This window comes from Bacillus sp. 16GRE42 (assembly GCF_019837435.1).
In the GTDB taxonomy this organism is placed as follows: Bacteria; Bacillota; Bacilli; order Bacillales; family Bacillaceae_G; genus Bacillus_A; species Bacillus_A wiedmannii.
In genome coordinates this window covers 518,374-559,546 of sequence record NZ_JADAXF010000004.1, presented here as the reverse complement: position 1 = coordinate 559,546, position 41,173 = coordinate 518,374, and the positions used below count along the sequence as shown (strand labels likewise).

The 41,173-nt window shown below is 36.2% G+C and carries 39 protein-coding genes and 4 tRNA genes (1 of these 43 cut by a window edge); 34 read left to right on the top strand and 9 right to left on the bottom strand.

Annotated features, from left to right (window positions below; translation table 11 throughout):
• Positions 1-149: 149 nt before the first annotated feature.
• From gyrA to dnaA, 6 genes are all read right to left on the bottom strand, one after another.
• On the bottom strand, positions 150-2,621 hold the full coding sequence (gene gyrA, locus ILS93_RS23250) for a DNA gyrase subunit A (RefSeq protein WP_222661349.1): 2,472 nt from the start codon (positions 2,619-2,621) through the stop codon (positions 150-152).
• Positions 2,622-2,709: 88 nt separating this feature from the next.
• Complete coding sequence (gyrB, locus tag ILS93_RS23245) at positions 2,710-4,632, bottom strand: DNA topoisomerase (ATP-hydrolyzing) subunit B (protein WP_000435974.1); 1,923 nt, start codon at positions 4,630-4,632, stop codon at positions 2,710-2,712.
• A gap of 38 nt (positions 4,633-4,670) precedes the next feature.
• Entirely contained in the window at positions 4,671-5,798 is a 1,128-nt protein-coding gene (gene recF / locus ILS93_RS23240; RefSeq protein ID WP_222661347.1) for a DNA replication/repair protein RecF, read from the bottom strand.
• 12 nt (positions 5,799-5,810) lie between these two features.
• Positions 5,811-6,023 (bottom strand): S4 domain-containing protein YaaA, encoded by a 213-nt coding sequence (gene yaaA, locus ILS93_RS23235; RefSeq protein ID WP_000821367.1) that lies wholly within the window; start codon positions 6,021-6,023, stop codon positions 5,811-5,813.
• Between the two features lie 127 nt (positions 6,024-6,150).
• The gene (dnaN, locus tag ILS93_RS23230) at positions 6,151-7,290 is read right to left on the bottom strand and encodes a DNA polymerase III subunit beta (protein WP_064475172.1); all 1,140 of its coding nucleotides are present in this window, start codon (positions 7,288-7,290) and stop codon (positions 6,151-6,153) included.
• 178 nt (positions 7,291-7,468) lie between these two features.
• On the bottom strand, positions 7,469-8,809 hold the full coding sequence (gene dnaA / locus ILS93_RS23225) for a chromosomal replication initiator protein DnaA (protein ID WP_000428027.1): 1,341 nt from the start codon (positions 8,807-8,809) through the stop codon (positions 7,469-7,471).
• Positions 8,810-9,374: 565 nt separating this feature from the next.
• Between dnaA and rpmH the strand changes: the two genes are divergently transcribed.
• The 10 genes from rpmH (at position 9,375) to spo0J (ending at position 18,420) form a co-directional block, all read left to right on the top strand.
• Positions 9,375-9,509, top strand: a complete 135-nt coding sequence (gene rpmH, locus ILS93_RS23220; protein ID WP_000831901.1) for a 50S ribosomal protein L34 — start codon at positions 9,375-9,377, stop codon at positions 9,507-9,509.
• Between the two features lie 76 nt (positions 9,510-9,585).
• Entirely contained in the window at positions 9,586-9,933 is a 348-nt protein-coding gene (gene rnpA, locus ILS93_RS23215) for a ribonuclease P protein component (protein WP_000731505.1), read from the top strand.
• Positions 9,934-9,985: 52 nt separating this feature from the next.
• Positions 9,986-10,753 carry a YidC family membrane integrase SpoIIIJ gene (spoIIIJ, locus tag ILS93_RS23210; protein WP_000726759.1) on the top strand — a complete coding sequence of 256 codons (768 nt, stop codon included), beginning with the start codon at positions 9,986-9,988 and terminating at the stop codon, positions 10,751-10,753.
• The gene (gene jag / locus ILS93_RS23205) at positions 10,750-11,367 is read left to right on the top strand and encodes an RNA-binding cell elongation regulator Jag/EloR (RefSeq protein ID WP_222661345.1); all 618 of its coding nucleotides are present in this window, start codon (positions 10,750-10,752) and stop codon (positions 11,365-11,367) included. Before spoIIIJ ends, jag begins: the two co-directional genes overlap by 4 nt.
• A gap of 226 nt (positions 11,368-11,593) precedes the next feature.
• Positions 11,594-12,970, top strand: a complete 1,377-nt coding sequence (gene mnmE / locus ILS93_RS23200; RefSeq protein ID WP_000393766.1) for a tRNA uridine-5-carboxymethylaminomethyl(34) synthesis GTPase MnmE — start codon at positions 11,594-11,596, stop codon at positions 12,968-12,970.
• Positions 12,971-13,016: 46 nt separating this feature from the next.
• Positions 13,017-14,906: a tRNA uridine-5-carboxymethylaminomethyl(34) synthesis enzyme MnmG gene (mnmG, locus tag ILS93_RS23195; protein ID WP_222661343.1), complete on the top strand. Its 1,890-nt coding sequence runs from the start codon at positions 13,017-13,019 to the stop codon at positions 14,904-14,906.
• Between the two features lie 21 nt (positions 14,907-14,927).
• Positions 14,928-15,647, top strand: a complete 720-nt coding sequence (rsmG, locus tag ILS93_RS23190) for a 16S rRNA (guanine(527)-N(7))-methyltransferase RsmG (protein WP_001019619.1) — start codon at positions 14,928-14,930, stop codon at positions 15,645-15,647.
• 105 nt (positions 15,648-15,752) lie between these two features.
• The gene (gene noc / locus ILS93_RS23185) at positions 15,753-16,625 is read left to right on the top strand and encodes a nucleoid occlusion protein (protein ID WP_000799025.1); all 873 of its coding nucleotides are present in this window, start codon (positions 15,753-15,755) and stop codon (positions 16,623-16,625) included.
• Between the two features lie 189 nt (positions 16,626-16,814).
• Positions 16,815-17,576: a sporulation initiation inhibitor protein Soj gene (soj, locus tag ILS93_RS23180; RefSeq protein ID WP_000516117.1), complete on the top strand. Its 762-nt coding sequence runs from the start codon at positions 16,815-16,817 to the stop codon at positions 17,574-17,576.
• On the top strand, positions 17,569-18,420 hold the full coding sequence (gene spo0J, locus ILS93_RS23175) for a stage 0 sporulation protein Spo0J (RefSeq protein WP_001051813.1): 852 nt from the start codon (positions 17,569-17,571) through the stop codon (positions 18,418-18,420). The genes soj and spo0J overlap by 8 nt, the downstream gene beginning before the upstream one ends.
• A 20-nt stretch (positions 18,421-18,440) precedes the next feature.
• On the opposite strand, the gene yyaC is transcribed toward spo0J, so the two are convergent.
• Positions 18,441-19,037 carry a spore protease YyaC gene (yyaC, locus tag ILS93_RS23170; RefSeq protein ID WP_088047701.1) on the bottom strand — a complete coding sequence of 199 codons (597 nt, stop codon included), beginning with the start codon at positions 19,035-19,037 and terminating at the stop codon, positions 18,441-18,443.
• A gap of 260 nt (positions 19,038-19,297) precedes the next feature.
• On the opposite strand from yyaC, the gene ILS93_RS23165 reads away from it, so the two are divergent.
• The 24 genes from ILS93_RS23165 to ILS93_RS23050 all read left to right on the top strand — a co-directional run bounded on the left by ILS93_RS23165 (position 19,298) and on the right by ILS93_RS23050 (position 38,747).
• Positions 19,298-20,155 (top strand): mechanosensitive ion channel family protein, encoded by an 858-nt coding sequence (locus tag ILS93_RS23165; protein ID WP_000362298.1) that lies wholly within the window; start codon positions 19,298-19,300, stop codon positions 20,153-20,155.
• A gap of 20 nt (positions 20,156-20,175) precedes the next feature.
• Positions 20,176-20,373 carry a DUF951 domain-containing protein gene (locus tag ILS93_RS23160; RefSeq protein WP_000436051.1) on the top strand — a complete coding sequence of 66 codons (198 nt, stop codon included), beginning with the start codon at positions 20,176-20,178 and terminating at the stop codon, positions 20,371-20,373.
• 114 nt (positions 20,374-20,487) lie between these two features.
• Positions 20,488-21,588 (top strand): redox-regulated ATPase YchF, encoded by a 1,101-nt coding sequence (gene ychF, locus ILS93_RS23155; RefSeq protein ID WP_088047702.1) that lies wholly within the window; start codon positions 20,488-20,490, stop codon positions 21,586-21,588.
• Positions 21,589-21,779: 191 nt separating this feature from the next.
• Positions 21,780-22,070: a 30S ribosomal protein S6 gene (gene rpsF, locus ILS93_RS23150; protein ID WP_001233781.1), complete on the top strand. Its 291-nt coding sequence runs from the start codon at positions 21,780-21,782 to the stop codon at positions 22,068-22,070.
• A 26-nt stretch (positions 22,071-22,096) separates the two neighbouring features.
• The gene (gene ssb / locus ILS93_RS23145; RefSeq protein WP_064460038.1) at positions 22,097-22,618 is read left to right on the top strand and encodes a single-stranded DNA-binding protein; all 522 of its coding nucleotides are present in this window, start codon (positions 22,097-22,099) and stop codon (positions 22,616-22,618) included.
• Between the two features lie 44 nt (positions 22,619-22,662).
• Positions 22,663-22,896 (top strand): 30S ribosomal protein S18, encoded by a 234-nt coding sequence (gene rpsR / locus ILS93_RS23140; protein WP_000918874.1) that lies wholly within the window; start codon positions 22,663-22,665, stop codon positions 22,894-22,896.
• 82 nt (positions 22,897-22,978) lie between these two features.
• Positions 22,979-23,914 carry a YybS family protein gene (locus ILS93_RS23135; RefSeq protein WP_064475176.1) on the top strand — a complete coding sequence of 312 codons (936 nt, stop codon included), beginning with the start codon at positions 22,979-22,981 and terminating at the stop codon, positions 23,912-23,914.
• 78 nt (positions 23,915-23,992) lie between these two features.
• Positions 23,993-25,966, top strand: coding sequence for a DHH family phosphoesterase (locus ILS93_RS23130; protein ID WP_001113891.1), 1,974 nt, complete (start codon positions 23,993-23,995; stop codon positions 25,964-25,966).
• A complete protein-coding gene (gene rplI, locus ILS93_RS23125) occupies positions 25,963-26,409 on the top strand; it encodes a 50S ribosomal protein L9 (protein ID WP_000864225.1) in 447 nt (148 codons plus the stop codon). The genes ILS93_RS23130 and rplI overlap by 4 nt, the downstream gene beginning before the upstream one ends.
• Positions 26,410-26,436: 27 nt before the next feature.
• Positions 26,437-27,798: a replicative DNA helicase gene (gene dnaB, locus ILS93_RS23120; RefSeq protein ID WP_001286242.1), complete on the top strand. Its 1,362-nt coding sequence runs from the start codon at positions 26,437-26,439 to the stop codon at positions 27,796-27,798.
• Between the two features lie 215 nt (positions 27,799-28,013).
• The gene (locus ILS93_RS23115) at positions 28,014-29,303 is read left to right on the top strand and encodes an adenylosuccinate synthase (RefSeq protein WP_064475178.1); all 1,290 of its coding nucleotides are present in this window, start codon (positions 28,014-28,016) and stop codon (positions 29,301-29,303) included.
• Between the two features lie 141 nt (positions 29,304-29,444).
• A tRNA-Lys gene (locus ILS93_RS23110) sits at positions 29,445-29,520 on the top strand.
• Positions 29,521-29,533: 13 nt separating this feature from the next.
• Positions 29,534-29,605 (top strand) — tRNA-Glu (locus tag ILS93_RS23105).
• A gap of 22 nt (positions 29,606-29,627) precedes the next feature.
• A tRNA-Asp gene (locus tag ILS93_RS23100) sits at positions 29,628-29,703 on the top strand.
• Between the two features lie 41 nt (positions 29,704-29,744).
• Positions 29,745-29,817: transfer RNA gene (locus ILS93_RS23095), tRNA-Phe, on the top strand.
• Between the two features lie 385 nt (positions 29,818-30,202).
• Positions 30,203-30,910, top strand: a complete 708-nt coding sequence (walR, locus tag ILS93_RS23090) for a cell wall metabolism DNA-binding response regulator WalR (RefSeq protein WP_000971866.1) — start codon at positions 30,203-30,205, stop codon at positions 30,908-30,910.
• Between the two features lie 3 nt (positions 30,911-30,913).
• On the top strand, positions 30,914-32,755 hold the full coding sequence (gene walK, locus ILS93_RS23085) for a cell wall metabolism sensor histidine kinase WalK (protein ID WP_064475998.1): 1,842 nt from the start codon (positions 30,914-30,916) through the stop codon (positions 32,753-32,755).
• The gene (locus ILS93_RS23080; protein ID WP_064475999.1) at positions 32,752-34,068 is read left to right on the top strand and encodes a YycH family regulatory protein; all 1,317 of its coding nucleotides are present in this window, start codon (positions 32,752-32,754) and stop codon (positions 34,066-34,068) included. Before walK ends, ILS93_RS23080 begins: the two co-directional genes overlap by 4 nt.
• Entirely contained in the window at positions 34,049-34,891 is an 843-nt protein-coding gene (locus ILS93_RS23075; protein ID WP_064476000.1) for a two-component system regulatory protein YycI, read from the top strand. The genes ILS93_RS23080 and ILS93_RS23075 overlap by 20 nt, the downstream gene beginning before the upstream one ends.
• Positions 34,875-35,669: an MBL fold metallo-hydrolase gene (locus ILS93_RS23070; RefSeq protein ID WP_000522836.1), complete on the top strand. Its 795-nt coding sequence runs from the start codon at positions 34,875-34,877 to the stop codon at positions 35,667-35,669. Before ILS93_RS23075 ends, ILS93_RS23070 begins: the two co-directional genes overlap by 17 nt.
• A 63-nt stretch (positions 35,670-35,732) precedes the next feature.
• Positions 35,733-36,908 (top strand): S1C family serine protease, encoded by a 1,176-nt coding sequence (locus ILS93_RS23065; RefSeq protein WP_098103043.1) that lies wholly within the window; start codon positions 35,733-35,735, stop codon positions 36,906-36,908.
• A 53-nt stretch (positions 36,909-36,961) separates the two neighbouring features.
• Positions 36,962-37,147 carry a CxxH/CxxC protein gene (locus tag ILS93_RS23060; RefSeq protein ID WP_001052827.1) on the top strand — a complete coding sequence of 62 codons (186 nt, stop codon included), beginning with the start codon at positions 36,962-36,964 and terminating at the stop codon, positions 37,145-37,147.
• A 59-nt stretch (positions 37,148-37,206) separates the two neighbouring features.
• On the top strand, positions 37,207-37,686 hold the full coding sequence (gene rlmH, locus ILS93_RS23055) for a 23S rRNA (pseudouridine(1915)-N(3))-methyltransferase RlmH (protein WP_001027003.1): 480 nt from the start codon (positions 37,207-37,209) through the stop codon (positions 37,684-37,686).
• Positions 37,687-37,868: 182 nt separating this feature from the next.
• The gene (locus tag ILS93_RS23050; RefSeq protein ID WP_000713629.1) at positions 37,869-38,747 is read left to right on the top strand and encodes a radical SAM/SPASM domain-containing protein; all 879 of its coding nucleotides are present in this window, start codon (positions 37,869-37,871) and stop codon (positions 38,745-38,747) included.
• A gap of 37 nt (positions 38,748-38,784) precedes the next feature.
• Here ILS93_RS23050 and pepF read toward each other — a convergent pair whose 3' ends face one another.
• The gene (pepF, locus tag ILS93_RS23045; protein WP_222661341.1) at positions 38,785-40,602 is read right to left on the bottom strand and encodes an oligoendopeptidase F; all 1,818 of its coding nucleotides are present in this window, start codon (positions 40,600-40,602) and stop codon (positions 38,785-38,787) included.
• A 137-nt stretch (positions 40,603-40,739) separates the two neighbouring features.
• Positions 40,740-41,173: the end of a GMP reductase gene (gene guaC, locus ILS93_RS23040; protein ID WP_064476017.1), read on the bottom strand. 550 nt of this gene lie beyond the right edge of the window; the window shows 434 of its 984 coding nt (coding positions 551-984); its start codon lies beyond the right edge, outside the window — the gene reads right to left on this strand; its stop codon occupies positions 40,740-40,742.

Below are 41,173 nucleotides of genomic sequence, written 5' to 3'. Positions count from 1 at the left end.
CATAATATATCACAGTATATTATTTTCGTCAACAAGTTTTTTAAGATAATTTGTATCTCTCATTTGCTGACTCTGCCTATTATATAGACTTTCCCATTGCTATGCAAGTATTATTATAAAAAAATAAGAGGAGGAAAAAATCCCCCCTCTTATTCTTCAGTAGAAACCTCTTCATTAGATTCCTCTTCTTCATCTTTCTGTGCTTTTGCTACCGTCGCTACCTCTTGCTCATCCTCTAATCGAATTAGACGAACACCTTGTGTATTACGTCCCATTTGAGAGATTTGATCAACTGGCATACGAATAATAACACCTGCTGCCGTAATTAACATGATATCTTCTTCACCTGTTACAGATTTAACAGCTACTAATTTACCGTTTTTATCTGTAATATTACAAGTCTTCAGACCTTTACCACCACGGCTTTGTAAACGGTATTCATCAATAGGTGTACGTTTTCCATAACCATTTTTCGTTACGATTAGAACATTTACATCCTCTTCGACAATTTCCATGCCTACAACTTGATCTTCATCACCTAATGTAATTGCTTTTACACCAGCCGCATTACGTCCCATAGAACGCACATCTTGCTCGTTAAAGCGAATTAACATACCATTGCTTGTTCCTACAATAATATCCTTATCACCAGATGTTAAACGTACAGATATTACTTCATCCTCTTCACGAAGAGAGATGGCGATTAAACCATTCGTACGTATATTTGCAAATGATGAAAGTGGCGTTCTCTTAGAAATACCTTGTTTTGTTGTGAAGAATAAGAATTCATCATCACCAAATTCACGAATTGGAATAATGGCGTTAATCCATTCACCCTTATCTACACCTAATAAGTTAATAATAGGTATACCTTTTGCTGTACGACTATACTCTGGGATTTCATATCCTTTCGTACGGTATACTTTCCCTTTATTAGTAAAGAATAAAATGTGATCATGCGTAGAAGTAGTTAATAAATGTTCTACGAAATCATCATCATTTGTTCCCATTCCTTGCACACCACGTCCACCACGGTTCTGTGTTTTGTACGTAGAAGCCGGTAACCTCTTAATATAACCATTATGAGTTAACGTAATAGCGATGTTTTGCTCTGGAATCAAATCTTCATCTTCAATAAATTCCATGCCACCAATTGTGATTTCCGTTCGTCTCTTATCATTGAAGCGTTCTTTTACTTCCGTTAATTCTTCACGAATAATTTCAAGAACTTTCTCTTCATCTGCTAAGATTGCTTGTAATTCAGCGATTAACTTCATTAAGTCTTGATATTCTTGCTCAATTTTTTCACGTTCTAATCCTGTTAAACGTTGCAGACGCATATCTAAAATTGCTTGTGCTTGTTTCTCACTTAAACCGAAACGTTCCATTAAGCCCTGTTTTGCAATATCTGCTGTTTTCGAACTACGAATTAACGTAATAACTTCATCTAGATGATCTAGAGCAATTCGTAATCCTTCTAAAATATGAGCACGCGCCTCTGCTTTTTCTAATTCATAAGCAGTACGTCGACGAATTACTACCTTCTGATGCTCCAAGTAATGATATAAATTTTGTTTTAAATTTAGTACTTGTGGCTCTCCATTTACAAGAGACAACATATTAATACCAAAACTCGTTTGAAGTGCTGTATGTTTATATAGATTATTTAATAGTACATTGGCATTGGCATCACGGCGTACTTCCATAACAATACGCATACCGTTTCGATCTGACTCATCACGTAAATCCGTAATACCTTCAATTTTCTTATCACGAACTAATTCTGCAATTTTTTCAATTAATCGCGCCTTATTAACTTGATAAGGTAGTTCAGTTACAAGAATAGATTGTTTACCATTTGACTTCTCTTCAATTTCAACTTTAGCTCGAAGCATAATAGAGCCTCTACCTGTTTCATACGCTCTTCGAATCCCACTTCGTCCCAAAATTAAACCTGCTGTTGGAAAATCTGGTCCTGGAATAAACTCCATTAATTCCGCAATCGTAATGTCGGGATTATGGCTTAGTGCCAATACACCATCAATTACTTCACCAAGTTGATGCGGTGGAATATTCGTTGCCATACCTACCGCAATACCCGTCGTACCATTCACTAATAAATTAGGGAAACGCGCTGGCAATACAATTGGCTCTCTTTCAGAACCATCATAGTTATCTTGATAATCAATCGTGTTTTTTGAAATATCACGTATTAATTCCATAGAGATCTTAGACATTCTCGCTTCTGTATAACGCATCGCTGCTGCTGAATCACCATCAACAGAACCAAAGTTACCATGCCCATCAACAAGCATATAACGTTGACTAAAATCTTGCGCCATACGTACCATCGTCTCGTAAACAGCTGAATCACCGTGAGGGTGATACTTACCGATTACTTCACCGACAATACGCGCTGATTTCTTATATGCTTTATCAGCTGTAATTCCTAAATCATTCATCGCATATAAAACCCTACGATGCACAGGTTTTAATCCATCACGAACATCTGGTAATGCACGAGATACGATAACACTCATTGCGTAATCTAAAAACGAGGTACGCATTTCATGACTAATATTAATTTCTCGAATTCGTGCTTGTTGTTGATTGTCTGACATCAACCAGCACCTCCTCTTACATTTCCGTTACACATACATTGATTTATATGTAGAAGACAGGAATACTTAGATTCCTGTCATTACCCATTTAAATATCAAGGTTTTTCACGTATTTTGCATTTTCTTGGATAAAGTTACGACGTGGCTCTACTTTATCTCCCATCAAAATTTCAAATGTTTCATCCGCTTCAATTGCATCTTGAAGTGAAACTTGAAGTAATGAACGTACTTCTGGGTCCATTGTCGTCTCCCATAACTGAGTTGGATTCATTTCCCCTAGACCTTTATAACGCTGAATCCCCGGCTTAGGTTGGGCTGGTAATTCAGCTAAGATTTTTTCAAGTTCCTTATCGTTGTAAGCATATTGAATTTTCTTACCTTGTTGTACTTTAAACAAAGGTGGCTGTGCGATATATATATAACCGCACTCAATTATTTGACGCATATAGCGATAGAAGAACGTTAATAATAGGGTACGAATATGCGCACCATCAACATCGGCATCCGTCATAATAATAACTTTATGATAGCGTGCTTTTTCAATAGCGAAGTCTCCGCCGATATTTGTACCAATCGCCGTAATAATTGTACGAACTTCATCATTTGATAAAATTTTATCTAAGCGTGCCTTTTCAACATTAATAATTTTACCCTTCAGCGGTAAAATTGCTTGGAAATGACGATCGCGCCCTTGTTTTGCAGACCCACCCGCAGAGTCACCCTCTACGATATAGATTTCACTAATTGCTGGATCTTTAGAAGAACAGTCTGCCAATTTCCCTGGTAAACTTGAAACTTCTAAAGCACTCTTTCGGCGAGTTAACTCACGAGCCTTTTTAGCTGCTACACGCGCACGCGCTGCCATCGTCCCTTTATCTATAATTTTACGTGCAACATTGGGATTTTCCAGTAAGAACTTTTCAAATGCCTCTGAGAATACTGACTCTGTAATTGTTCTTGCTTCACTATTTCCAAGTTTTGTCTTCGTTTGTCCTTCGAATTGTGGATTTGGATGTTTAATTGACACAATCGCTGTTAAACCTTCACGAACATCTTCACCAGTTAAATTACTATCCGCATCTTTTAAAATATTATTTTTACGACCATAATCGTTGATCACACGAGTTAAGGCTGTTTTAAATCCTACCTCATGTGTACCACCTTCATACGTATGAATATTATTTGTAAATGAGTAAATATGATTTGTGTATCCTTCGTTATATTGAAGCGCAACTTCAACCTGAATACCATCTTTTGAACCTTCTACATATACAGGTTCTTCATGAATTGGCTGTTTTGAACGATTTAAATGTTCAACATATGATTTAATTCCACCTTCATAATGGAATTCTTTCTTCTGTTTATGTTCACGTTTATCTTCAATTGTTAATTTAATATTACGATTTAAAAATGCTAATTCACGCATACGAGTTGCTAACGTATCAAATTCGTATACTATTGTTTCCTGAAAAATTTCTGGATCTGGTTTAAATCGAGTTATCGTCCCTGTTTGATCTGTGTCACCAATGACTTTTAAATCCGCAACCGGAATACCTCTTTCGTATTTTTGATAATGGATTTTGCCTTCACGATGTACAAATACTTCTAGTTCTGTTGATAGAGCATTTACTACAGATGCCCCAACACCATGCAAACCACCAGAAACTTTATAACCGCCACCGCCAAACTTACCACCAGCATGAAGAACGGTCATTATAACTTCCACAGCAGGACGTCCCATTTTTTCTTGTATACCAACTGGAATACCACGTCCATTATCCGTTACAAGAATACTATTATCTTCTTCGATACTAACGTTAATTTCATCACAATACCCTGCAAGTGCTTCATCAATACTATTATCGACGATTTCCCACACAAGATGGTGAAGTCCTTTTCCACTTGTAGATCCAATATACATCCCAGGGCGTTTTCGAACCGCTTCTAATCCTTCAAGTACCTGTATCTGACTTTCATCATATGAGTTTTCTTCCATTTGCTTTTGTTCCATTGACACAAAGATCACCTACTTTTCCATTTAAATAGGGATTACGCCCTATCTATTTCACAATCTACCGTGCCGTTCGTTACATGAATTGTTTTCGCTTCTTTTAATGTTTCGTGTTCAATTCCGTCGACACTCGTCGTTGTCACAAATGTTTGCACTTTTCCTTGAATTGTATTTAACAGATGCGATTGACGATAATCATCTAATTCTGATAATACATCATCCAATAAAAGAACCGGATATTCCTTAACTTCTGAGTAAATCAATTCAATTTCAGCTAATTTTAGGGACAGTGCGGTCGTTCGTTGTTGTCCTTGCGAACCAAAGACTTGAACATTTTTACTATTAACGAAGAATTGTAAATCATCACGATGAGGACCAATTAAAGTCGTACCACGGAAAATCTCACGTTGTTTCACAGATTGAAAATTTTCATAGTATACTTCTTTTATTTTCGACAAATCCATTGATTCTGATACATCTACACTTGGTTTATAGACAATTTCTAATTCTTCTAATCCACGGCTTATACCGCGATGAATTGGAGCTGCCCATTCTTGTAGTAAATGCAAAAACTCAAACCGTTTTTGCAATATTTTTGCACCATGCTCAATAAGTTGAAGTGTAAATACATCCAACATCGTTTCCTCATTCTTACTATTCCCTTGCATCTTTTTCAGCAAGTGATTTCGTTGCGTGAGCACCTTTTGATATTGACTCAATTCATACAAATAGACTGGAGCTATTTGGCCTAATTCCATATCTAAAAAGCGTCTTCTTACTTGAGGGCTTCCTTTTACAAGATTTAAATCTTCTGGGGCAAACATGACAACATTCATCATGCCAATATATTGACTCAATTTTTGTTGTTCAAGTTGATTTAATTTTGCCTTTTTACCTTTTTTCGAAATATTTAATTCCAAAGACAAAGAACTATTTCTCTTTTGTAATTTCCCTTTAATTTGACCGAAGTCTTCATCCCAACGGATAAGCTCGCGATCATTAGAGGTTCTATGAGATTTCGCCATCGCTAAAACATAAATAGCTTCCATCAAATTCGTTTTCCCTTGTGCGTTTTCACCGATAATCACATTCACTTTATCTTCAAAGGAAAGCTCTAACTTTTCATAATTGCGATAGTTTTTTAATTGTATTTCTGAAATAAACAAAGGGCTCCCCCTTTATGACTGAACTTGGAAACTTCCGCTTCCTGGAATTTCAATAATATCGTTCGCATATAATTTGCGACCTCTTCTATTTTCAAGTTCTTGATTCACGTACACTTCATATTCTTGTAAAAACCATTTTACAGCGCCACCTGTATCAATTACATCAGCTAACTTCAAAAATTGTCCTAGTGTAATATACTCTGTTGAAATTTTAATACGTTTCATAAAATCGCTCACTTTCTGAAAGTGTTCATTCTTTCATTGTACTAAATAAACTAACATTAGGAAAGTAATACCCAAAAATCAAATAAGGGCTACTAGTATCTGAAAACTAGCAACCCTTACTTCTTACTTAGTAAGTACGAACCGGTAAAATTAATTGAATAATGGAATCATCATTTACTGTACGAATTAAGAATGGTCTCATCGCACCAGTAAAGCTAATTTTAATTTCAGTACTATCTAAAGCTTTTAATGCATCCATCATATATTTTGCACTAAAAGATATTTTTAACTCTTCCCCATCTACTTTTTCACATTGAACTTCTTCTACTACTTTCCCAATTTCTGGTGAATTCGAAGAAATTTCTAGCATTTCCTTTTCTAAAGTTGATAATTTTACAACATTATTACGACCATCCCTTGCTAATAGAGATGCACGATCAATTGCTTGTAAAAATTCTTTTGTATTTACAAAAATATCTGTTTTACTTTCGGCTGGAATTAAACGAGTTGTATCCGGATAATTACCTTCTAACAATCTTGAGAAGAATAATAAATGCTTTGTACGGAATAATACTTGATACTCCGTAATAACGATATCTACCATTTCTTCAGACTCATCTAGAATTTTGCTTAATTCATTTAAGCTTTTACCTGGAATAACAACATTCGCTTGAAATTCATCTGCGATTCCTTCGATTTTTGCTTTTCGAAGAGCTAACCTGTGACTATCTGTAGCAATGCAAGTTAATTCGCTGTTATATACTTTCCAGTTTACACCTGTCAAGATCGGTCTTGTTTCAGAAGTGGAAACTGCAAATACAGTTTGTCTGATCATATGTTTCAGTAAATCTGTTGGAATCTTAAAAACATGATGTTCTTCAATTTGTGGTAACAATGGATATTCAGCAGAATCTAAACCATTTAAATTAAACTCTGATTTTCCAGAAATTATTTTCGTCATAAAATGATTTTCCACAGAAATTTCGACAGTCTCTTTAGGTAATTTTTTTACAATCTCACTAAAATATTTTGCTTGTAAAATAATACTTCCTGATTGTGCTACTTCTACGATTTCTTTTCCATTGTCTTCAACTGGGATAAAGGATTCAATAGAAATATCAGCATCGCTTCCTGTTAACGTAACTCCTTCTTCCGTAGCGACAACTTTAATTCCTGTAAGGATCGGAATTGTTGTACGAGAAGAAACAGCCTTCATTACATCTTGTACACTTCTTACAAGATAGTCTTTTTGTATTGTAAAACGCATAAAGAAAAACCTCCGGTAAGTATAATATTTTATTTAATTAATAAAGATAAAAAATAGTAGTAATAGTAATAGGGCCTGTGGATATGTGGATAACCCCGTTAAAGGATGTAAAAACAGTCTATCTACATGTGGATAGACTGTGCGTAAAACAAGGGAAGTTATTCACACTATTCAGCTACTACTTTAAAATATCGTTAATTTCTTCAACTTGTTTTTGTAATTGCGTATCCGTTTTAAGTAGCTTAGAAATTTTTTCATGAGCATGGATAACTGTTGTATGATCACGTCCACCAAATTCTTCACCGATTTTAGGTAAGGAGTAATCTGTAAGTTCGCGTGATAAATACATTGCAATTTGGCGAGGGAAGGCAACTGATTTTGTTCGCTTTTTCGCCTTGAAATCTTCCAGTTTTATTTGATAAACATCCCCGACAGCCTTTTGAATATCATAAATGGAGATAATTTTTGGTTTAGAATTTGGAATAATATTTTTAAGTGCTTCAGCTGCTAAATCAGCATTAATATCTTTGTTAATTAAAGATGAATAAGCTACAACTCGGATAAGTGCACCTTCTAGTTCACGAATGTTTGAATCAATTTGATTTGCAATATAAAGCATAACCTCATTTGGTATATCGAGTCCTTCAGCCTTTGCTTTTTTACGTAAAATTGCAATTCGTGTTTCTAAATCTGGTGGCGTAATATCCGTAATGAGTCCCCATTCAAAGCGAGAACGAAGACGATCTTCTAAAGTTGGAATTTCTTTTGGTGGCCGATCACTTGAAATTACAATTTGTTTACTTTCTTCGTGTAATGCATTGAATGTATGGAAAAACTCTTCTTGAGTTTGTTCTTTTCCTGCTAGAAATTGAATATCATCTATTAATAAAACATCTACATTACGGTATTTATTACGAAAATCGACCGCTTTATTATCACGAATTGAATTAATGAATTCATTTGTAAATTTTTCTGATGATAAATATACAACCTTTGCGTTTGGGTTATGTTCAATTACATAATGACCAATTGCATGCATTAAATGGGTCTTCCCGAGTCCAACTCCCCCGTAAATAAAGAGGGGATTATATGCTTTAGCTGGCGCTTCGGCTACAGCCAATGAAGCAGCGTGAGCAAAACGGTTACCAGAGCCAATAACAAATGTATCAAACGTATATTTTGGATTTAGCATACTCTGTGGTAAATGATTAGAATCATCTTGTGCTGAATTTGGTTTAGAAGGAGGAAGATCAATCTCCTCTTCAGCTTGACTTTGGGGAATAATAAAGCGAATAGCTAATTTTGCCCCCGTTAAATCATAAAGTGTTTCCGAAATTAGCTCTGAATAATGAGATTCTAACCAATCACGAGCGAATTCATTTGGAGCTGTAATTGTTAATACGTCTTTCTTTAAATTATGTGCGGTTGTTGATTTTAACCATGTTTCATAACTTGGTTTACTGACCTTTTTTTCTAGTTCTTTTAAGGCGCTGTTCCATAAATCAGAGATGTTTTCCAAAGGTGTCCCTCCTTTACTAAGATGGTAAAAGAATAAGGTTGCGCAACAAATGTACAACCTAAATAAATATAAAATGTATATTTATACGAAACGTATTTTAAAACCTAAAAACGTCGTTTGTATATGAGATAGGGTTTTCGACAAAAAAAGCAAATGTGGATAAGCATTTACCCACATGTGATTAAAACTGTCCACATGTTATACACAAATTGTGGATAAGATAAAGGTGTGGAAAACTTATTCAAAGTGAAAACACAACTATAATATCAAAAAAAAGTAGCTATAGCAATGAATTTAAGAAAGTTATCCACAAAATCAATACCTTGTGGAATAAACTTGTCCACAACACGATATACTGTGTAAAAGTACGAAAAGGGTTTGTGGATATAAAAACCCAGAAAAAACATTTATCCACAAGGAAATATAGGGTCTGTGAAAAAGTATGTGAATAGGTTCAAAATGAATATTTGATGAAAATTTCGAGAACCATTGACATTTTCCTAGTTGATTAACTATAATTTATAGGACTGTCTTTAACAGATATTCCTCAGGGAGGTGTCATATAATGAAAAGAACTTACCAACCAAATAAACGTAAGCGCAGCAAAGTACATGGTTTCCGCAGCCGTATGAGCACAGCGAACGGACGTAAAGTGCTAGCAGCTCGTCGTCGTAAAGGAAGAAAAGTATTATCTGCGTAGACCACTGATCGTTCAGTGGTCTTTTTTTCTAATAATAGTGAATTTCCACTGATGAACTACAGGAGTGTCAATTGATATGAAGAAAAAATATCGTATAAAAAAGAATGATGAATTCCAGACGGTTTTTCAAAAAGGAAAATCGAATGCTAACCGTCAGCTTGTTGTCTATCAACTAGATAAGGGAGAGCAGCCAAACTTTCGTATTGGCCTTTCTGTCAGCAAGAAAATAGGAAATGCAGTAGTGCGTAATCGAATTAAACGTATGATTCGCCAGTCGATCACAGAATTAAAAGATGAGATAGATTCTGGAAAAGATTTTGTTATAATAGCAAGGAAGCCTTGTGCAGAGATGACATATGAAGAATTAAAGAAAAGCTTAATTCATGTCTTTAAACGCTCTGGTATGAAAAGAATAAAAAAGTAGCGTAAGGAAATGAATTACACTATATACATACCGAAACAAGGAGGAGCAGGCTTTGAAAAAGAAAATAGGTTTACTAGCCATGGTTATTGCATTAATGGCAATTGCTACTGGCTGTAGTGAAGTGAATCAGCCGATTACACCGAAAAGTACTGGAATTTGGAATGAATATTTCGTATATCCGCTTTCTCAGTTAATTACGTATTTTGCCAACTTATTTGGTAGTAATTACGGTTTAGCAATCGTTGTTACAACTCTTATCATTCGTTTTGCATTATTACCATTAATGATTAAACAAACGAAGAGTACGAAAGCAATGCAGGCGTTACAACCAGAAATGGTGAAGTTAAAAGAGAAATATAGTTCTAAAGATCAAGCAACACAGCAAAAACTACAACAAGAAATGATGCAGTTATATCAAAAAAATGGTGTAAACCCATTAGCAGGATGTTTACCGATATTTGTTCAGATGCCTATTTTATTCGCGTTTTACCATGCGATTATGAGAACAGCTGAAATTAGTAAGCATACATTTTTATGGTTCGATTTAGGGCAGGCAGATCCGTACTATATCTTACCGATTGTCGCGGCAATTACGACATTTATTCAGCAAAAGCTTGCAATGGCAGGAACAGCTGGTCAAAATCCGCAAATGGCAATGATGATTTGGCTTATGCCAATTATGATCTTAGTCTTTGCAATTAACTTCCCAGCTGCATTATCACTTTACTGGGTTGTTGGTAACATCTTTGGTATCGCTCAAATGTACTTGATCAAGGGGCCAGAAATTAAGGCTAGTAAGGCAGGAGGATCAAGCAAGTGAGTGTAGTTACTGCTAAAGGACAAACAGTCGAGCTGGCAGTACAAGATGCTTTAAGACAACTAAATGTTCCAAAAGACCGAGTAGATATAAATATTATTGATGAGGGTAAAAGAGGGTTCCTAGGTTTATTTGGGAATCGACCTGCAGTAGTAGAAGTTGTATTGAAGAAAGATCCAATTCAAGAATGTGAAGAATATTTAAAAAATGTTATTCACGATATGGGTGTGAAAGCTGAGATTAGTAAAATTGTAAAAGGACGCGAAGTTGAATTTACAATTTCTGGCGAAAATATAGGTGTTTTGATTGGTAAAAGAGGAAACACCTTGAATTCTTTACAGTATTTAACAAAACTTGTGGCGAATCGTAGTACGAAGCAGTATATTGGTATCACACTAGATGCTGAAAATTATCGTAGTAAAAGAAAAGGTACATTAGAAGCACTTTCTTATCGATTAGCAAAACAAGTAGTAAGTACGAAAAAAAGAGTTGTGTTGGAGCCTATGCCATCTTTTGAACGAAAGATTATCCACCAAGCATTATCTAATCATCAAAATATCATTACAACTTCTGAAGGAAAAGAACCACATCGACATGTTGTAATATCTTCCAAGTGACCGGTTACTCAATTGAGTGCCGGTTTTTTTGAGCGGAAAATAGGTGTGGATAACTAAAAAACACTAAACTTATCCACTGTGAATAAGTTTAGTGTTTTTTACATGAGGACATAATAAAATGAGTTATTATTCTTTTGTAGATAGGTTCGTTATGGTATTCTAATAATTTAGTGAAGAAAATAATCATGTTGAAATAGAGATAAATAAGCAAGTGAGGTGAAAGGACATGGAATTTGATACAATTGCCGCGATTTCCACAGCGCTTGGAGAGGGTGCAATTGCCATTGTTCGAGTAAGTGGGGATGATGCGGTTGAAAAAGTTAATCGTATTTTTAAAGGGAAGGATTTAACAGAAGTTCCTTCTCACACAATTCATTATGGTCATATTGTCGATTTAGATACAAATCAGGTTATTGAAGAAGTGATGGTATCTATTCTGCGTGCACCAAGGACTTTTACACGTGAAAATATAGTGGAAATTAACTGTCACGGCGGACTTGTTTCGGTAAATAAAGTATTGCAGCTTATTTTAGCACAAGGAGTACGATTAGCAGAGCCTGGTGAATTTACAAAACGTGCTTTTTTAAATGGCCGTATTGATTTATCACAAGCAGAAGCTGTTATGGACTTAATCCGTGCAAAAACAGATCGTGCAATGAACGTAGCGATTAACCAAATGGAAGGGCGATTATCTAAATTAATCGGCCGTCTGCGTCAGGACATATTAGAAACGTTGGCTCATGTTGAGGTAAACATAGATTACCCGGAATATGATGATGTGGAAGAAATGACACATAATATTTTAATTGAGAAAGCTACACATGTTCGTACGGAAATTGCAAAAATATTAGAAACATCGAAGCAAGGAAAGATTTTACGTGAAGGTATTGCTACTGCAATCATCGGTAGACCTAACGTTGGGAAGTCATCGCTATTAAATAGTCTTGTTCAGGAGAAAAAGGCAATTGTAACTGATATTGCAGGAACAACTCGTGATGTTATTGAAGAGTACGTTAATGTGCGTGGTGTACCACTTAAACTTATAGATACAGCCGGGATTCGTGAAACAGAAGATGTTGTTGAACGAATTGGTGTAGAGCGTTCAAAAGAAATGATGAGCCAAGCTGATTTAGTTTTAGTTGTCGTTAATTATAGCGAGGCTTTAACGCATGAGGATGAAGATCTATTCCGTGCCGTACAAGGAAAAGATTTCATTATTATTGTAAATAAGACAGATTTATCGCAAGTAATCGATATGGAACGTGTTACAGAATTGGCAGCGGGAAATCGTATTATTACAACATCGTTAATTGAGGAACAAGGAATAGATGAGCTTGAAAAGGCAATAGCTGATTTATTCTTTGAAGGAACAATTGATTCTGCAGATGTGACATATGTTTCTAACGCGAGACATATTGGATTATTAACACAAGCAGGAAAAACAATTGGAGATGCAATTGAGGCAATAGAAAATGGTGTTCCAATTGATATGGTGCAAATTGATTTAACAAGAACGTGGGAAATACTTGGTGAAATTACTGGTGATACCGTCCATGAAAGCCTAATTGACCAGTTGTTCTCTCAATTTTGTTTAGGAAAATAATATAGCGATGTTTTAGAAAGATAGAGATTATTAGGAGGAATAAACAATGGGATACAATGCCGGTTCATACGATGTCATAGTAATCGGTGCAGGTCATGCAGGATGTGAAGCTGGTCTTGCGGCAGCACGAATGGGCTCCAAAACATTAATGTTAACAATTAATTTAGATATGGTAGCGTTTATGCCATGTAACCCTTCTGTTGGTGGACCAGCAAAAGGGATTGTTGTTCGGGAAATTGATGCATTAGGCGGAGAAATGGGACGCAACATTGATAAAACGTATATTCAAATGCGTATGTTAAATACAGGTAAAGGACCAGCTGTACGCGCGCTTCGCGCACAAGCAGATAAGTTCTCTTACCAGCATGAATTAAAGAAAACAATTGAAGAAACACCAAATTTAACGTTGTTCCAAGGAATGGTTGAGCGTTTAATCGTCGAAGATGGCGAATGTAAAGGGGTAGTTACGCAAGCTGGTGCTGAATATACAGCCAAAACAGTTGTAATTACGACTGGAACATTTTTACGCGGTGAGATTATTATGGGAGGTTTAAAATATTCGAGCGGTCCGAATAATCAACAACCATCTATAACTTTATCCGAACATTTAGAGGAGCTTGGATTTGATCTTGTTAGATTTAAAACAGGTACACCTCCGCGTGTAAATAGTAATACGATTGATTACAGTAAAACAGAAATTCAGCCAGGTGATGATAAACCACGAGCTTTCTCTTTTGAAACGACAAAATTTATTATGGATCAAATTCCATGTTGGTTGACGTATACAAGTACGGAAACACATCGTTTAATAGATGAAAACCTACATCGCTCAGCTATGTATTCTGGTATGATTAAGGGAACAGGACCTAGATATTGTCCTTCAATTGAAGACAAAGTAGTAAGATTTAATGATAAACCACGTCATCAAATTTTCTTAGAGCCAGAAGGACGTAATACACAAGAGGTGTATGTACAAGGTTTATCCACAAGCTTACCAGAAGATGTGCAACGTGATATGCTTAGAACAATACCTGGCCTAGAAAACGTTGAAATGATGCGTACAGGTTATGCAATTGAATATGATGCAATTGTGCCAACACAACTATGGCCAACACTTGAAACGAAAAAAATTAAAAATTTATATACAGCAGGACAAATTAACGGAACTTCTGGTTACGAAGAGGCGGCAGGACAAGGGCTTATGGCTGGGATTAATGCAGCATGTCGTTCTTTAGGTAAAAAAGAAGTTATTTTAGGTCGCGCGGATGCTTATATTGGTGTCTTAATTGATGATCTTGTAACGAAAGGTACAAATGAACCATATCGCTTATTAACGTCTCGTGCAGAATATCGCCTATTATTACGCCACGATAATGCTGATCTTCGTTTAACTGAAGTTGGTCGTGAAATTGGATTAATTAAAGAAGAACGCTATGAGCGATTTACAAATAAAAAATTAAAAATTGAACAGGAAAAGGAACGTTTAAGCGGCATTATTATTAAACCACGTCCTGAAGTTCAAGAATTAATTCGTAGTATTGGCGGAAGTGAATTGAAAGATGGAATACGTGCAAGTGACTTATTACGTCGTCCAGAGATGACATATGAGCATATTCATCTTTTAGTACCAAGTGAAGTAGAATTAAGTGATGAAATTACAGAACAAGTTGAAATTCAGATTAAGTACGAAGGATATATCGAAAAATCTTTACAGCAAGTAGAGCGTATGAAGAAAATGGAAAACAAAAAAATCCCTGTGGATATTGATTATGATGCGATTTCTAGCCTTGCCTCAGAAGCGAGACAGAAATTGAAAGATGTTCGTCCACTTTCAATGGGGCAGGCTTCACGTATTTCTGGCGTGAATCCAGCGGATGTTTCTATTTTACTTGTGTATATTGAACAAGGAAAAATTGCGCGAGTATCGAACCAATAAATAGTAAGGAGATATTGTTAGATGAACATAGAACAATTTCAATCTATGCTAGAAGAGAAGGGTATCACCCTCTCTTCTAGACAGTTAGAGCAGTTCGAAATCTACTTTGAAACATTAGTAGAGTGGAATGAAAAAATGAACTTAACGGCTATTACGGAGAAAGAGGAAGTATATTTAAAACACTTTTTTGATTCCATTACGGCTGCTTTTTATTATGATTTTTCAGAACCATTCTCAATTTGTGATGTTGGCGCAGGAGCTGGATTCCCAAGTATTCCTTTGAAAATCTGTTTCCCGCACTTAAAAGTAACAATTGTAGACTCATTGCAAAAACGTATTAACTTCTTAAATCATTTAGCACAAAAGTTGGAATTAGGTGACGTTGCGTTTTGTCACGATCGTGCTGAAACATTTGGGAAAAAAGAAGGTGTACGTGAATCGTACGATATTGTAATGGCACGTGCAGTTGCGCGTCTTTCGGTATTGAGTGAGCTATGTTTACCACTTGTAAAAGTTGGGGGAACGTTCATTGCAATGAAAGGTGCCGCAGCAAACGAAGAAATTGAAAATGGCAAGTATGCTTTAGAGGTGCTAGGCGGGAATTTAAAAGAAATGTCTACGTTCCAATTACCGTTTGAAGAAAGTGAACGTAATATTTTATTAATCGAGAAAAAGCGCAAGACACCAAAGAAATATCCACGCAAACCGGGAACACCCAATAAATTACCTATTGAAAAATAAATCTTATTAGACGTAAGATTGAATTATATAAATGAAAACGTAAATGTTTCATAGGAAACATTTTATGGAGAATAGTCAATAGGCCTAAAAGGTGGTGGAATATGTATGAAAAATACGTTTTCTCGTTTATTTGGCTTTGGAGATAAAGAGAGCGAATTCGAATTACAAGACGAAAGCCATGAAGAAATAGATAAAAAGGTATATGAAGAAATACAAGAAATTCCGATAGTAAATATTACCCCTAACCGTTATCAACCACGAACAGTTTTTGATGATGCACGAATTGAAGAGCTAGCACTAACGATTCGTACACATGGACTGATTCAGCCGATTGTTGTGAGGCAATATGAGGATGACAAGTACGAGATTATCGCTGGAGAAAGGCGTTTCCGTGCGGCAACAAAGTTAGGGTGGGAAAAGGTTCCTGCAATTATAAAGAACTTAAATGATACAGAGACAGCTTCTGTAGCTTTAATTGAAAACTTGCAACGTGAGGAACTAACAGCAATCGAGGAAGCTGTGGCATATCAAAAGCTAATTGAGTTACATAATTTAACACAAGAAGCATTGGCACAACGACTTGGAAAAGGACAATCCACAATCGCAAATAAGTTGCGATTGTTAAAGTTGCCTGAAGAAATAAAACGTGCGTTATTAGAAAAAAGTATTACAGAACGTCATGCCCGCGCGCTCATTCCTTTAAAGAATGAGGAATTACAACTGAAGGTTTTACAGGAAATTGTGGAGAAACAACTGAATGTAAAGCAAACAGAGGAACGAATTGCGAAATTACTAGAGGAAGCCAAACCGAAGCGTAAGGCAAAGCAAAAAGCAGTAAGTCGAGATACGAGAATTGCCATGAATACAATTAGGCAGTCATTACAAATGGTTGCTGACAGTGGTTTAAATGTTAATTCTGCGGAAGAAGAATTTGATGAGTACTATCAAATTACAATTAAAATCCCGAAGAAAAAATAATAATGGCGTGTTAGAGACCTTATCCTATTGGATAGGTCTCTTTTACTATATTTTCTTGTTAGATGAAGAAGGAGTTTAGAAATAAATTTTGAAGTTTAATAAGGACGTAAAAGAAAAACTTTTATTTCATGTTACAATAAACGTAATTATTACTAGAATAAGATAGAAAGGTTGAAAGTAGGTGACATCATGGGAAAAATCATTGCTATTGCCAATCAAAAAGGTGGCGTTGGAAAAACAACAACATCTGTTAATTTAGGGGCTGGATTGGCACAAGTAGGTAAAAAAGTCCTTCTTGTAGATATTGATGCTCAAGGAAATGCAACGACTGGTGTGGGAATTGAAAAATCCGAATTAGATCAATGTATTTACAATGTTCTTGTGGAAGATGCAGATGTTCAAGGGGTTATACGTAAAACCGCAACTGAAAACTTAGATGTTCTACCCGCTACAATTCAATTGGCAGGTGCTGAAATTGAATTGGTACCGACTATTTCCCGGGAAGTACGTTTACAAAGGGCATTACAGCCAGTTCGTGATGAATACGACTATATTATTATCGACTGTCCCCCGTCCTTAGGGTTATTAACGATTAATGCATTAACCGCAGCAGATTCTGTTATTATTCCTGTTCAATGCGAATATTACGCACTAGAAGGATTAAGTCAGCTATTAAATACAGTTCGACTTGTGCAAAAGCACTTAAATAAAAATCTAGCAATTCAAGGTGTATTGCTAACGATGTTGGATGCCCGCACGAATTTAGGGATCCAGGTTATAGATGAAGTGAAAAAATACTTTAGGGATAAAGTATACCGTTCGATTATTCCTCGTAATGTTCGTTTAAGTGAAGCACCAAGTCATGGGAAACCAATTATGCAGTATGACGCTAAATCAAGAGGGGCAGAAGTATATATAGATTTAGCAGAGGAAGTGATTGCAGGTGGCTAAAGGATTAGGGAGAGGAATTAATGTGTTTTTTCCTGATTTAGATGTGAAAGAAGAAGAGGCAATTCAGGAGATTGTGATAACTGAATTAAGACCGAATCCATATCAACCACGTAAACACTTTAATAAAGAGGCAATTCAAGAATTATCGGCCTCTATTAAAGAACACGGCATATTGCAACCGTTAATTGCTAGGAAGAGTATTAAAGGATATGAAATTGTTGCAGGTGAAAGAAGATATCGTGCTGCCAAAGAGGCAGGGCTCGAAAAGGTACCTGCTGTTGTAAGACAATTAAATGAGCAGCAAATGATGGAGTTTGCATTGCTTGAAAACTTACAACGAGAAGATTTAAACCCAATGGAAGAAGCAATGGCATATCAAATGTTAATGAATGAGCTAAATGTAACGCAAGAACAATTAGCAAAACGTCTTGGTAAGAGCAGACCTTACATTGCAAATTATACGCGGTTATTAAGCCTCCCTCCATTTGTGCAAGATATGATTGCAAATGGTCAACTTTCAATGGCCCATGGGAGAACTTTGCTTACGATAAAAGATGAAGAACAATTGAAATCTTTATTAAAACGAATCGAAAAAGAAGGATTAAACGTTCGTCAATTAGAGAAAATTGTTCAGGAGATTAATCAACGCGTTTCACGTGAAACAAAACAAGTGAAAAAAGAGAGAAACATATTTTTCGTAGAACGCGAAACGTTCTTAAGAGAAAAGTTTGGCACAGATGTGAAAATTAAAGAAACGAAAAAAGAAAAAGGTAAAATTGAAATTGAATTTTTTAATAAAGAAGATTTAAATCGTATTTTAGAATTATTAGCGCAGAAAAACTAAAAAGCAAACCATCTTATTATTTATAGATGGTTTGCTTTTTTTAATACAGATAATTTTTGGTCTGTTTCTTTTATACTTTGTGCAATTACATCAGCCATTTTCATGACTAAACTTAATCGTGTATTTTGCAGGACGAAAAACTCCATAAAACCATTTAGATTTACGATGCCATGAATATGTAAATCACCAACTGCAGGTAATTTCTTGTTCATCGCAGCTCCAGGTTTACTAGGCCCCATTCCGGTAGTAATGGAACCGATGCTTTGAGACTTTCCTAAACAGGCATCGACCGCAATTATAAATGAAGTAGGATTATCTTTCTGTATATTCCGAATTCTTTCTTCTAAATTTAGCGCATGCACTGGCTCGTCTAGTGTGCCGAACACTTGGAAGTTTTTAATTCCTACTTGTTCTAGTTTCGTACCGACTAACGGACCGAGTGCATCGCCTGTAGAACGGTCTGTGCCGATACAAACGAGAATAATCGGTATATTCGTTTTAATAGGGATATGGGAAAGTAAGAAGTTACTAATTGTCTCGGAGGCTTCTACGTCTTGGTGCATAACATTTTGAGTTTCTTTTTCGAAAAAGGGTAAGCGAAAACTTCCAATATTCATGAAGCATCCATCCTTTTAATAAATTTTCAAAATATGTTATATGGTGAGTAAAATGGAAAACTATAAGTGCGTACTTCCTGTAAAATTTGAGTGAAAACGGAAATAATAGTACTAGTATATATATATTCGTTCCATTTTATACCTGCATGGAAGTTAACAAATGCAATTAAAGTCATAAAAATTTTTCAGAAATGAGGGTGACTTCTGATACAATGAGAAGGATAATTAAAAAGAAATTTTAGCTGGAGAGGTAGAGGTACATGGATTTAGCGTTGAAATGGTTTGAGTCCATTGATTGGACGAATATAGGTGTGAAATCACTAAAAATAGTCGTTATTTTAATACTTGGTGCAATTATTGTGCGAGTTGCGCGTGCAATTGTACGAAATGCGTTTCGTATGGGAAGCCGTTCGCCAATTCAAATTTCAGAACGTCGTACAGTTACAGTAGCGAAGTTACTTGAAAATATTGTGGCATACGTTGTTATGTTCATTATGTTAATTGCGATTTTGGGTGTGTTTAATATTAATGCATCTGGTTTATTAGCGGGTGCCGGGGTAATTGGTTTAGCAGTCGGATTTGGTGCTCAAAGTTTAGTGAAAGATGTTATTACGGGGTTATTTATTTTGCTAGAAGATCAATTTTCAGTAGGTGACTATGTAAAAATTGGTCAGTTTGAAGGTGTCGTTCTAGAAATTGGACTTCGTACAACAAAAGTAAAGAGTTGGACAGGCGAAATTCATACTTTACCAAATGGAAGTATCATTCAAGTTACGAACTATTCCGTTAGTAATAGTGTAGCATTTGTTGATGTATCCATTTCGTATGAGGCTGACATAGCGAAAGCGGAGCAAGTTATTGAAGAGTTATTAGAAGAATTACCTGCACAGTATACGCAAATGGTAGCAAAGCCTCAGTTATTAGGTGTGCAAACATTGGCTGCATCAGAAGTTATATTACGTGTTATTGCGGAAGTAGAGCCGATGCAACATGCGGTTGTTGCAAGAGCCCTTCGTAAAGAAATTAAAAATCGTCTAGATTTACATGGGATTGAAATTCCATATCCACGTATGGTTTTATATAATCGTGAAGAATTGGTGAGTGGAAAAGCAATTTAGTATGGAGAGGGGTTTGGAGAATGGAGCAAAAGCAGTATAACTTGTACGATGTTGTGGAAATGAAGAAAGCCCACCCATGTGGTGAGAATCGCTGGAAGATTATTCGTATGGGAATGGATATCCGCATTAAGTGCGAGGGATGTGACCATTCAGTAATGATTCCTCGAAGAGAATTTGATCGTAAGGTGAAAAAAATACTTGTGAAGCACGAAGAATAGAGAGAAAGTAACAGTTGCAATGGGCAGCTGTTACTTTTTTCGTTTGGAGGAAACTTGTCATTTTTTTCGTTACTATCTATAATGATGAAAGATTGAGACATAGGAGTGAAAAATATGGGATTAACGGCTGGGATTGTTGGATTACCTAACGTAGGGAAGTCAACTTTATTTAATGCAATTACACAAGCAGGAGCAGAATCTGCAAACTATCCATTCTGTACAATTGATCCAAACGTAGGGATTGTAGAAGTACCAGATGAGCGTTTAAATAAATTAACGGAATTAGTAGAACCGAAAAAAACTGTTCCGACTGTATTTGAGTTTACTGATATTGCAGGTATCGTAAAAGGTGCTAGTAAAGGTGAAGGTTTAGGAAATAAATTCTTATCTCACATTCGCCAAGTAGATGCAATTTGCCAAGTTGTTCGTTGTTTTGAAGACGAAAATATTACACACGTTTCAGGGAAAGTAGATCCAATCGATGATATTGAAACAATCAACTTAGAGCTAATCTTAGCGGATTTGGAATCTGTTGATAAACGTATCGAACGTGTTGCGAAGTTAGCAAGACAAAAAGATAAAGAAGCTGTATATGAGCATGAAATTTTAGTTCGTTTAAAAGAAGCTTTTGAAGAGGGAAAACCAGCTCGTACTGTTGAATTTGCAGAAGAGCAAATGAAAATTGTTAAAGGCCTTCATTTACTTACAACGAAAGAAATGCTATACGTAGCAAACGTAAGTGAAGATGATATTATGGATCCTTCTGAAAATAAATATGTAAAAATGGTAAAAGAATTTGCTGCAAATGAAAATTCTCAAGTAATCGTTGTATGTGCAAAAATCGAAGAAGAAATCGCTGAGCTAGATGAGGAAGAGAAAAAAGTATTCCTTGAAGAACTAGGCATTGAAGAATCTGGTTTAGATCAATTAATTCGTGCTGCATATGATTTATTAGGACTTGCTACTTACTTCACAGCTGGTGTGCAAGAAGTACGTGCATGGACGTTTAAACAAGGTATGAAAGCACCACAATGTGCTGGCGTAATTCATACAGACTTTGAGCGTGGATTTATTCGTGCGGAAACAGTTTCTTACGAAGACTTAATGACAAACGGTTCTATGACAGCTGCAAAAGAAGCTGGTAAAGTTCGTTTAGAAGGAAAAGAGTATATCGTAAAAGACGGAGACGTTATGCACTTCCGCTTCAACGTTTAATTCAATATTTCCTAGGAAAAATAAAGATATGAGCTTGGCAAATATATTATGTGTTTGCCAAGTTTTTTATGCATGGGTGAGTTGATTCATCTAACTTACTATGATATAATCTAAACTCGTGAGTAATTACTATAAATTAATTGCTCCTTGCCCATTATGGGCCGTTTAGACCAAAAGGAGGTGAAAGTGTAATGAGAAAGTACGAAATTATGTACATCATTCGTCCTGGCGTTGAAGAAGAAGCTCAAAAAGCTTTAGTTGAACGTTTCGCAGGTGTTTTAACAAACAATGGTGCAGAAATCATTAACACGAAAGAGTGGGGTAAGCGTCGTTTAGCTTACGAAATCAACGACTTACGTGAAGGTTTCTACATGATCTTAAACGTGAACTCTAACGCAGAAGCGATTAACGAATTCGACCGTTTAGCTAAGATCAACGAAGACATCCTTCGTCATATCGTTGTTAAAGAAGAAGAAAAATAATTGATATATAAGGGAGAGTGGTTCGATTGATGAATCGTGTTATCCTCGTTGGTCGTTTAACTAAGGACCCTGACTTACGTTACACGCCCAATGGTGTTGCAGTAGCTACTTTTACGTTAGCTGTGAATCGCGCATTTGCGAATCAACAAGGTGAGCGTGAAGCTGACTTTATTAATTGTGTAATATGGCGTAAACAAGCAGAAAACGTAGCAAATTATTTGAAAAAAGGTAGCTTAGCAGGCGTAGATGGACGTCTTCAAACTCGTAATTACGATGGACAAGATGGTAAACGTGTATATGTAACAGAAGTTCTTGCGGAAAGCGTACAATTTTTAGAGCCGCGTAATGGCGGTGGGGAGCAACGTGGTTCATTTAATCAGCAACCATCAGGAGCTGGTTTCGGTAACCAAAGCTCTAACCCATTTGGTCAATCTAGTAATCAAGGCAACCAAGGTAACCAAGGGAACTCTGGATTTACGAAGAATGACGATCCATTTTCAAATGTAGGTCAACCGATCGACATTTCCGACGACGATTTACCGTTCTAATACAGTAAATTAGTTAGTTTTAACAAAGAATGGAGGGAATAGACATGGCAGGACGCAAAGGTGGACGTGCGAAACGTCGTAAGGTGTGTTTCTTCACATCTAACGGCATCACTCGCATTGACTATAAAGATGTTGATTTATTAAAACGTTTCGTTTCTGAGCGTGGTAAAATTTTACCTCGTCGTGTAACAGGAACAAGCGCAAAATACCAACGCAAACTTACAGTTGCAATTAAACGTGCTCGTCAAATGGCACTTTTACCATATGTTGGTGAATAATAGCGTATGAAATGCACAGTAGAGTCGGACTCTACTGTGCATTTTGCTATGCTTTTCTTTTTTTTGAAAGAGAGGTTAGATGATGAAGAATACGAAATTTATTACTGAGGGTGCAGCGCTGTTAGCTATATATGCAATGTTATTGCTTATATCTATGTATGTTCCAATCTTAGGTACAGTTGTAACGTTTGCGTTGCCATTGCCGTTTATATTGCTAACGATAAGATATAGATTATCTAACGCCTTTATAGTTTTTACTGCGGCGCTTTTTATTACTGTTATTGTCAGTCAGCCGATGAACCTAGTAAAGACAACTATGTTTGGATTGATAGGTATCGTTTTAGGATATATGTATAAAAAACGAAAAAAGCCGGTAGAAACTTTAATGGCGGGGACGCTTGCGTACTTAATTGGTATTATGCTCATTTATGTTGCGAGTATAAAGTTTTTTAACATAGATTTAATGAAGCAAATGCAAAATATGCTTAATGAAAGTATGGCGCAAAGTGAAAAAATAGTCACTACTGCTGGTATGTCTATTAGTAAAGAGCAAAAAGAATTATTTGCACAATTTAATGATGTGTTACAAACGTTATTCCCAAGTTTGCTTGTAATGGTCTCGGTATGTTTTTCTTGGATTACAGTTATGATATCAGGTAGTGTTTTGAGAAAACTAAAGCATGACGTTATACCTTGGCCTAAATTTAAAGATATACAATTACCAAAGAGTATTGTTTGGTATTACGTTATATTTATTTTGCTATCAACTTTTATAAAAGTAGAACCGACATCATATTTACATATGGTATTTTCTAACCTATATGTCATATTTGCTTTACTACTAGTACTGCAAGGTCTGACATTTATCGCTTTTATAGCGCATAGCAAAGGTTTTACGAAAGGAGTTCCTATTATTAGTTTTATTGTCTGCATGTTTATTCCGATGCTGTTTCCTCTTGTGACAATCTTAGGTATAATTGATTTAGGGATTTCATTGCGTTCTAAAATAGGAGGATAAAGTAATATTCCTTATACTATTTTAATCTGTTTAACTAACTGGAAGGAGAGTTAGTTTTACTTTATAGGAGTTGTATACATGCCTGAATTTTATAAGAAACAGTGGTTTTTATATCCTGTTTATGTATTGGCATTTTTCGTGTTTGTGCTCATTGCGATCCTCTGTTATTTTCATTTAATTATGGGGATATCCACCTTTTTTATCTTTTGCATTGTACTTTTTGTTGTTATACGCTTTGAACTGACCTTTCAAAGGAATTTCGAAAAGTATACGACAGATATGATTACAAGAGTAAAGAAAGTGAGTAATGAGGCGTTTAACCAAATGCCGATTGGTATTTTGTTATACAATAAGGATTATGGGATTGATTGGGCGAATCCTTATTTATCTTCATGTCTAGGACAGCATGCATTAGCTGGATGGCATCTTTATGATGTATCAGAAACGTTACTTCTTTTTATTAAGGGAGAAACTTCCGATGATATAGTCTCTTTAAATAACCGAAAGTTTCGCGTTTTTGTAAGGAAAGAAGAAAAGTTAATTTATTTCTTTGATGTAACGGAACAAACAGAGATTGAAAAGATGTACGAGGATCAACGCACTGTTTTGGCTGTCATTTATTTAGATAATTATGATGAGGTTACACAAGGGTTAGATGATCAATTACGTACGAATATAACAAGTCTTGTAACATCACGATTAAATGAATGGGCCGTTAAGTATGGGGCATATTTAAAACGTGCATCTTCAGAAAGATTCTTCGTTGTACTAAATGAGAGTATTTTAGCACAGATGGAGAAAGGGAAATTTAGCATTTTAGATCAGGTGCGTGAAGAAACATCCAAAAGGAATATACCACTCACCTTAAGTGTAGGTGTTGGATCAGGGGATTTACCTTTATCAGAGCTTGGGGCAATGGCTCAGTCCGGTTTAGACCTTGCGCTTGGCCGTGGTGGAGATCAAGTAGCTATTAAACAAGCGACAGGTAAAGTTAAGTTTTATGGTGGTAAGACAAATCCAGTTGAAAAACGTACTCGTGTACGTGCCAGAGTTATTTCGCATGCATTAAAGGATTTAGTATTAGAAAGTAGTAATGTCATTATAATGGGGCATAGGGCTCCTGATATGGACGCAATTGGTGCTGCGATTGGTATTTTAAAGGTAGCGCAATTAAATGAGCGTAAAGGATATATTGTGTTAGATGAAAATGATTCTGATAAGGGAATTAAGCGTTTGATGGATAAAGTGAAACAAAACGAAGAGTTATGGTCTCACTTTATTACCCCAGGACAAGCGATGGAATTTGCAAATGATGATTCATTACTTGTTGTTGTTGATACGCATAAACCTTCAATGGTGATGGAAGAAAAACTGTTACACAAAATTGAAAATGTAGTTGTTATTGACCATCATCGCCGGGGAGAAGATTTTATTGAAGATCCATTGCTTGTTTACATGGAGCCATACGCTTCCTCCACGGCAGAACTTGTTACAGAATTACTTGAGTACCAACCGAAAAATTTAAAAATGACAATGTTAGAAGCAACGGCATTGTTAGCAGGTATTATTGTTGATACGAAAAGCTTTACATTCCGGACGGGTGCTCGTACGTTTGATGCCGCTTCTTATTTACGCTCACATGGTGCAGATACTGTACTTGTACAAGAGCTTTTAAAAGAAGATATGGATCAGTATTTACGGGTTGCAAAAGCTATTAAAAATGCGTACATTTATACAAATGGAATTGCGATTGCAAAAGTTGATAGTGATGATTACTACGATCAAGTGCTTATTGCGCAATCAGCGGACACATTATTAACAATGACAGGAATTATTGCGTCATTTGTTATTGCAAAACGTGGCGAGAATTTCATTGGAATTAGCGGCAGGTCTTTAGGTGAAGTGAACGTGCAACTAATTATGGAAAATTTAGGCGGTGGTGGGCATTTAACGAATGCAGCCACACAAATGAAAAATGTTACAGTAGATGAAGCTGAGGAGAAGCTTCGATTTGTTATTGATGACTATTTACAGGGAGGCACACAATCATGAAAGTAATTTTTCTAAAAGACGTAAAAGGTAAAGGGAAAAAAGGAGAAATAAAAAACGTACCAGATGGCTATGCAAATAACTTCTTACTAAAACAAGGATTAGCTGCTGAAGCGACAAATAGCAGTATGAAAACTTTAGAAGCTCAAAAGCGAAAAGAAGAAAAAGATGCAGCAGCAGAGGTTGAAAATGCAAAAGAGTTGAAAGAAACGTTAGAGAAACTAACTGTAGAAGTAAAGGCGAAATCTGGAGAAGGTGGCCGTCTATTCGGTTCAATCACAAGTAAACAAATCGTAGATGCAATGCAAAAATCACATAAAATTAAACTTGATAAACGTAAATTTGAAATGGATGATGCGATTCGTGCATTAGGCTATACAAACGTTACTGTGAAGTTGCATCCGCAAGTAACTGCAACAGTAAAAGTTCATGTTAGTGAACAATAAAAATAAGTTAAGCAAGGAGGATTGCGTATGAGTGATGTAATGGCTGATCGTACCCCTCCACATAATATAGAGGCTGAGCAGGCGGTTTTAGGGGCCATATTAATTGATCAAGATGCGTTAACATCAGCATCGGAACTATTGGTACCTGACTCATTTTATCGAACGAAACATCAAAAGATTTTTGAAGTCATGCTTGGGTTATCTGATAAAGGAGAGCCGATTGACTTAGTAATAATGACGTCAGCAATGGCTGATCAAGGATTATTAGAAGAAGTTGGTGGGGTTTCTTACTTAGCAGAATTAGCAGAAGTTGTTCCAACCGCTGCTAACGTAGAATATTATGCACGAATCATCGCTGAAAAAGCGCTATTACGTCGTTTGATTCGAACAGCAACTCATATCGTGTCTGATGGGTATGAGAGAGAAGATGACGTGGATGGTCTTTTAAATGAGGCTGAGAAAAAAATATTAGAAGTATCTCACCAAACGAATGCAAAAGCATTCCAAAACATTAAAGATGTTCTTGTAGATGCTTACGATAAAATTGAACTTTTGCATAATCAAAAAGGTGAAGTTACTGGGATACCAACTGGATTTACAGAATTAGATAAGATGACCGCAGGTTTCCAGCGAAATGATTTAATTATCGTAGCGGCACGTCCATCAGTAGGGAAAACCGCATTTTCATTAAATATCGCACAAAACGTAGCGACGAAAACTGATGAAAATGTAGCGATTTTTAGTCTAGAGATGGGCTCTGATCAGCTTGTTATGCGTATGCTTTGTGCAGAAGGGAATATTGATGCGCAAAGACTGCGTACCGGTTCATTAACTTCTGATGATTGGGCAAAATTAACAATGGCGATGGGTAGCCTTTCTAATGCTGGTATCTATATTGATGATACACCAGGGATTAAAGTAAATGAGATTCGAGCGAAATGCCGTAGATTAAAGCAAGAACAAGGTCTTGGGATGGTTTTGATTGACTATTTACAGCTTATTCAAGGAAGCGGGAAATCAGGAGAAAACCGTCAGCAGGAAGTATCTGAGATTTCTCGTACATTAAAAGGGATTGCGCGTGAATTGCAAGTGCCTGTTATTGCCTTGTCACAGTTATCTCGTGGGGTAGAATCTCGTCAAGATAAACGTCCGATGATGTCTGACATTCGTGAATCAGGAAGTATCGAGCAGGATGCTGATATTGTAGCTTTCTTATATCGTGAAGATTACTATGACCGGGAAACGGAAAATAAAAATACGATTGAAATTATTATTGCAAAGCAGCGTAACGGTCCCGTAGGCTCAGTAGAGCTCGCATTCGTTAAAGAGTTCAATAAGTTCGTTAACTTAGAACGTCGCTTCGAGGATGGACATGCGCCGCCTGCATAAAGAGAGTATAAAAAAGAAACGCATTTCTTATAATAAGATGTGTTTCTTTTTTTTTATAGGAAAGATAAGGCTTTCATAATGTGAAAATATAATTCTTACGAACGAAAATGTTTTTTAATAAAAAAATGTTCGCTTTTTGGTTGACTTCTTTTTCGGTTTTGGTACAATTATATTGTTTGAATAGATCGTTTGAAAATCGCGGAGGTGCTTTAATAATGTCTTCAGTAGTAGTTGTAGGAACACAATGGGGCGACGAAGGAAAAGGTAAAATCACTGATTTTCTTTCTGAGCATGCGGAAGTAGTTGCAAGATATCAAGGTGGAAATAACGCGGGACATACAATTGTTTTCGGCGGAGTTAAATATAAATTACACTTAATTCCATCTGGTATTTTCTATAAAGAGAAAATTTGTGTAATCGGAAATGGCTTAGTAGTAGATCCGAAAGCATTACTTGAAGAGTTAAAATACTTACACGATCGTGGTGTAAGTACTGATAATTTACGTGTAAGTAACCGTGCGCACGTTATTTTACCTTATCACTTAAAACAAGATGAGTTAGAAGAAGCAAGTAAAGGTGATAACAAAATCGGTACAACGAAAAAAGGTATCGGTCCTGCATATATGGATAAAGCTGCTCGTATTGGTATTCGTATGGCTGATCTTTTAGACCGTGAAGCATTTAAAGAAAAGCTTGAGCGCAATTTAGTAGAAAAAAATCGTTTATTTGAAAAAATGTACGATACAGAAGGTTTCAGTGTAGAAGAAATCTTCGAAGAGTACTTCGAGTACGGACAACAAATCGCGCAATATGTATGTGATACATCTGTTGTACTAAATGATGCACTAGATAACAATCACCGTGTATTATTTGAAGGTGCACAAGGTGTTATGCTTGATATCGACCACGGTACGTATCCGTTCGTTACATCTTCTAACCCGATTGCTGGTGGTGTAACAGTTGGAACTGGAGTTGGTCCTGCGAAAGTTACTCGCGTTGTAGGTGTGTGTAAAGCATATACAAGCCGCGTAGGTGATGGTCCGTTCCCTACGGAGCTTCATGATGAAATTGGTCATCAAATTCGTGAAGTTGGTCGTGAGTACGGAACGACAACTGGTCGTCCACGCCGCGTAGGCTGGTTCGATAGCGTTGTTGTAAGACATGCACGTCGTGTTAGTGGTTTAACAGATTTATCATTAAATTCTATCGACGTTCTAACAGGTATTCCGACTCTTAAAATTTGCGTTGCTTACAAATACAATGGCGAAGTTATCGATGAAGTTCCAGCAAACTTAAACATTTTAGCGAAATGTGAGCCTGTATACGAAGAACTTCCAGGTTGGACAGAAGATATTACTGGTGTAAAATCATTAGACGAGCTTCCTGAAAATGCACGAAAATACGTAGAACGTGTTTCTGATTTAACAGGAATTCAATTATCTATGTTCTCAGTTGGACCAGATCGTAACCAAACAAATATCGTTCGTAACGTATACGAAGCTTAATTGATATTTTTGAGAAAAAACTCATGTCCGCATGAGTTTTTTCTTATCTTTTATAAAAAAATAAAAAAAGGTATTGCAAAAAACAAATAAAACATGTTATGATACATCTTGTCGTCACGAAAATATGACGTTGGTGAGTATGAGCCATTAGCTCAGTTGGTAGAGCATCTGACTTTTAATCAGAGGGTCGAAGGTTCGAATCCTTCATGGCTCACCATTTTATTTTTCGTGGCCCGTTGGTCAAGTGGTTAAGACACCGCCCTTTCACGGCGGTAACACGGGTTCGAATCCCGTACGGGTCATGTTTTTTTTATGTTCATTTTTGGTCCCGTGGTGTAGTGGTTAACATGCCTGCCTGTCACGCAGGAGATCGCCGGTTCGACCCCGGTCGGGACCGCCACTTTTGTTTATACCACCATTAGTGGTTTTATATATAGTTTTGGCTCGGTAGCTCAGTCGGTAGAGCAGAGGACTGAAAATCCTCGTGTCGGCGGTTCGATTCCGTCCCGAGCCACTCTCAGGATATTAAGTGGGCCCACTTAATATCCTTTTTATTTGTGTAATTTTACAAAAGTGAGTAGTTATTTTAAAATAGAATGAGAAGCCTCTAGCAGTTGAAGCTAGAGGTTTTTCTATAGATCGTATAGGATTCCGTGTAAAAGTGGATCATACATGAGTCTGTGAGAATAGAGGAGAAAGTACTTAAGCAAAAGATGCGGCCATATAGGGACATACTATGTAGACATCAATGTGTTTAGGGATATTGACCATATTTTTACCCCGCATTAACGGGCAGTAAGACCCACCCCAAAATTCAACGAAGGTAAAGAAGTTAGGTGCGAGATCAACTGCACGTAAATGCCCGATTAAAGTTTCACTTTATAAGGAGGAAATAGACGATGATGGGAAAGAAAATTTTAGTAGTTGATGATGAAAAGCCGATTGCGGATATTTTGAAGTTCAACCTAGAAAAAGAAGGTTTTGAAATTGTAATGGCGCATGATGGTGATGAAGCGATTGAAAAAGCGAATGAAGAGCAGCCAGATATGGTTTTATTAGATATTATGCTACCAGGTAAGGATGGCTTAGAGGTTTGCCGTGAAATACGTAAAAGCTCGGAAATGCCGATTATTATGCTTACGGCAAAGGACTCTGAAATTGATAAAGTATTAGGGCTTGAACTTGGAGCAGATGATTATGTAACGAAGCCATTTAGTACGAGGGAATTACTTGCTCGTGTGAAGGCGAATTTACGTCGCCATCAACAAGGTGGTGCTGCAGAAAAAGAAGAAAATACGGAAATGGTTATTGGACCAATCGTTATCAATTCAAATGCGTATAGTGTAACGAAACGTGAGGAAAATATTGAACTTACACATCGTGAATTTGAGCTACTACATTATTTAGCCAAACATTTAGGACAAGTTATGACTCGTGAGCATTTATTGCAAACAGTTTGGGGTTATGACTATTTTGGAGATGTACGTACAGTGGATGTAACAGTGCGTCGTTTACGTGAAAAAATTGAAGATAATCCAAGTCATCCTACTTTAATTGTAACTAGACGTGGAGTAGGGTATTACTTGCGTGACCCAGAGCAGGAATAGTATATGAAGAAAGTTGGTTTTTTTCAATCTATTCATTTAAAATTTGTACTCATATATATGCTATTAATATTAATAGCAATGCAAGTTATTGGAGTATATTTCGTAAGGGAGTTGGAAAAGAGTCTTGTACAAGGATTTAGAGATTCTTTAACGCAGCAAACGAACTTATTAGCATATAACTTGAAACAAGAGTTTAAAAAAAGTCATACAAAAGCAGAAACAGAATCAACAGATGAAACGATTAAAACTTCAATTCGAAAATTTGCCTCTGATCGAAAGAAAGATATCCAAGAGGTAAGTGTATTTGATTCGAATAGAAAGTTGCTTGCTATTTCAGATGAGTCAAAGCAAAACAAGGTAAATAGAACATCAACTGATATAGCTGTTCAGCGGGTATTGGTACAAAAAAAGCCAGAAATAAAAATTGAGAAGGATGGTCGTACAGGCCATCGTGTACAAGTTATGCTTACTCCTATTCTAGATGACAACGGAAAAGATGCACTTGGTGCTATTTACATTGTTGCATCTATGGAAGATGTTTATAAACAGATGAAGGATATTAATCAAATTTTTGCGACTGGAACCGTTATTGCATTACTCGTAACGGCTGTACTTGGAATTTTGTTAGCTCAAACGATTACGAGGCCAATCTCAGATATGCGAAGACAAGCGATTGAAATGGCAAAAGGAAACTATTCGAGAAAAGTAAAAGTGCATAGCCATGATGAAATTGGACAATTAGCATTATCTTTCAATAATTTATCCAAAAAATTACAACAAGCTCGTTCTTCAACGGAGAGTGAAAGACGTAAATTGTCATCCGTTCTATCACATATGACAGATGGAGTCATTGCTACTGACCGAAAAGGGGACATTATTTTATTAAATGACCCTGCGGAAAAGATGCTAAATGTTTCGCGTGAAACGGCGCTCGATCAATCTGTTTTAGAAGTATTAGGGATACAAGAAGAATTTACGCTCGATCATTTATACGAAGAGCCTGATTCTGTTTTATTAGATTTTAGTACGAGAAATGAGCCATATATTTTACGTGCTAGCTTCTCTGTTATTCAAAAAGAGACAGGGAAAGCAAATGGCTTGATTGCCGTATTATATGATGTAACTGAGCAGGAGCGTATAGAAAGGGAACGCCGCGAGTTTGTGGCAAACGTTTCTCATGAATTAAGAACGCCATTAACAACGATGCGCAGTTACTTAGAGGCACTTACGGACGGTGCGTGGCAAGATCCGAATATTGCACCGCAATTTTTAACCGTTACACAAGAAGAAACAGAAAGAATGATTAGACTTGTAAATGCGTTATTACAACTATCTAAACTTGATAGTACAGAACATCGTTTAATGAAAGAATGGGTCGACTTTACTGACTTCTTTAATAACATTATTGATCGTTTTGAAATGTCTAAAGAGCAAAACGTAAGTTTCAAACGATCTTTCTCTAAAAAATCTCGATTTATTGATATGGATACGGATAAAATTACGCAAGTATTGTATAACATTATTTCGAATGCATTAAAGTATTCACCAGAAGGTGGAACAGTAACATATCGCTTACGTGATCGCGGTGAATTATTAGAGATTAGTGTAAGTGACCAAGGAATGGGTATTCCGAAAGAGAACGTCGATAAAATCTTTGAACGTTTTTATCGCGTAGATAAAGCACGTTCAAGACAAATGGGTGGTACAGGACTTGGATTAGCAATTGCGAAGGAAATGATTGAGGCACATGGTGGCTCAATTTGGGCGAAGAGTGAGGAAGGAAAAGGGACAACTATTTATTTCACATTGCCAATGGCAGCGGATGAAGAGGACGATTGGGAATGAGCATGGAAAATGTTAAAACGATAGTTTTAATTAATTTAGTTGTAATTAGCCTATTTCTTACTTTTAACTTATGGACGTATGTGCCAGATTCCACGTCTATGCAAAACGCAAAATTTGTACAGGGGAATGAAGGAACTACTCAAACTAAAATTGCTGATGTTGTACGCCCTACTTCTATCATCGCGCATAAAGATAAAAATCATTACGGGAGTGAAAGAGAGGGAGATATAGAATCAATCTATAAAACTTTGGAAGCAGGGGAATTACATGGTTTCAAAGAGATATCGATTGCTAAAGCTGATTTCCTTTCTTATGTGCATGGTGAAGGGAAAATTGAACTTGTTTTTCCTACCAATATCCCATTTGATGCCGTTAAATCTATGTTTAATATGAAAGAAAAAAGTATAGATAAGCCTAAACATTTTAATCGAATTATTCTTGACCCTTCTAGAAGTAGGGATCAAGAAATTAAAGTTAATTTTGTTTCTGATGGTGATAACTCTAGAATATATGAAGCAAAATTAAGTGGTGTGTATTTAAAAGATATTGTAAACGCACAAAATCAATTTATAGTATCAGCGAAACCTTATTTTGATTATCAAATTAATGATACGAAAAAGATATTTTTATCAGATGGAACGACGGAATTAAGTAATATAACATATATTTCATCTAATTTAGCGGTTGATACATTTAAGAATGCTCTATTTAGTGACCCGCGTTATTTAAGCCCTATTACCGAGAAATCGAAAGAAACATTTACAGATGGTATTAGGTCTATGGAGATTGAAAATGATCATCATATGCTAAAGTATAAAAACTCTTCTGTTTCAAATGAGAAAACGCCAGATAATTTAATGCTTTTACAAAAAAGCTTTGATTTTGTAAATGGCCACAGCGGGAGTTTGGATTCATATCGTTTGGACTATATGAATAAAGGACAGACCGTATTTCGTTTACATGAAGATGGATATTCCGTATTTAATACAGATGGATTAGCTGAATTGAGACAAGTATGGGGATCAGAAGAAGTAATGGAATATGAAAGACCATTGTTGTCTTTAAATACGAAAGGTATAGAACAGAAGGTTACTCTTCCATCAGGTCACGTTGTAATAGCATCTTTAGAAAATAATGCCGCGGTAGATAAAAGATTTATTAAAGACATTGGTATTGGATACAAATTATCACTAGATGGGCAAGTAGCTCGACTACAGCCAATTTGGTATGTAAAGTTTGTTGAAGATGAAGCTGGTAAACAAAAAATATATGAGTGGAGTGAGGGAGGACTAAATGGATTGGGATCGGATTAAAACCATATTTATTGTGACCTTTTTTGTTTTGGACCTCTTTCTCATTTTTCAATTCATTCAAAAGCAAGATAGTAATCAATTGGAGCTTATTGCAGAAACAAAGATAGATCAAGAATTAAAAGCAAACAAAATTACTATGGGTAATTTCCCTAAAGAACCGAAAAAAGAGGCATTTATTAGGGCGGAAAATAAGGCATTTAAAGAAGAAGATGTACAGTCTTTAAAGAGTCAAACGGCGCATATACAAAATATGTACAAGATAGAAAGTAAGCTAAAAGAGCCCTTTTTAAATACAAAATCATTATCCAAAGATAAGTATAGTGATTTTTTAAAGAACTATGTATTGGATGGACAAAAGTATGAGTTTGGAGCGATGAAAGACTCTAAAATTTACTTCTTCCAAAAATATAAAGATAAGCCTATTTTCTATAACGATCAGGCAATGATTGTTGTGGAATTAAATGAAAAAAATGAAATGGTGTCGTACACGCAGACGATGCTAACTGATTTAAAAGAAATGGGCGAAAGTGAAAAAACGAAACAGCAAGAAATTATTACTGCCCAAACGGCTTTAGAAAATCTGTATTTAAAAAATAAAGTTCATGGGAATACACATGTAAAAGAAGCACAAATTGGTTATGCCAACCTTACCGCATCTACTTCTAATAACCAAGTACTTGCTCCAACATGGAACTTAAAAACGGAGCAGAAGCAGGACTTCTTTGTAAATGCAATTGAAGGACAAGTTATGGAATTAGGGGAAAGGGAAAATCAAGTGGTTGATGAACATACTGGAGTGAGAAAGAATGGGGTTGCATTTTAGCGTACTTGCAAGTGGAAGTACAGGGAATATGCTATATGTAGGAACAGATGAGAAGAAATTACTCGTCGATGCAGGTTTAAGTGGTAAAGCAACAGAGGCTTTATTTAAACAGGCAGAACTAAATATAAATGATGTATCGGGTATTCTTGTAACACATGAACATAGTGATCATATTAAAGGATTAGGTGTATTGGCACGTAAATATGATTTGCCTGTTTATGCAAATGAGAAAACATGGAATGCAATGGAACACTTAATAGGAAATATCCCAACTGAGCAAAAGTTCATTTTCTCAGTTGGGGATGTGAAAACATTCGGTGATATTGAGGTCGAGTCATTTGGGGTTTCTCATGATGCGGCAGAGCCGATGTTCTATGCTTTTCACAACAATAATAGAAAGTTAGCCCTTATTACAGATACGGGATACGTGAGTGACCGTATGAAAGGTGTTATTAAGGGGGCTAATGCTTTCGTGTTTGAAAGTAATCATGACGTGGAAATGCTTCGTATGGGACGTTATCCATGGAGTATTAAGCGACGTATTTTAAGTGATGTAGGGCACGTTTGTAATGAGGACGCTGCATTAGCAATGGCGGATGTAATTACAGATGAGACAAAACATATTTATTTAGCCCATTTAAGTTTAGATAATAACATGAAAGAACTAGCACGTATGTCAGTATCACAAGTACTAGAGGAAAAAGGATTTGGAGTGGGAGAAGCTTTTGAAATTCACGACACAGATCCGAAAATGCCTACAAAAATTCAATACGTATAATTCTTCATTTTAGTAAACAATAAAGGTGAATATAGTTGTTTTCAGGAAGATAGGTGAACAAATATGTCCTTTATTGATGAAGAAAATTACCGTATGAAACGTGCAAGAAAAAAGAAGCATAAAGGTATTGTTATTTCTAGTATAGCAGGAACAATTGTAGGAGCTTCGTTATTTGCATTTGGAGCTCCTTTATTTGCGAATGATGCGGGCGCGCTTCCACAAGCTGAAGCAAGTGGAAGTAATATGGCCGAAGCTCAAGGAATTAAACAGATTAGCTTCGTTGATGCTGTTGATCGTGCGTCTGAAGCTGTTGTTGGTGTTATTAATATTCAACGAGATAATTTTTCAGAGGCAGATTCAGAAGCTGGTACAGGATCGGGTGTAATTTATAAAAAGACAGATGGCCAAGCTTATATCGTAACGAATAATCATGTTGTTGCTGGAGCAAATCGTATTGAAGTAAGTTTAAGTGACGGTAAGAAGGTTCCTGGGAAAGTATTAGGAACCGATGTAGTCACAGATTTAGCTGTACTAGAAATAGATGCAAAGCATGTGAAAAAAATAATTGAGATTGGCGACTCTAATACTGTTCGTAGAGGAGAACCGGTCATTGCGATTGGAAACCCACTCGGGCTGCAATTTTCTGGAACTGTCACACAAGGCATTATTTCGGCTAAGGAACGTATTGTTCCTGTAGATTTGGATCAAGATGGACATTACGATTGGCAAGTAGAAGTATTGCAAACAGACGCAGCAATTAATCCAGGTAATAGTGGTGGTGCGCTTGTAAATGCCGCAGGCCAATTAATTGGCATTAACTCAATGAAAATTGCAGCAAAAGAAGTAGAAGGAATTGGACTAGCTATTCCAGTTACTAGAGCTGTTCCAATTATGAATGAATTAGAGAAGTATGGAAAAGTAAGGAGACCGTATGTTGGAATTGAACTTAGATCGTTAAATGAGATTCCAAACTATCATTGGTCAAAAACATTGCATTTACCAGGTAATGTAACAGAGGGAGTTTGCATTTTAGATGTGAAAAGTCCTTCGCCAGGTATAGATGCTGGTTTACGAGAACACGATGTGATTGTAGCAGTAGATGGAAAACCGGTTCGCGATATTATCGGATTCCGTACGGCCTTATATGATAAAAAAATTAATGATAAAATGACTCTTACGTTTTATCGTGGTACAAAACGAGCAACAACAACGGTTAAACTAGGCATTCAAAAGTATTAAAAACAGGAGGGCCTACCTCCTGTTTTCTATTGTAGAAAAGTGAGGTGAAGAATATGAATTTACCTTGTTGTTTAGAACATGTTGAATTGGCTTTAGATATTATTGTGGATGAGTGTGAAGTTGCACCAGTTATCAACAATGTGGATAACTCGGAAAAAGAGAAAAAAACATGTGAATTTTGTCAAAACGAGGCGACATATGTTGTATCGAACACAGATTCTCACACAATATGTGGGTAACAATTGTGGATATGTGGATAAGTTATGTGGATAACATGTTTGTAAGGTGGGGAATGAGTGTGAATATCTCGATTATTTCAATTGGGAAATTAAAAGAAAAATATTTAAAACAAGGTATAGCAGAATACTTAAAACGATTATCTGCATACGCAAAAGTAGAAGTAATTGAATTGCCAGATGAAAAGGCGCCAGAAAATTTAAGTGAAGCAGAAATGTTAATTGTAAAAGAAAAAGAAGGTATACGTATACTGGATAAAATTTCTGACGATACGCATGTCATTGCGTTAGCAATAGAAGGAAAACAAAAATCATCAGAAGAATTTGCAGTAAGCTTAGATCGTCTTGCTACATATGGAAAGAGTAAAGTTGCTTTTGTAATTGGAGGATCACTTGGACTAAGTTCAGAAGTAATGAAGCGTTCAAATGAATCTCTTTCTTTTTCAAAGATGACATTACCACACCAATTAATGCGATTAGTATTGCTTGAGCAAGTGTATAGAGCATTTCGTATTAATCGTGGGGAACCGTATCATAAATAAAATTACTTTTTGTATTTAAAAAGAGTAAAAAAGACCATTGGACAAAAACCACCGATGGTCTTTTAAACATTAATAGGTAGTACGAAGGTTTCCTAAAATAAGTATGTTTCTATTTCTAAAAAAGTGTGATGTAATATGAAGAGGAAAAAAGTATAAGTAGTCATAGAAGTGAGGAATTAAAGGTGAAGAAGTTTAAAAAGTTTTACTTGGAGATTACGAGTGTATGTAATCTTGCGTGCAGCTTTTGTCCGCCGACGGAAAGGCAGAAGCAGTTCATTTCTGTGGAGGATTTTGCGAAAAGATTAGACCAAATTAAACCTCACACAGACTACATTTATTTGCACGTGAAGGGTGAGCCATTGCTCCATCCAAAAATAGATCAATTGTTAGATTTAAGCCATGAAAAAGGGTTTAAAGTTAATATTACAACGAACGGAACGTTAATTAATAAGAGAAGGCATAGACTGTTAAATAAACCTGCGTTAAGACAAATGAATTTTTCATTGCACAGTTTTGATGGACATCCAGGTTCGCAAGATAAAGAAGGTTATGTAAGAAGTATACTTTCCTTTATTAGAGAGGCGACAAGTCAATCGGATTTAATTGTTTCACTTAGATTATGGAATTTAACTCAGGATAATAAAACGAATGCTGAAATCCAGAAAAATAGAGATTTATTATCTATCATTGAAAATGAGTTTGGTCTATCTTATCAAATCGAAGAGAAGCTTACACCAGGAAAAGGTATAAAAATTGCGGAACGTGTCTTTATTAATCAAGACTATGAATTCCAGTGGCCGGCATTACATGAAGAAGAGGATGACGGAAAAGGATTCTGTCATGGTCTTCGAAATCAAGCAGGTATTTTAGCGAACGGAACGGTTATTCCTTGTTGTTTAGATGGTGAAGGGATTATTAACCTTGGGAATATTAATAATGACTCATTTTCTAACATTATAGAAGGTGAAAGAGCAACAAACATTGTCGATGGATTTTCTAAAAGAGTTGCAGTCGAAGAGCTATGTAGGAAATGTGGATACCGTAAAAGATTTGGAAAATAAATATGAAACAAGCCCTCATAAAGCGAGGGCTTATTTTTTATTCTTGATAAGAACGTTCCAATTCATCAATTAAGGAACCGACGTAAGAAACAGCTTTACGTATTGCATCTGGTTTTGACATATCGACTCCGGCATGTTTCATTAATTTAAGTGGTTTCATCGTACCACCAGCGCGAAGTACATCTAACCAGCGATCAACGGCAGGTTGTCCTTCCTCTTTAATCATTTGAGCTACCGCAGTAGATGCAGTGAGGCCTGCGGAATAGGTGTAAGAATATAAGCCCATATAGTAATGAGGTTGACGCATCCAAGTTAAGCCAGCATCTTCGTCAATTTCTACCGAATTTCCCCAGAATGTCGAAAGTACATCTGTTTTTATTTCAGTTAAAGTTGTAGCTGTAAGTGCTTCTCCTTCTTCTGCTAGCGTATATACTCTTCTTTGATATTCTCCCTCAAGTAAGTGAGTAACAAAGTTATGATAATATGTGCCAAGTAGTTGCAGAATCACCCATCTGCGCATTCTCTTATCGTCAGTAGTCGCTAATAAATGCTGGGCTAATAGTAATTCATTCATGGTAGATGGCGCTTCAACAAAGTACATAGATGGACGTACATTCATAATACGCTGGTTTTTATTTGCTAAATAAAAATGACCAGCATGCCCAAATTCATGGGCTAATGTGAAGCATCCACGCATCGTATTTTGCCATGTAATTAAAATGTATGGATGAGAACCATATGGGCTTGAACAAAATGCTCCGGTTGATTTTCCTACGTTATCTGCAAGATCAACCCATCTTTCTTGGAATCCTTTTTGGATAATGGAACTATATTCATCGCCTAATACCTTTAAAGAATCTTGGATTAATTTACCAGCCTCCTTGTATGTGATGGTTGGATTAAATTCGGGATCTAAAGGTGCATGTAAGTCGCAGAACAGCATTTGATCGAGTCCTAATACTTTCTTTTTTAAACCTGCAAAACGGCGCATATGAGGCGCTAATTCTTTATAAATAATATCAAGTTGATTGTTATACATTTCAAGTGGAACTTGTTGAGGTTCTAAAAGCATATGAGTAACAGATTCAAATTTGCGTAAACGAGAGAGTGTTACTTGTTTTTTTACTTCAGTAGCATATGTTGTTGCCACTGTATTTTTATATCGCTTTAAGGTGGAAACAAATGATGAGTATGCTTTTCTGCGTATGTCTACGCTTGGAGAGAACTCATATTTGCTTTCAAATAATGAAAATGATACAGGGAGTTCGTTTTCTTTTTCGTCTTGTATGGAGGTAAAATCCATATCGGCTAATTTAGTCATACCGTAAATTTTGTATGGGGAACTATGTACTTCGCCAAGTGCAGCAAGAGCTTCTTCTGTTTCAGGAGAGAGCGTGTGCGGCCTTTTTTGTAGTATGTCTAGTAATGATTTACGGAAAGGTTCGAGTTTTGTTTCTTCAGCTAAATATTTTTCAATTGTTCCTTCGTCGAATGAGAGGATTTCATTATGGATAAAGGACAGTGCGGTATGTACTTTCGTCCATAAAGCAGCAATTTTGGAAGAGTTCGCTTGAATAATTGGATTTGTACGATCAGTGGATTCTTTTAAATTTGCATAGGAGTATAGTTTTGTTAACTCCATTAAAAGCTCTTCTTCTAAAAGTAGGCAATGTAAGAAGGTAGTGGCGCTAGTATGTAATTGTCCTTTAAACGCATCCAGTTTTTTTATATCGTTTGTTAATACACGTGATGCAGTTTCCCAATCTTTATCAGATTCGAATAAATCAGAGAGGTCCCATGTTAGTTCAGTAGGGACTTCTGCGCGAATATGGCGTTTCTCAATTACGTGTTTCATTTGTTATATCCCCCTTATTATAAGTATCTAAAAACATGATACTAGAAAATTCAGTAAAATGAAAATATTTTACATTTTTATACATGAAAAAGAAGGACAAGCATAAAAATGCTTGTCCTTCGAGTTAAATTTAAAAATTAATATACTTTATCACCGTTGAAAATAGAGTTTTTCACGACTACATAATCTACAGTACGAATTGAGTCTAATTTTGTTCCACCAGCGTAAGAGATAGAAGATTGAAGATCTTGTTCCATTTCGATTAAAGTGTCTTCTAAAGAACCTTTATGCTCAACGAACATTTTCTTACCTTCAACGTTTTTCTTCTCGCCTTTTTGGAATTCAGAAGCTGAACCGAAGTACTCTTTATAAAGTTTGCCGTCTTTTTCGATTGTTTCCCCTGGAGACTCTTCATGACCAGCAAATAGAGAACCGATCATAACCAGAGTCGCTCCAAATCGAATAGATTTAGCTACGTCGCCGTGTGTACGAATACCACCGTCAGCGATAATTGGCTTACTTGCAGCTTTTGCACACCAGCGAAGTGCAGCTAGTTGCCAACCGCCAGTTC

What these genes read in the sequence shown, in the direction of transcription:
- gyrA (WP_222661349.1), bottom strand. Translation starts at nt 2,621, where the DNA reads ATGTCAGACAATCAACAACAAGCACGAATTCGAGAAATTAATATTAGT.
- gyrB (WP_000435974.1), bottom strand. Translation starts at nt 4,632, where the DNA reads ATGGAACAAAAGCAAATGGAAGAAAACTCATATGATGAAAGTCAGATA.
- yaaA (WP_000821367.1), bottom strand. Translation starts at nt 6,023, where the DNA reads ATGAAACGTATTAAAATTTCAACAGAGTATATTACACTAGGACAATTT.
- dnaN (WP_064475172.1), bottom strand. Translation starts at nt 7,290, where the DNA reads ATGCGTTTTACAATACAAAAAGACTATCTTGTAAGAAGTGTACAAGAT.
- rpmH (WP_000831901.1), top strand. Translation starts at nt 9,375, where the DNA reads ATGAAAAGAACTTACCAACCAAATAAACGTAAGCGCAGCAAAGTACAT.
- rnpA (WP_000731505.1), top strand. Translation starts at nt 9,586, where the DNA reads ATGAAGAAAAAATATCGTATAAAAAAGAATGATGAATTCCAGACGGTT.
- mnmE (WP_000393766.1), top strand. Translation starts at nt 11,594, where the DNA reads ATGGAATTTGATACAATTGCCGCGATTTCCACAGCGCTTGGAGAGGGT.
- mnmG (WP_222661343.1), top strand. Translation starts at nt 13,017, where the DNA reads ATGGGATACAATGCCGGTTCATACGATGTCATAGTAATCGGTGCAGGT.
- rsmG (WP_001019619.1), top strand. Translation starts at nt 14,928, where the DNA reads ATGAACATAGAACAATTTCAATCTATGCTAGAAGAGAAGGGTATCACC.
- noc (WP_000799025.1), top strand. Translation starts at nt 15,753, where the DNA reads ATGAAAAATACGTTTTCTCGTTTATTTGGCTTTGGAGATAAAGAGAGC.
- soj (WP_000516117.1), top strand. Translation starts at nt 16,815, where the DNA reads ATGGGAAAAATCATTGCTATTGCCAATCAAAAAGGTGGCGTTGGAAAA.
- yyaC (WP_088047701.1), bottom strand. Translation starts at nt 19,037, where the DNA reads ATGAATATTGGAAGTTTTCGCTTACCCTTTTTCGAAAAAGAAACTCAA.
- ILS93_RS23165 (WP_000362298.1), top strand. Translation starts at nt 19,298, where the DNA reads ATGGATTTAGCGTTGAAATGGTTTGAGTCCATTGATTGGACGAATATA.
- ILS93_RS23160 (WP_000436051.1), top strand. Translation starts at nt 20,176, where the DNA reads ATGGAGCAAAAGCAGTATAACTTGTACGATGTTGTGGAAATGAAGAAA.
- ychF (WP_088047702.1), top strand. Translation starts at nt 20,488, where the DNA reads ATGGGATTAACGGCTGGGATTGTTGGATTACCTAACGTAGGGAAGTCA.
- rpsF (WP_001233781.1), top strand. Translation starts at nt 21,780, where the DNA reads ATGAGAAAGTACGAAATTATGTACATCATTCGTCCTGGCGTTGAAGAA.
- rpsR (WP_000918874.1), top strand. Translation starts at nt 22,663, where the DNA reads ATGGCAGGACGCAAAGGTGGACGTGCGAAACGTCGTAAGGTGTGTTTC.
- ILS93_RS23135 (WP_064475176.1), top strand. Translation starts at nt 22,979, where the DNA reads ATGAAGAATACGAAATTTATTACTGAGGGTGCAGCGCTGTTAGCTATA.
- ILS93_RS23130 (WP_001113891.1), top strand. Translation starts at nt 23,993, where the DNA reads ATGCCTGAATTTTATAAGAAACAGTGGTTTTTATATCCTGTTTATGTA.
- rplI (WP_000864225.1), top strand. Translation starts at nt 25,963, where the DNA reads ATGAAAGTAATTTTTCTAAAAGACGTAAAAGGTAAAGGGAAAAAAGGA.
- dnaB (WP_001286242.1), top strand. Translation starts at nt 26,437, where the DNA reads ATGAGTGATGTAATGGCTGATCGTACCCCTCCACATAATATAGAGGCT.
- ILS93_RS23115 (WP_064475178.1), top strand. Translation starts at nt 28,014, where the DNA reads ATGTCTTCAGTAGTAGTTGTAGGAACACAATGGGGCGACGAAGGAAAA.
- walR (WP_000971866.1), top strand. Translation starts at nt 30,203, where the DNA reads ATGATGGGAAAGAAAATTTTAGTAGTTGATGATGAAAAGCCGATTGCG.
- walK (WP_064475998.1), top strand. Translation starts at nt 30,914, where the DNA reads ATGAAGAAAGTTGGTTTTTTTCAATCTATTCATTTAAAATTTGTACTC.
- ILS93_RS23080 (WP_064475999.1), top strand. Translation starts at nt 32,752, where the DNA reads ATGAGCATGGAAAATGTTAAAACGATAGTTTTAATTAATTTAGTTGTA.
- ILS93_RS23075 (WP_064476000.1), top strand. Translation starts at nt 34,049, where the DNA reads ATGGATTGGGATCGGATTAAAACCATATTTATTGTGACCTTTTTTGTT.
- ILS93_RS23070 (WP_000522836.1), top strand. Translation starts at nt 34,875, where the DNA reads ATGGGGTTGCATTTTAGCGTACTTGCAAGTGGAAGTACAGGGAATATG.
- ILS93_RS23065 (WP_098103043.1), top strand. Translation starts at nt 35,733, where the DNA reads ATGTCCTTTATTGATGAAGAAAATTACCGTATGAAACGTGCAAGAAAA.
- ILS93_RS23060 (WP_001052827.1), top strand. Translation starts at nt 36,962, where the DNA reads ATGAATTTACCTTGTTGTTTAGAACATGTTGAATTGGCTTTAGATATT.
- pepF (WP_222661341.1), bottom strand. Translation starts at nt 40,602, where the DNA reads ATGAAACACGTAATTGAGAAACGCCATATTCGCGCAGAAGTCCCTACT.